Origin of the sequence: Streptomyces sp. NPDC048383 (assembly GCF_040651775.1) — a bacterium.
In the GTDB taxonomy this organism is placed as follows: Bacteria; Actinomycetota; Actinomycetes; order Streptomycetales; family Streptomycetaceae; genus Streptomyces.
In genome coordinates this window covers 577,241-626,293 of sequence record NZ_JBEZKS010000001.1, presented here as the reverse complement: position 1 = coordinate 626,293, position 49,053 = coordinate 577,241, and the positions used below count along the sequence as shown (strand labels likewise).

At 69.9% G+C, this 49,053-nt stretch carries 26 protein-coding genes (1 of these 26 running past the window's edge); 14 read left to right on the top strand and 12 right to left on the bottom strand.

From position 1 onward, the window contains the following. The first annotated feature begins 21 nt into the window (after nt 1–21). Genes AB0D46_RS02885 through AB0D46_RS02870 form a run of 4 tightly spaced genes read left to right on the top strand, consistent with a single transcriptional unit; the run spans nt 22 to nt 18,895 of the window. Complete coding sequence (locus tag AB0D46_RS02885; RefSeq protein WP_362875476.1) at nt 22–9,969, top strand: amino acid adenylation domain-containing protein; 9,948 nt, start codon at nt 22–24, stop codon at nt 9,967–9,969. Further along, nucleotides 9,969–17,159: an amino acid adenylation domain-containing protein gene (locus AB0D46_RS02880; RefSeq protein WP_362875446.1), complete on the top strand. Its 7,191-nt coding sequence runs from the start codon at nt 9,969–9,971 to the stop codon at nt 17,157–17,159. Before AB0D46_RS02885 ends, AB0D46_RS02880 begins: the two co-directional genes overlap by 1 nt. Nucleotides 17,160–17,163: 4 nt before the next feature. Further along, nucleotides 17,164–17,991, top strand: coding sequence for an alpha/beta fold hydrolase (locus tag AB0D46_RS02875; protein ID WP_362875445.1), 828 nt, complete (start codon nt 17,164–17,166; stop codon nt 17,989–17,991). A gap of 10 nt (nt 17,992–18,001) precedes the next feature. After that, the gene (locus AB0D46_RS02870) at nt 18,002–18,895 is read left to right on the top strand and encodes a phosphotransferase (RefSeq protein WP_362875444.1); all 894 of its coding nucleotides are present in this window, start codon (nt 18,002–18,004) and stop codon (nt 18,893–18,895) included. Here AB0D46_RS02870 and AB0D46_RS02865 read toward each other — a convergent pair. The 8 genes from AB0D46_RS02865 to AB0D46_RS02830 form a co-directional block, all read right to left on the bottom strand. Next, nucleotides 18,778–21,312 (bottom strand): cation-translocating P-type ATPase, encoded by a 2,535-nt coding sequence (locus tag AB0D46_RS02865; RefSeq protein WP_362875443.1) that lies wholly within the window; start codon nt 21,310–21,312, stop codon nt 18,778–18,780. The genes AB0D46_RS02870 and AB0D46_RS02865 overlap by 118 nt on opposite strands. 227 nt (nt 21,313–21,539) lie before the next feature. Continuing rightward, complete coding sequence (locus tag AB0D46_RS02860; protein WP_362875442.1) at nt 21,540–23,414, bottom strand: ABC transporter ATP-binding protein; 1,875 nt, start codon at nt 23,412–23,414, stop codon at nt 21,540–21,542. Nucleotides 23,415–23,475: 61 nt separating this feature from the next. Beyond that, nucleotides 23,476–24,468 (bottom strand): clavaminate synthase family protein, encoded by a 993-nt coding sequence (locus tag AB0D46_RS02855; protein ID WP_362875441.1) that lies wholly within the window; start codon nt 24,466–24,468, stop codon nt 23,476–23,478. Between the two features lie 235 nt (nt 24,469–24,703). Further along, the gene (locus AB0D46_RS02850; protein WP_362875440.1) at nt 24,704–25,690 is read right to left on the bottom strand and encodes a beta-ketoacyl-ACP synthase III; all 987 of its coding nucleotides are present in this window, start codon (nt 25,688–25,690) and stop codon (nt 24,704–24,706) included. Further along, the gene (locus AB0D46_RS02845) at nt 25,674–27,422 is read right to left on the bottom strand and encodes an acyl-CoA dehydrogenase family protein (RefSeq protein WP_362875439.1); all 1,749 of its coding nucleotides are present in this window, start codon (nt 27,420–27,422) and stop codon (nt 25,674–25,676) included. Before AB0D46_RS02845 ends, AB0D46_RS02850 begins: the two co-directional genes overlap by 17 nt. Further along, nucleotides 27,419–27,592 (bottom strand): hypothetical protein, encoded by a 174-nt coding sequence (locus AB0D46_RS02840; RefSeq protein WP_362875438.1) that lies wholly within the window; start codon nt 27,590–27,592, stop codon nt 27,419–27,421. Before AB0D46_RS02840 ends, AB0D46_RS02845 begins: the two co-directional genes overlap by 4 nt. Then, nucleotides 27,585–28,799, bottom strand: a complete 1,215-nt coding sequence (locus tag AB0D46_RS02835) for a beta-ketoacyl-[acyl-carrier-protein] synthase family protein (RefSeq protein WP_362875437.1) — start codon at nt 28,797–28,799, stop codon at nt 27,585–27,587. The genes AB0D46_RS02840 and AB0D46_RS02835 overlap by 8 nt, the downstream gene beginning before the upstream one ends. Next, complete coding sequence (locus AB0D46_RS02830; RefSeq protein WP_281207318.1) at nt 28,796–29,041, bottom strand: phosphopantetheine-binding protein; 246 nt, start codon at nt 29,039–29,041, stop codon at nt 28,796–28,798. The genes AB0D46_RS02835 and AB0D46_RS02830 overlap by 4 nt, the downstream gene beginning before the upstream one ends. 485 nt (nt 29,042–29,526) lie before the next feature. Here AB0D46_RS02830 and AB0D46_RS02825 point away from each other — a divergent pair, with 485 nt between their 5' ends. The 5 genes from AB0D46_RS02825 to AB0D46_RS02805 all read left to right on the top strand — a co-directional run bounded on the left by AB0D46_RS02825 (nt 29,527) and on the right by AB0D46_RS02805 (nt 35,765). Beyond that, nucleotides 29,527–29,991 (top strand): hypothetical protein, encoded by a 465-nt coding sequence (locus AB0D46_RS02825; protein WP_362875436.1) that lies wholly within the window; start codon nt 29,527–29,529, stop codon nt 29,989–29,991. A gap of 10 nt (nt 29,992–30,001) precedes the next feature. Next, a complete protein-coding gene (locus AB0D46_RS02820; RefSeq protein ID WP_362875435.1) occupies nt 30,002–30,232 on the top strand; it encodes a hypothetical protein in 231 nt (76 codons plus the stop codon). An 865-nt stretch (nt 30,233–31,097) separates the two neighbouring features. Then, entirely contained in the window at nt 31,098–33,089 is a 1,992-nt protein-coding gene (locus AB0D46_RS02815; protein ID WP_362875434.1) for a DUF87 domain-containing protein, read from the top strand. Nucleotides 33,090–33,098: 9 nt separating this feature from the next. Further along, nucleotides 33,099–34,496 carry a hypothetical protein gene (locus tag AB0D46_RS02810; protein ID WP_362875433.1) on the top strand — a complete coding sequence of 466 codons (1,398 nt, stop codon included), beginning with the start codon at nt 33,099–33,101 and terminating at the stop codon, nt 34,494–34,496. 159 nt (nt 34,497–34,655) lie between these two features. After that, nucleotides 34,656–35,765 (top strand): DNA adenine methylase, encoded by a 1,110-nt coding sequence (locus AB0D46_RS02805; RefSeq protein ID WP_362875432.1) that lies wholly within the window; start codon nt 34,656–34,658, stop codon nt 35,763–35,765. Nucleotides 35,766–35,913: 148 nt separating this feature from the next. Here AB0D46_RS02805 and AB0D46_RS02800 read toward each other — a convergent pair whose 3' ends face one another. Beyond that, complete coding sequence (locus AB0D46_RS02800; RefSeq protein WP_362875431.1) at nt 35,914–36,396, bottom strand: NUDIX hydrolase; 483 nt, start codon at nt 36,394–36,396, stop codon at nt 35,914–35,916. Nucleotides 36,397–36,653: 257 nt separating this feature from the next. Here AB0D46_RS02800 and AB0D46_RS02795 point away from each other — a divergent pair, with 257 nt between their 5' ends. From AB0D46_RS02795 to AB0D46_RS02775, 5 genes are all read left to right on the top strand, one after another. Beyond that, nucleotides 36,654–37,916, top strand: coding sequence for a hypothetical protein (locus tag AB0D46_RS02795; RefSeq protein ID WP_362875430.1), 1,263 nt, complete (start codon nt 36,654–36,656; stop codon nt 37,914–37,916). 528 nt (nt 37,917–38,444) lie between these two features. Further along, the gene (locus tag AB0D46_RS02790) at nt 38,445–39,704 is read left to right on the top strand and encodes a helix-turn-helix transcriptional regulator (RefSeq protein WP_362875429.1); all 1,260 of its coding nucleotides are present in this window, start codon (nt 38,445–38,447) and stop codon (nt 39,702–39,704) included. Between the two features lie 60 nt (nt 39,705–39,764). Then, nucleotides 39,765–41,009 carry a hypothetical protein gene (locus AB0D46_RS02785; RefSeq protein ID WP_362875428.1) on the top strand — a complete coding sequence of 415 codons (1,245 nt, stop codon included), beginning with the start codon at nt 39,765–39,767 and terminating at the stop codon, nt 41,007–41,009. Between the two features lie 5 nt (nt 41,010–41,014). Beyond that, nucleotides 41,015–44,335, top strand: coding sequence for a hypothetical protein (locus AB0D46_RS02780; protein WP_362875427.1), 3,321 nt, complete (start codon nt 41,015–41,017; stop codon nt 44,333–44,335). Nucleotides 44,336–44,359: 24 nt separating this feature from the next. Then, on the top strand, nt 44,360–47,203 hold the full coding sequence (locus tag AB0D46_RS02775) for an RNaseH domain-containing protein (RefSeq protein WP_362875426.1): 2,844 nt from the start codon (nt 44,360–44,362) through the stop codon (nt 47,201–47,203). Between the two features lie 171 nt (nt 47,204–47,374). Here the strand turns inward: AB0D46_RS02775 and AB0D46_RS02770 are convergent, their stop codons facing one another. The 3 genes from AB0D46_RS02770 to AB0D46_RS02760 form a co-directional block, all read right to left on the bottom strand. Beyond that, nucleotides 47,375–47,896 (bottom strand): ATP-binding protein, encoded by a 522-nt coding sequence (locus AB0D46_RS02770; RefSeq protein ID WP_362875425.1) that lies wholly within the window; start codon nt 47,894–47,896, stop codon nt 47,375–47,377. 119 nt (nt 47,897–48,015) lie between these two features. Continuing rightward, the gene (locus AB0D46_RS02765; RefSeq protein ID WP_362875424.1) at nt 48,016–48,753 is read right to left on the bottom strand and encodes a methyltransferase domain-containing protein; all 738 of its coding nucleotides are present in this window, start codon (nt 48,751–48,753) and stop codon (nt 48,016–48,018) included. A gap of 60 nt (nt 48,754–48,813) precedes the next feature. Beyond that, nucleotides 48,814–49,053, bottom strand: partial view of a hypothetical protein gene (locus AB0D46_RS02760; RefSeq protein ID WP_362875475.1) — the 3' portion only. 1,155 nt of this gene lie beyond the right edge of the window; the window shows 240 of its 1,395 coding nt (coding positions 1,156–1,395); the start codon falls outside the window, past its right edge — the gene reads right to left on this strand; its stop codon occupies nt 48,814–48,816.

Below are 49,053 nucleotides of genomic sequence, written 5' to 3'. Positions count from 1 at the left end.
CTCGACCACCAGTGGGCAGGACTGGCCGACATCCAACGCTGGGCCGGCCACAGCGACCTCTTCGACACCGCCATGGTCTTCCAGAACTACCCCGTCGACGAGGGCGACCTCCGGCCCGATCCGGACGCGGGACGGCTGCGGGTGACCTCCGCCGAGATCAAGGGCGGCACGCACTTCGCGGTGAACGTCGTGGCGACGATGCGCGGAACCGAACTGTCCTTCCGCGTCGACCACCGCCCCGACCTCTTCGACGCCACCTACGCCCACGGCCTGGGCGAACGGGTCCTGCGCGTCCTGGAAACCCTGACCACGCACGGCGACCAGCCGGTGGGCCGACTCGACACCCTCGACGCTGCGGACCGCGAACGGGTCCTGGTGGAATGGAACGGCGACGACACCGACCACGCGGACACTCCCCTGCACGACCTCTTCGCAGCCCAGGCCGCACGGACACCGGACGCGATCGCGGTCACGGACGAGAACGGCAACAGCCTTACGTACGGGGAGCTGGACGGTCGGACCAACCAGGTCGCCCGTCACCTGATCGCCCGGAACGTGCGGCCCGAGCAGTTCGTGGCACTGGTCCTGCCGAAGACGGCCGACGCGATCGTCAGCATGCTCGGCGTGCTGAAAGCCGGTGCCGCGTACCTGCCCGTCGACCCCGACTACCCGACCGACCGCATCACCCACATCCTCACCGACGCCGAACCGGCACTGACCCTCACGGAACCCGTCGCAGCCGAGGTACTTGCCACGTATGCGGACGACCCGCTCACGGATGAGGAGCGCCGGTCCCCGTGGTCCACCCGCCACGCGGCCTACATGATCTACACCTCGGGCTCCACCGGCCGCCCCAAGGGCGTGATCATCGAACACCACGCCCTGGCCACCTACCTCCACCGAGCCCGCACCGCCTACCCGGCCACCAGCGGCGCCACCCTGCTGCACTCACCCCTGGCCTTCGACCTCACCGTCACCGCCCTGTGGACCCCATTGACCAACGGCGGAACCGTCCACCTCACCAGCCTCGAAAACAGCACCCACCAACCGACACTGATCAAGGCCACACCCAGCCACCTCGCCATCCTCAACACCCTGCCGGCGACCGTGTCCCCCACCCACACCATGATCCTCGGCGGCGAAGCCCTTCACAGCGATCAACTCACCACCTGGCAGAACGCCCACCCCCACACCCGGGTCATCAACGCCTACGGGCCCACCGAGAACACCGTCAACGCCACCGAATACCGCATCCCCGCCGACGGGGCTTCCGACGGGCCCGTCCCCATCGGCCGGCCGTTCACCAACACCCGCGCCTACGTCCTCGACAGCGCCCTCCGACCCGCAGCCCCCGGCACCAACGGCGAGCTCTACCTCGCCGGCCACCAACTCGCCCGCGGCTACCACCACCGCAGCACGTTGACCGCCGAACGCTTCACCGCCAACCCCTACGGCCCACCCGGCAGCCGCATGTACCGCACCGGCGACATCGCCCGCTGGACCCACGACGGCCAACTCCTCTTCACCGGCCGCGCCGACCACCAAATCAAACTCCGCGGCCACCGCATCGAACTCGGCGAAATCGAAGCCGCACTCACCACACAACCCGGCATCCTCCAAGCCACCGTCCTCCTCCGCGAGGACCAGCCCGGCGACCAACGACTCGTCGCCTACTTCGTCCCCACGGACGGTGCCACCCCCAGCGCCGACCACCTCAAGCAGCAGCTCGCCGAGCGTCTGCCGGACTACATGCTTCCCTCCGCTTTCGTCACTCTCGAAGCGCTCCCCCTGACCCCGAACGGCAAGCTGGACCGCCAGGCGCTCCCCGCACCCACCTACACGGGCTCCGTCGCAGGCCGCGCACCCCGCAGCCCCCGCGAGGAAATCCTCGTATCCCTGTACGCGGAGATCCTGTCCCTGCCGCACCTGACGATCGACGACAGCTTCTTCGACCTCGGCGGGCACTCACTCCTCGCCACCCGCCTGGTCAGCCGCATCCGCACCACCCTCGGCGCCGAACTCTCCATCCGGCAGCTCTTCGAGACCCCCACCATCGCCGCCCTCGCCACCGCCCTCGACCGGGCGACCGACGCCCGTACGCCCCTCACCGCCCAACCCCGCCCCGACCACATCCCGCTGTCCTACGCCCAACAGCGCCTCTGGTTCCTGCACCAACTCGAAGGCGACAGCTCGGCCTACAACATCCCCACCACACTGCGCCTGACCGGTCGTCTCGACACCGATTCGCTCGAACTGGCGCTCCACGACCTCGTCGCCCGCCACGAGAGCCTGCGCACCACCTTCGCCGAGGACGAGGAGCACGGTCCGCACCAGATCGTCCGGCCCGTCGGTGACGCCGTCGTGCCGTTCACGGTCCGCGAGGCGGACGCGGACGACGTCTCCGCCCTGATCGCCGAAGCGACCGGTCGCGGCTTCGACCTGACGTCCGAGATCCCGATCCGGGCCTCGCTCTTCCGCATCACCGACGAGGAACACGTCCTCCTGCTCCTCATCCACCACATCGCCGGCGACGCCTGGTCCCGCACCCCCCTCGCCCACGACCTCACCACCGCCTACACCACCCGCACCACCAACAACTCAGCCCCCCACTGGGAACCGCTCCCCGTCCAATACGCCGACTACGCCCTCTGGCAACGCCAACTCCTCGGCAATGACAACGACCCCACCACCACCGCCGGCCAACAACTCACCCACTGGAAAAACACCCTCCACGACCTCCCCGAACAACTAGACCTCCCCACCGACCGACCCCGACCCCCCACCGCAAGCCACGCCGGCGACCGCATCACCTTCACCATCCCCACCACCACCCACCAACAACTCACCGAACTCGCCCGCACCACCCACACCACCCCCTACATGGTCCTCCAAACCGCCCTCACCACCCTCCTCACCCGACTCGGCGCCGGCACCGACATCCCCATCGGCACCCCCATCGCCGGCCGCACCGACGACGCCACCGACCACCTCATCGGCTTCTTCGTCAACACCCTCGTCCTCCGCACCAACACCAGCGGAAACCCCACCTTCCGCGAACTCCTCACCCGCATACGCGAAACCGACCTCACCGCCTACGCCCACCAAGACCTCCCCTTCGAACGCCTCGTGGAAGCCCTCAACCCCACCCGCACCCTCTCCCACCACCCCCTCTTCCAGACGATGCTGACGTTGCACAACACCGAGGGTGCGCGGGCGCGTTCGGAGGTGCCGCGGTTCGCCGGGCTTCGTGCGCGGGTGGAAGGGGCGGAGGGGGCTTCTGCGCGCTTCGACCTGTCGTTCGCGTTGGCCGAGCGGTTCGGTGCGGACGGTGGCTGCGAGGGCATGTCGGGCAGCGTCACGTACAGCACGGACCTGTTCGACCGGGAGACCGTGCAGGGGATCGCGGACCGGCTGGTGCGGGTGATCAGTGCCGGGGTGGCCCACCCCCAGCGGACGATCGGGCAGTTGGAGATCCTCAGCCCGAGCGAGCGGCAGGCGCTCCGCGGGTGGGGCGGGACGGCCGGCCCGGCGCCCGAGGCGTCGGTGTCCCGGCTGGTCGAGCGGCAGGCCGTGCTGACCCCGCGGGCGCCGGCGCTGGTGTGCGCCGGTGTCACCCTCTCGTACGCGGAGCTGAACGCGCGCGCCAACCGGCTGGCCCGGCACCTCGTCGCGCGGGGCGCGGCCCCGGGCCGGTTCGTGGCGGTGGCGCTGCCGCGCTCCGCGGACCTGGTCGTGACGTTGCTCGCGGTGCTGAAGTCGGGCGCCGCGTACCTGCCGCTCGACCCGGGATATCCGGCGGACCGCATCGCGTACATGCTCGACGACGCGGCGCCGGCGATCACCGTCACCGAGCCGGTGTCGGCTGAGGAGGTGGCGGCGTACGAGGGCACCGATCTGGCGGACGCCGAGCTGCGGACGCGGGTGCTCGGCGCGCATCCCGCGTACGCCATCTACACGTCCGGGTCCACGGGCCGCCCCAAGGGTGTCGTGGTGCCCCGGGCGGCACTGGACGCGTTCCTCGACGCGGTGGGGCGGCGCTTCGCGCCGGGCGTCGGGGACCGGCTGTTGGCGGTCACGACGGTCGGCTTCGACATCGCCGGTCTGGAGCTCTTCCTGCCGCTGCTGCACGGTGCCGCGGTGGTCCTCGCGGACGAGGAGACGGCCAAGGATCCGGCGGCGCTGCTGCGGACGGTCGCCGACTCGGGGATCACGCTGCTCCAGGCGACGCCCAGTCTGTGGCAGGGGTTGGTGGCCGCGGACCGCGGCGAGCTGGCCGGGGTGCACGTGCTGGTGGGCGGTGAGGCGTTGCCGGCCGAGCTGGCGCGGACGTTGGGCGGGCGGGCGCGTTCGGTGACCAACCTGTACGGGCCCACGGAGGCGACGATCTGGGCGACGGCGGCCGAGGTGTCGCGGCCGGGTCCCGCCGGGCCGGTCATCGGACGGCCGTTGGCCAACACGTCGGCGTACGTGCTGGACGCGGCGCTGCGGCTGGTGCCCGTCGGGGTGCCCGGCGAGCTGTACCTGGCGGGGGCGCAGCTGGCGCAGGGCTACCACCTGCGTCCGGGGCTGACGTCCGAGCGGTTCGCCGCGGACCCGTACGGGCCGCCCGGCGCGCGGATGTACCGCACCGGGGACCTGGTGCGGCGGGAGCGGGACGGTGCGTTGCGCTATCTGAGCCGGGTCGACCAGCAGGTGAAGCTGCGCGGGTTCCGGATCGAGTTGGGTGAGGTCGAGTCGGAGCTGGTGCGGCACCCGGGTGTCGCGGAGGCCGCGGTCCTGGTCCGTGAGGACCGGCCGGGTGACCAGCGGCTGGTCGGGTACGTCGTCGCGGACGGCCCGGAGCCCACCCCCGCGGCGTTGCGGGATCATCTGCGGCGCGGGTTGCCCGAGTTCATGGTGCCGACGGCCCTGGTGTTCCTGGGCGGGCTGCCGTTGACGCCGAACGGGAAGCTGGACCGGGCGGCGCTGCCCGCGCCGGACCGGGGGGCCGAGCCGGTGGGGCGGGGGCCGCGCGATCCGCGCGAGGAGATCCTGTGCTCGCTGTTCTGCGAGGTCCTGGGTCGGACGCGGGTCGGCATCGACGACGGCTTCTTCGACCTGGGCGGGCATTCGCTGCTCGCGAGCCGGTTGGTCAGCAGGATCAGGACGGCGTTGGGCGTCGAGCTGTCCGTGCGGCAGTTCTTCGAGACGCCGACGGTGGCCGGGCTGTCGGGTGCGCTCGACACGGCGTCCGGGGCGCGGGCTCCGTTGGTGGCGATGCCACGGCCGGAGCGCGTGCCGCTGTCGCCGTCGCAGCAACGGCTGTGGTTCCTGCGGCAGTTCGAGGGACCGTCGGCGACGTACAACCTGACGACCGCATTGCGGTTGACCGGCGCGTTGGACCGGGAGGCGCTGGAGCGGGCCGTCGATGACGTGGTCGCGCGGCACGAGAGCCTGCGGACCGTCTTCGCGGACGACGAGCGGGGTTCGCATCAGATCGTGCTGCCCGCCGATCTGGTCCACCGCCCCCTGGACGTCACGGACGTGACGGCGGAGGACCTGGACGAGCGGCTGGCGGAGGCGACCGGGCACGTCTTCGACCTGACCGGTGGGATCCCGTTCCTGGCGCGCCTGTTCCGGCTGTCGGACACGGAGCACGTGCTGCTGTTGCTGATCCACCACATCGCCGGTGACGGCTGGTCGATGGCTCCGCTGGCCCGCGACCTGACGGCGGCGTACGCGGCGCGCGGCGCGGGCGGCGCGCCCGGGTGGGCGCCGCTGCCCGTCCAGTACGCCGACTACGCGCTGTGGCAGCACGAGCTGCTCGGTGACGAGGCGGACCCGGACAGCACGGCGGGCGTCCAGCTGGCCTACTGGAAGGAGGCGCTGGCCGGTCTGCCGGAGCAGTTGGAGTTGCCCACGGACCGGCCGCGTCCCGCGACGGCCGGCTACTGCGGTGACCGGATCCCGTTCACGGTTCCGGCGGCGTTGCACGCCCGGCTGGCGGAGCTGGCCCGGGCGGCGCACGCGAGCCCCTTCATGGTGGCGCAGGCGGCGTTCGCGACGTTGCTGACCCGCCTGGGCGCCGGTGAGGACGTCCCGATCGGCACGGCGGTGGCCGGGCGTACGGACGAGGCGACGGAGGACCTCATCGGGTTCTTCGTCAACACGTTGGTCCTGCGGACCGACACGAGCGGGAACCCCACCTTCCGGGAGCTGTTGAACCGGGTCCGTAGCGCCGATCTGGCCGCCTACGCGCATCAGGACGTGCCGTTCGAGCGGTTGGTGGAGGCGATCAATCCGACGCGCAGCCTGTCCCACCACCCGCTCTACCAGGTGATGATCACCTTCAACAACACGGCGGACCCGGTCCGCGAGGGGGCGCGCGGTCGCGGTTCCGCGGCGGGTGGTGACGTCCTGCGCGACGCGACGCGGCTGGCCGCCCGGACGGGCGTCGCGAAGTTCGACCTGTCGCTCACCCTCGGGGAGAGCCACGACGCGTCCGGCGCGCCGGCGGGGATGCGGGGTTCGTTGGAGTACCGGACGGAGCTGTTCGACCGGGAGACCGTCGAATCGATCATCTCGCGGCTGCTGGCCGTGCTCGGTTCGGTGACGGCGGATCCGGACCTGCCGATCGGCGGGATCGGTCTGCTGGATCCGGCCGAGCGCCGGCAGGTGTTGGAGGAGTGGAACGACACCGCCCGGCCCCAGCGGGAGGCGACCCTTCCCGAGTTGTTCGAGGAGCAGGTGGCGCGGACGCCGCTGCGTCCGGCGCTGTCCGCGGACGGGACGACCCTGTCGTACGAGGAGCTGAACGCCCGCGCCAACCGGCTGGCCCGGCTGCTCGTCGCGTCGGGGGCCGGACCGGAGCGGATCGTGGCGCTGTGCCTGCCGCCGTCGGTGGACCTGGGGGTGGCGGTCCTCGCGGTGTTGAAGAGCGGCGCGGCGTACCTGCCCGTCGATCCGTCCGCGCCGCCGGAGCGGGTCGCCGTGATGGTGGACGACGCCCGTCCGGTGTGCGTGCTGACCGCGGGCCGGCTCCCCGAGGGGTTGTTCCCGGACGGGTTGCGCCGGCTGGAGCTGGACGGTCCGCAGGTGCGCGCCGAGGTCGCCGGGCAGGCCGCCCACGACCTGGGTGACGCGGACCGTACGGGTCGGCTGTCGCCGTGGCACGCGGCGTACGTCATCTACACGTCCGGGTCGACGGGCCGCCCCAAGGGGGTGGTCGTGGAACACCAGCCGGCGGTCAACTACCTTGCGGTGTCGACCGAGTTGTATCCGGGGGTGGGCGGGCACGCGCTGTTGCATTCGCCGCTGTCGTTCGACCTGACGGTGACCGGTCTGTTCGCGCCGCTGCTCAGCGGTGGCTGCGTGCACCTCGCGGACCTGGAGGAGCTGCACGAGCGGCACCTGGCGGGCGAGGTCCCCGAGGGCCTGCCGCAGATCACCTTCCTGAAGGCGACGCCGAGCCACCTGCCGTTGATCACCGAACTGCCCGGGGTGTACGCGCCGCGGGGAGACCTGGTGCTGGGCGGCGAGTCGCTGACGGGCCGGGCGGTGCGGACGGCGTTGGAGGCGCACCCGGGGATGACCGTGCTCAACGAGTACGGGCCGACCGAGACCATCGTCGGCTGCACGACCTGGCGGGTGGGTTCCCCCGCGGACCTTCAGGACGGGGTCCTCACCATCGGCCGGCCGTTCCCCAACACCCGGATGCTGGTCCTGGACCAGTTCCTGCAGCCCGTGCCGGCGGGCGTGCCCGGGGAGCTGTACGTCTCCGGGGTGCAGCTGGCGCGCGGCTACCTGGCGCGGCCGGGGCTCAGTGCCTCCCGGTTCGTCGCGAACCCCTTCGAGGGGCCCGGGGAGCGGATGTACCGCACGGGTGACATCGTCCGCTGGAACCGGCGCGGTGACCTGGAGTTCATCAGCCGGGTCGACGACCAGGTGAAGATCCGCGGGTTCCGGGTGGAGCTGGGCGAGGTGGAGTCCACCCTGGCCCGGCACCCCGGGGTGTCGGAGGCGGTGGCGGTGGTCCGCGAGGACCGGCCGGGCGACCGGCGTCTGGTGGCCTACCTGGTGGCCGCGGAGGGCGCCGGTGGGCTCGTGGACGCGGAGGAGCTGCGGGCCTTCGTACGGGACGCGCTGCCGGACTACATGGTGCCGTCGGCGTTCGTCGCGCTGGACGTGCTGCCGCTGACGGGCAACGGGAAGCTGGACCGCAAGGCGCTGCCCGCGCCCGACTACGGGCAGCGCTCCACCGGCCGGGCGGCGGACGGTCCGGTCGAGGAGCTGCTGTGCCGGCTGTTCGCCGAGGCCCTCGGGTTGGAGTCCGTCGGCGTCGACGACGGCTTCTTCGACCTGGGCGGCGACAGCATCCTGTCCATCCAGCTCGTCAGCCGGGCCCGCGGGCAGGGTCTGACGATCTCCGTCCGGGACGTGTTCGAGCACCAGAGCGTCGCCCTGCTCGCCGAGTCCCTGGCCCGGGCGGACGGGGATCGGCCGCAGGGCTCGGACGCCGAGGTGTTCGGGCCGACCGGTCCGGTCCCGCCGACGCCGATCATGGGCTGGCTGCGGGAACTCGGCGGTCCGGTCGCCCCGTTCAACCAGTCGGTGGTGGTGGCGGTGCCCGCCGGGCTGAACGAGGACCGGCTGCGGGGCGCCCTGCGGACGCTGCTCGACCACCACGACGCCCTGCGCCTGCGGGTGGCCCCGGACTGGACGATGGCCATCCCGGAGCCGGGGGTTCCGACCGTGGAGGCCCTGCTCACCCGGCACCGCGCCCCCGGCCTCGACGGGGCCGGGTTGCGGACGACGGTCACCGAGTTGGCCGCCGCCGCCCGCGACCGGCTCGACCCCGAACAGGGCCGGATGCTGGAGGCCTGCTGGCTCGATCGCGGGCCGGAGACCGACGGGCTGCTCGTGCTGGTCGCGCACCACCTGGTGGTCGACGCCGTGAGCTGGCGGTTCCTCGTACCCGATCTGGCCGCCGCCCACGACGGCCGGCCGCTCGCCGAGGGCGGCACCGGCTGGCGGCAGTGGGCCGAGACGCTGCGCGACCTCGCGGCCCGGCCCGCCACGGAGGCGGAGACCGACCACTGGCTCCGTACCCTCGACCACACCGCCGCCCTCACCCTCGACCCGGTCCGGGACACGCACGCCGGGGCGGGGCAGGTCACCCTGGACCTGGACGCGGAGACCACCGAGGCCCTGCTGACCTGGGTGCCGGGCGTCTACCACGCGGAGATCAACGACCTGCTGCTGACCGCGTTCGCGCTGGCCGTCGCCGACTGGCGGCGCACCCGGGGCGAGGACCCGGGGGCGCCGGTCGTCGTCGACCTCGAAAGCCACGGCCGGCACGAGCACTTGGCGGCCGGCGCCGACCTCACCCGTACTGCGGGCTGGTTCACCTCGATGCACCCGGTGCGGCTGGACCCCCGGGTCGGCGGGGACTGGGCGCGGGTGTGGGACGGCGGCCCGGCGGCGGGCCGCGCCCTGAAGCAGGTCAAGGAGCAGCTGCGCGAGGTGCCGGGCGACGGGGTGGGCTACGGCCTGCTCCGGTACGTCAACCCCCGGACCCCGGAGCCGCTGGCGGACCTGCCCGCCCCCGAGTACGGGTTCAACTACCTGGGGCGGTTCACCGGCGGCCGCGAGGTCCGCGAGGGCGGGCCGGCGCCCGCGTGGGGCGTGGTGGGCCGGGGGGTGGCCGGGCAGCACCCGGACACCGCGCTCGGCCACCCGGTGGAGCTGGTCGCCGGCGCCCACGACACCGAGCACGGGCCGCGGCTGCACAGCGTGTGGACGTACGCGGCGGGCCTGCTCACCGAGGACGCGGTCCGCGGGCTCGGCGAAGGCTGGTTCAGGGCGCTGAAGGCGCTGGTGGAGCACGCGGGTCGGCCGGAGGCCAGTGGCCTGACGCCCTCGGACGTGTCCCTCACCTCGCTCAGCGCGGACGACATCTCACGGCTCGAAAGCGAATGGGGTTCCCTCTGATGGCCAAGTCAGGTCTGGAAGACATTCTTCCGCTCTCTCCGCTCCAGGAGGGAATGCTGTTCCACAACCTCTTCGACGCCGATGAGCTGGACGCCTACAACGTCCAGGTGTTCATCGAGCTCGAAGGCCGCGTCGACGCGCAGCGGCTGCGCGGCGCCACCACGGCGATGCTGAGGCGGCACTCGAACCTGCGCGCCGCGTTCCGGCACGAGGGGCTCAAGCGGCCGGTGCAGCTGATCCCCCGCGAGGTGGTCGTGCCGTGGCGGGAGGAGGACCTGAGCGCGCTGCCGGCCGACCGGCGGGAGGCGGCGGCGGAGGCCCTCGCCGACGAGGACCGCTGGACCCGGTTCGACCTGGGCAAGCCGCCGCTGATCCGGTTCACGCTGATCGGGTTGGGCGGCGGCCGCCACCGACTGGTGATGACGAACCACCACATCCTGCTCGACGGCTGGTCGATGCCGGTGCTGCTGCGCGAACTGCTCACCCTGTACACGGTGCACGGTGACGTCACGGCGCTGCCGCGGGTCCGCCCCTACCGCGAGTACCTCACCTGGCTGGACGCCCGCGACCGGGACGCGGCCGAGGCCGCCTGGACGGAGGCCTTCGAAGGGTTCGACACCCCGAGCATCGTGGCGCCGGAGCGGGGGGCGCTCACGGCCGCCCCGCAGCGGATCCACTTCGTGGAGGACGAGGCGTTCACCGCCGCGCTGACCCGGTTCGCCCGCTCCACCGGGGTCACCGTGAACACCGCGATCCAAAGCGCGTGGGGCCTGGCCCTGGCCCATCTGACGGGCCGGGACGACGTGGTGTTCGGCGTGACGGTCAGCGGCAGGCCGCCGGAGCTGCCCGGCATCGACACGATGGTCGGCCTGTTCATGAACACGCTGCCGCTGCGCGTGCGACTGCGCCCGGCGGAGCCCCTCGCGGACCTGCTGCGCCGGGTGCAGCGCGAGCAGGCCCGACTGATCGACCACCAGTGGGTGGGCCTCGCCGACATCCAGCGCTGGGCGGGCTCCGGCGAGCTGTTCGACACCGCGATGGTCTTCGAGAACTACCCGCTGAACTCCAGTCGCGGCCGGCCGCCGGGCACGGACACCGCCACCGACCTGCCCACCGTCCTGAAGATCCACTCCAAGGACCAGATGCACTACCCGCTGGGCCTGCTGGCGCTGCCCCGGGACAACATGCTCCGGTTCTCCCTCGGCTACCTGCCGCACCTGTTCACCGCCGAACGGGTCGACGAGGTGATCGCCGTGTTCCGGCGCGCCCTGCGGGCCATGGTCGAGCAGCCGCAGGTCCCGGTGGGCGCCGTCCCCCTGCTGGACCCCGCCGTGCGGGCCACCGTGCTGGAGCGGTGGAGCGGCTCCGACTACGAGCGGGCCCCGGAACTGTTCACCGACCTGTTCGAGGAGCAGGTGGCGCGCACCCCGCACGACCCGGCCCTGATCGCGCCCGACGACACCCTCTCGTACGCCGACCTCAACGCGCGCGCCAACCGGCTGGCGCGCCGCCTGGTCCAGCTCGGCGTCGGCCCGGAACGCCTCGTCGCGATCGCCGCGCCGCGCTGCATGGACCTCGTCGTCGGCATGCTCGCCGTCCTCAAGGCCGGTGGCGCCTACGTGCCCGTCGACCCGGCGTACCCGGCCGACCGGATCCGGCACATGATCGAGGACTCCGATCCGGTGCTCGTGCTCACCACCGCCGAGGTCGACGCCCGGCTGGGCCTCGACAGCGGCGCCCCGCTGACGTTCGTCATGGACGACCCGATGCTGCCCGGCACGCTGCGGGAGCACTCCGCCGCCGACCTGCGCGACCCGGAACGCGCCGCGCCGCTCGGCCCGCACCACCCGGCGTACGTCATCTACACCTCGGGCTCCACCGGCCGCCCCAAGGGCGTCCTCGTCGAGCACCGGGCCCTGTCGGCGTTCGTCAGGCACTGCCGGGAAACCCAGGCGCCCGACGTGTCGGGCCTGTCGGTGATGCAGGCCTCGGCCTCCTTCGACCAGAGCGTCGGCTCGCTGCACGCCCCGCTGATCAGCGGCGGCTGCGTCCGGCTGTCGGACCTGGAGAGCCTGGCCGAGACCGCCGTCGCCGAACCGGACTTCCAGCAGGCCACGTTCATGAAGGGCACCCCCTCGCACCTGGCGCTCCTCGCGACCATGCCGGAGTCCGTGTCCCCGTCCGGGCTCCTCACCCTCGGCGGCGAACAGCTCCTCGGCGAACACCTCTCGCCGTGGCGCGCGTCGAAGCCCGAGGTGACCCTGGTGAACGTCTACGGCCCGACCGAGGCCACCGGCCACTGCCTGGAGCACTGGATCCGGCCCGGTACCGAGGTACCGGCCGGCCCGGTACCGATCGGCACCCCGCACCACGGGGTCCGGCTGTACGTCCTGGACGCCGGGCTGCGCCCGGTGGGCCCGGGCGCCGACGGCGAGGTGTACCTGGCGGGGGCGCAGCTCGCCCGCGGGTACCTGGGCCGCGGCGGGCTGACGTCCGAGCGGTTCACCGCCAACCCCTTCGGGGGGCCGGGCAGCCGCATGTACCGCACGGGGGACGTGGCCCGCTGGAACGACGACGGGCAGCTCGTCTTCGTCGGCCGCGCGGACGACCAGGTCAAACTGCGCGGGTTCCGCATCGAGCTGGGCGAGATCGAGTCCGCCGTCGCCGCCCAGCCCGGCGTGCTCCAGGCCACCGTCCGGCTCCGCGAGGACCGTCCCGGCGACCAGCGGCTGGTCGCGTACGTGGTGCCCGACCGCGCGCTGTGGAACGAGGACGCCGCCCGCGCCGGGCTCGCCGAGCGGCTGCCCGACTACATGCTCCCCTCCGCGCTCGTCGCCCTCGACGCGTTCCCGCTGTCCCCGAACGGCAAGCTCGACCGCAGGGCCCTGCCCGAACCCAGCTACGCGGCGCGGGCCGCGGGCCGCGCACCCCGCAGCCCCCGCGAGGAAATCCTCGTATCCCTGTACGCGGAGATCCTGTCCCTGCCGCACCTGACGATCGACGACAGCTTCTTCGACCTCGGCGGGCACTCCCTGCTCGCCACCCGCCTGGTCAGCCGCATCCGCACCACCCTCGGCGCCGAACTCTCCATCCGGCAGCTCTTCGAGACCCCCACCATCGCCGGCCTCGCCACCGCCCTCGACCGGGCGACCGACGCCCGGACGCCGCTCACGCCCCAGCCGCGGCCGGAGCGCATCCCGCTGTCGTACGCGCAGCAGCGCCTGTGGTTCCTGCACCAGCTCGAAGGCCCCAGCCCGACCTACAACATCCCGACCACGCTCCGACTGACCGGCCCGCTCGACGCGGACGCCCTCGAAGCGGCCGTCAACGACCTCGTCGGCCGGCACGAGATCCTGCGCACCGTGTACGCCGAGGACGAGCACGGCGCGCGTCAGGTGGTGCTCGACCCGCGGAGGGCCCGACTCGACCTCGTACGGGCCGACACGACGGAGGCGGACCACGAACGGGACTGCGCGGCGGCGGCCCGGCACGCATTCGACCTGACGTCCGAGATCCCGATCCGGGCCTCGCTCTTCCGCATCACCGACGAGGAACACGTACTCCTGCTCCTCATCCACCACATCGCCGGCGACGCCTGGTCCCGCACCCCCCTCGCCCACGACCTCACCACCGCCTACACCACCCGCACCACCAACAACTCAGCCCCCCACTGGGAACCGCTCCCCGTCCAATACGCCGACTACGCCCTCTGGCAACGCACCCTCCTCGGCAACGACACCGACCCCACCACCACCGCCGGCCAACAACTCACCCACTGGAAAAACACCCTCCACGACCTCCCCGAACAACTCGACCTCCCCACCGACCGACCCCGACCCCCCACCGCAAGCCACGCGGGCGACCGCATCACCTTCACCATCCCCACCACCACCCACCAACAACTCACCGAACTCGCCCGCACCACCCACACCACCCCCTACATGGTCCTCCAAACCGCCCTCACCACCCTCCTCACCCGACTCGGCGCCGGCACCGACATTCCCATCGGCACCCCCATCGCCGGCCGCACCGACGACGCCACCGACCACCTCATCGGCTTCTTCGTCAACACCCTCGTCCTCCGCACCAACACCAGCGGAAACCCCACCTTCCGCGAACTCCTCACCCGCATACGCGAAACCGACCTCACCGCCTACGCCCACCAAGACCTCCCCTTCGAACGCCTCGTGGAAGCCCTCAACCCCACCCGCACCCTCTCCCACCACCCCCTCTTCCAGGTGGTCCTCTCCCTGCAGAACACCGGTCCGCGCGGACCCGAGGCGCAGGGCGCTCCGACCCTGCCGGGCGGGCTGACGATCTCCCGGGCCGGCGGGACGGCCACCGCGGCCAAGGTCGACCTGGGCTTCTCGGTGTCGGAGCGCCGCGACGCGGACAACGCCCCGGCCGGTATCGGCGGCGTCCTCGACTACAGCACCGACCTCTTCGACCGCTCGACGGCGCAGGCACTGGCCGACCGGTTCGTCCGGGTGCTGGTCGAGGCGGTGGCGAACCCCGCCCAGCCGCTCAGCCGCATCGACGTCCTCGGCCCCGAGGAGCGCGGACGGGTCCTGCGACAGGCGGCGGGACCGGCGAAGAACCTCGCCCCGACCGACTTCGCCGCGCTCTTCGAGGAGCACGTCCGCCGGCGCCCCGACGCCGAGGCGCTCGTCCTGCGCGCGGAGTCACTGACCTACGCGGAGCTCAACGCGCGCGCCAACCGGCTGGCCCGGCTGCTGATCTCGTACGGGGCCGGTCCCGAACGCCTCGTCGCCCTGGCGCTGCCGCGCTCCACCGAACTGGCCGTGGCCGTGCTGGCCACCGCCAAGGCCGGCGCCGCCTTCCTGCCCCTCGACCCGGGGCACCCCGCGGAGCGGATCACCGGCACCCTCCAGGACGCGGCCCCCGTCGTCCTCGTGACGGCCGGTGCCACGGGCGCCGCGCTGCCCGCCACCGACGTGCCCCGCCTGGTACTGGACGACCCCGCGACGGCCGACCTGCTCGCGGCCCGGGCCGCCGCCGACCCGGTCGACGCCGACCGGACGGCCCCGCTCAGCCCCCTCCACCCGGCCTACGTCATCTACACCTCGGGCACGACCGGCCGCCCCAAGGGGGTCACCGTCACCCACGCGGGCCTGCCGGGCCTGGTGGACATCTTCACCTCGTACGCCGGGGTCGTCCCCGGCAGCCGGGTCCTGCACCACCTGTCCCCCGCCTTCGACGGCGCCGTCTGGGAACTGTCCATGGGGCTGCTGACCGGATCGACGCTGGTCATCGCACCCCCGGAGACCGTTCCCGGGCGCGAGCTGGCGGAGCTGGCGGTCCGCGAATCCGTCACCCACGCCGCTATCCCGCCGGCCATCCTCCAGCTGATCCCCGAAGGGGCCCTGCCCGCCGGGATGACCCTGGTCGTGGCCGCCGAGAGCTGCCCGCCCGAGCTGGTCCGGCGCTGGTCCGCGGGCCGGCTGATGCTCAACTCGTACGGCCCGTCCGAAGCCACCGTCTGCGCCACGATGAGCGGCCCGCTGACCGCCGCGCTCACCCCGCCGATCGGCGGCCCGGTGGCCGACACCTCGGTCCACGCCCTGGACGAAGCCCTCCAGCCCGTGGCGCCCGGCGTCCCCGCCGAGCTGTACGTGAGCGGCCCCGGCCTCGCCCGCGGCTACCTCGGCCGGTCCGCCCTGACCGGCGAACGGTTCGTCGCGAACCCGTACGGGCCGCCCGGCAGCCGCATGTACCGCACCGGGGACCTGGTCCGCTGGAACCGGGACGGCCAGCTGGAGTACCTGGGTCGCACCGACACCCAGGTCAAGCTGCGCGGCATGCGCATCGAGCCCGCCGAGATCGAAGTGGCCATGACCCGCCTGCCCGGCATCGCCCAGGCCGCGGTGCTGGTCCGCGAGGACACCCCCGGCGAGCGCCGGCTCGTCGGCTACGCGGTCCCCGAGCGGGGCTTCGCCGCCGACCCGGCCGAGTTGCGCCGGCGGCTGCGGGAGCTGCTGCCCGAGTACATGGTGCCCGCGGCGGTCACCGTCCTGGCCGCGCTGCCGCTCACCTCGAACGGCAAACTCGACCGGCGCGCCCTGCCCGTGCCCGCCCACCACGCGTCGAGCGGCAGGGCCCCGCGCACCCCGCGCGAGGAGGCCCTGTGCCGGCTGTTCGCCGAAGTGCTGGAACGGGAACTGGTCGGCCCCGACGACGGTTTCTTCGACCTGGGCGGGCACTCCCTGCTGGCGGTCCGGCTCGTGGAACGGGTCCGGGCCGAGCTGGACGTGGTGATGACCGTGCGGGACCTGTTCGCCGCGCCGTCCGTCGCCGACCTCGCGGCGCGGATCGCCGCCGGCGGGGCCCGGGAGCCGATGGAGCGCCTGCTGCCGCTGCGGGCCTCGGGCTCCGAACGTCCCGTGTTCTGCGTCCACCCGGGTTCCGGGATGAGCTGGTGCTACTCGGGTCTCGTCCGCCACCTGCCCGCCGAGATCCCGCTGTACGGGATCCAGGCCGCCGGGCTCGACGGTGACGGCGTCCTGCCCGCCACCTTGGAGGAGATGGCCGCCGAATACGCCGACCTGATCCGACAGGTCCAGCCCGAGGGCCCGTACCGACTGCTCGGCTGGTCGCTCGGCGGGAACGTCGCCTTCGCCATGGCCGACGAACTGCGCCGGCGCGGCCAGGAAGTGCAGCTGCTGACCCTGTTGGACTCCTACCCGCGGCGCCCGGCCGCCGGCGCGGAACCCTCGCTGGCCGAGGTGTTCGCCCACAACCTGCGCGACTCCGGCTTCGACGTGACCCCGGAGGAACTGGCGGGCGGCGCCTTCCCGGCGGCCCGCTACCGGGAGTTCCTGCTCGCCGCCGGCGACCCGATGGGGCGGCTCGAAGCGGACGAACTGCGTTCGGTGCTAGACGTGTTCATGAACAACGCGGGGCTGATGCGCGGCCACGTCCCCGGCCACTTCGACGGCGACGTGCTGGTGGTGTCCGCGGAGCGGGTGTCCGCGGACAAGGCGGCCCGCCGCGACGCCCGGTCGTGGCACCCCCACGCCACGGGCCGGATCGACCGCGTCGGCGTCGACTCGGACCACCTCGGGCTCGTCCAGTCCGACGACGCGCTCGCCCGGATCGCCCGTGCCCTGACCGAACGGCTCCTGCCGACCGAAGGAGACACCGCCATGTCCCGTCCGAACGAAACGGCCTGATGCCATGCCCCTCGTACACGTCAACGGCATCCGGCTCCACTACTACGACGACCACCCCGCCGCGGCGGGGGACGCCGGCCGCACCGCGCCCGCCGTCCTGCTCATCATGGGATCGGGCAGCAAGGGCCGCGCCTGGCACCTGCACCAGGTGCCGGCCCTGGTCCGCGCGGGACTGCGCGTCATCACCTTCGACAACCGGGGCATCGCCCCCAGCGACGAGTGCGCGGGCGGCTTCGGCCTCGCCGACCTCGTCGCCGACACGGCCGCGCTCATCGAGGAACTGCGGCTCGGCCCCTGCCAGGTCGTCGGCACCTCGATGGGCGCGTACGTCGCCCAGGAACTCGCCCTGGCCCGCCCCGAACTCGTCGACCGTCTCGTCCTGATGGCCACCCGGGGACGCGCCGACGCGGTCCGCAGCGCCCTGTCCCGCGCCGAGATCGAGCTGTACGACGCGGACGTACGGCTGCCCGCCTCGTACGAGGCCGTCATCGAGGCGATGCAGATGCTGTCGCCGACCACCCTCGACGACGAGCAGCGGGCCCGTGACTGGCTCGACCTGCTGGAACTGACCCGGTCCTCCGGGCCCGGCAGCCGGGCCCACCTGGGCATCACCGTGGGCTCGGACCGGCGTCCCGCCTACCGGGACATCCGGGTCCCGACCCGGGTCATCGCCTTCGAGGACGACCTCATCTCACCGCCCCGGCTCGGCCGGGAGGTCGCCGAGGCGATCCCCGGAGCGGAGTTCGAGGTCCTGCCCGACTGCGGTCACTACGGCTACCTGGAGCAACCGGAAGCCGTCAACAAGAGCCTCATCGGCTTCCTGCGGACGTGAGGAGCACACCGTGCTGAAGGCGAACCCCCACCCCCTGCCCGGCCTGGCCGAGGGCGAGCGGGAACTCCTGGACCTGGTCCTGGAGGTGTGCCCCGCGCTCCGACCGGCCTCGATCGTCTACCGCAGCCGCACCTCGCTGGTGGTCTCCGGCGAACTGGACGGTACGGAGGTGGTCGCGAAGGTGCGCACGCCCGAGTGGCGCCGGCAGAGCCTGCGCGAGATCGAGGCGTACGACCTGTTCGACGTGTCACCGCCGCCCGTGGCGGTCCCCCGCCGCTTCGCCTCCGACCGGGAGCTCGCGGTCCTGGTACTGGAACGACTGCCCGGCGGAGTCGTCGCACCGGAGCGGTTCCCGGCCGCACCGGTGCCCGACGCCGACCTGACGGGGGTGCTCGACGCCGTGCGGCGGCTGCGCGGCTGGCGCCCCGACGTGCCCGCGTCCTGGCAGGTCGACTACCGGCCGATGCTGGACGGCGTCACGGCCCGCGGCGACCTCGACCCGGCGCACGCGGCGGCCGTGGCGCGGCTGCTGGAACGGGCCGGGCCGCCGCGGGAGATCGGGCACGGGGACCTCGTCCTCGCGAACGTGGTGCGCACCGCCGGCGGGCCCGCGCTGATCGACTGGGCGAGCGCGGCCGTGTTCCTGCCCGGCGCCGACCTGGCCCAACTGTGGCTGCTGCTGGGCGAGGTGCTCGGGGCCCGGGAGCGGATCGACGCGGTGGCCGCCGGCCCCGGGGTCCCCCCGGCGGAGGTCGCCGGTTTCCTGGTGAACCTGACCCTGCTGCTCTACCGCGAGCGGCGGGCCCACTCCCGCTTCACCGACGGGGCGTCGCGGGCCCGGGCCGCCCGGCTGGACACCGCCTGGGACCTGGTCCGCGAGCGGGTCGGGGCCGTCGCCCCCTGACGGGGACGGGCAGGTCGTACGCGCAGGGGCCGCCCGGACCGCCGACCGGGCGGCCCCTGCGCGTGCGCGGGCTCCGGCGGATCCGGCGGGCGGTGGCGCAGGACGGCCCACACCACCTCCAGGCCGAGACCGGCGACCACCGCGAAGCCCACCGCCGTCCAGGTCGCCGCGGCGCCGGCGGGGGCGATCCGGAAGAAGTCCCGCAGCGGCGCCACCAGCAGCACGGCCAGGAACACCAGGCCGGCGCCGGCTGCCAGCAGCAACCCGCGCGTCCCGAAGGGCCGCAGCAACAGGGCCAGCACCCACAGGCCGACCAGGAAGAGGCCGAGCAGCCCGGCGGCGGCCGCCGGACCCGTGTCCCCGCCGCGCACCGGCCCCGCCGCCCCGTACGCGGCGCAGGTCGCCGCCGCGATCAGGGCGCCCGCGGGCACCGCGAAGCGCAGCCCCCGGCCGGCGAAGGGCGTGGCCAGTTGGTCCGTGCCCCGCCCCCGGACGAACACCAGGAACAACGCCGGGAGGAGCACGACGAGGGAGGCGACCAGGGCGTGCTGTCGCGGCAGGAACGGGTACGGGATCCCGCCGGCGACGACGGCGAGGGTCAGCAGCGCCCCGTACACCGCCTTGGTCAGGAAGAGGACGGCGATCCGTTCGACGCCGCCGATGAGTCGCCGGCCCTCGGCGACGACGGCGGGCAGCGCCGGCAACGCCGGCCCGAGCAGCACGAGGGCCGCCGTCCCGCGGGCGGCGGCCGTACCGGCTCCCGAGGAAACGGCGGTGTCGGCCTGCCGCAGCACCGGGAGGTCGTCGACGCCGTGCCCGACCACGGCGACGCGGTGACCGCGCGCCCGGAGCCCGGCGACGAACTCGGGCCCGCGGCCGGGGCGCGAGGGGACGGCGGCCGGCGGGTCGGTCACGCACCGTTCGGGCAGGGGACGTTCGGGCAGCGGGTGGTCGGGCTCGGCCGGTTGGGCCGGCGGCCGCGCGGACCGAGGCGCTCCGAGCGGCGGCGCTCCGGACGGGAAGGCTCCGGGCAGCGGCGCTGCCGCCAGGAGCGCTCCGGGCAGGAGCGCTTCGGGCAGCGTCCGCAAGGTGACGCCCTGCCCCGCCAGGCGGCGCCCGGCCTCGGCGGTCTCCGGGGCGGCCCGTGGCGCGACGGCCACCAGCGCGACGGGTTCCGCGCTGTCGGGCACCGCGTCCGGGTCGGCGAGGAGGGCGGCGAGGCCCGCCCCGGACCGGGCCAGGACCAGGACGTCCAGCCCCTTGGCCCCGTACGCGTCGGCGACGACGCGCAGCGAGTGCCAACCGGGCAGCAGCGCGTCGGGCGCGCCGAGCAGCCACGTCCGCGGGCCGGCGTCACCCCCCTCGCCGCCGGTGACGCTCACACCGCTCCACCCGGGGTGCGGAAACGGTCCGCAGGTCCGCCCCGCGACGGCGGGAGCGGCGTCGGGCCCGGGCGGCGGGAAGCGGGCGGCGACGGCCCGCAGCGTCGGATCGGCGGTGTTCCCCGTACGGCTCAGGAGCCCCAGCACGGCGGCGACGGGCGCCCCCTCGTCCAGGACGTGCACCGCCGCGACCTCCCGCTCGGCCCGCACGGCAGGGGTGTCGGCGCCCAGGACGACGGTGTCCACCCGCCCGATCCCCTCGATCCCGGACGCCCCGCGCACCAGGCACCGGCGGCGCCCCAGGCGCACGACCGCCGCGGAACGGGCCATCGACGTGAACAGCACCAGGCCTCCCGGAAGCATCGGCAGCAGTGCGCTGACCATCTGGCGGACGGCTTCCCCCGGGTCGCTCCGGCCGACCACCCACTGGCCCACGACCGCGACGAGCGCCGCCGGCACGACCAGGTACCGGGTCTGCGCGAGCTGCCGGCGCAGGCTCCGGTCGAGCACGGAGTCCGCGGGATCCGGGGGAGGGTCGCCGGGCCGGCCCCCGTCACCGGCGCCGGCCCGGGCGGCGCGGGCCCCCGCGTCGGTGACGGCGTACGCCCCGGTGCCGGCGAGGACGAGGGCGCCCGACCGGACGGCGTCGCCCCGCTGCTTGACCACCGGGTCGGCCTCGCCCGGTACCGCGTGCTCGTCGATCTCCAGATCCGCCGCACCGACGATCGACCCGTCCACCAGGATCCGGTCCCCCGGCCCGACCTCGACGACGTCGTCCACGACCAGGTCCCGGACGCCGACCGACACCGGTTTCCCGGCGCGCCGCACCACCGGCCGGTCCTCCGCCAGGACGGCGAGCCGGTCCGTGGTCCGCCGGGCCCGCACCCCCTGGAACACGCCGAGGGCCGTGGCGGCCAAGGTGACGACGACGAACACCGCGTCCTGAACGGGGCCGGTGACCATGACGGCCAGGCACAGCAGGCCGCAGAGCGCACCGGCGGGGGTGCGCAGGTGGGCCCGTACCACCGCGCGCACCGCGCGCGGGTCGGATAACGACGACGGCCCGGACCGGCGGGAACCTTGCCCGGCAGCGCTCCCGCGTCGTCCGCTCATGAGTCCCCTGCTCCACGTTCCCGAGGGCCGGAACCGGTCGGCCCCGGCTGAACGTACGGTACGAAACGGGCCCCGCACCACCGCCGAAGGGCAGTCCCCGACCCTGACTTCCGTCAGGGTTCCGGGGGACCGCCGGCGACCCGGGCGCGCTACTTGATCAGCAGCTGGTGGCTCGCCAACTCCCGGTAGAGGGGGCTGCTGTCGGTGAGTTCGTGGTGGCTTCCGGTGGCGACGACCTCACCGTGTTCGAGGACCACGATCTGGTCACTGTCCACGACGGTGGACAGCCGGTGCGCCACCACGAGCAGGCTGCGGTCGGCGATGACCTCGTTGATCGCGTTCCGCATGAGCGCCTCGTTGCGGGCGTCGAGGTTGCTGGTCGCCTCGTCGAGCAACATGATCGGCGGCGAGGCCAGGAAGGTCCGTGCCAGGGCCAGCCGTTGGCGCTCCCCGCCGGAGAGCAGCACGCCGCCCTCACCGACCTCGGTGTCCAGGCCGAGGGGGGCCCGCAAGATCACCTGCTCCAGGTTGACCGAGCGCAGCACCCGGCGCATGTCCTCGTCCGACGCCCCCGGAGCCGCCAGGGACAGGTTGTCCCGCACGGTTCCCGCGAGGACGGGCGCCGACTGCTCGACGTAGCCGAGCGAGTGGCGCAGCTCCGTGCGCGGCAGTTCGCGTACGTCGGTGCCGCCGACCCGGACCGCGCCCGAGGTGACGTCGTAGAACCGTTCCACCAGGGACAGCAGGGTGGACTTGCCCGCCCCCGAGGGGCCGACCAGGGCGGTGCGGGTGCCGCGGGCGACGGTCAGCGAGACGTCGCGCAGGACGGTTTCGCCGTTGCCGTAGCCGAAGGAGACCCGGTCGAACTCGATCGCGGGCGCGGCGCCGGCCGGCGCGGCCGGGGCGGTGCGTTCCCGGACGGTCAGGGGCGCGCGGCCGGCGAGCCGGACGGCGGCGAGGTCCGCGGGGCCGGCGACGTCGCTCTCCTGGGGCAGCACCAGCACCTCCTCGATGCGCTGGAGGGCTCCGAGGCCGGTCTGGAGGCGGGCGTAGCCGTTGAGGGCCCGGCCGAGCGGGAACCAGAGCATGAAGAGGAAGAGGACGAAGGCGACCAGGTCGCCGACCTGGATCGCGCCGGCGGCCACCCGGGCGCCGCCCAGGCCCAGGACGACCAGGAAGGCCAGTTGGATCGTCGTGGAGGTGATCGGGTTGATCATCGCCTGGAGCTTGGCGATGCGCATGCCCGCGTCGAAGGCGTCCTCGGCGTAGCCGTCCACGGCCCGCTCCTCGCGCTCCTCGGCGCCACTGGCGCGGATGGTGCGCACCGCGGAGATCGCCCGCTCGACGGCGGCGGTCATCTCGCCGATGCGGTCCTGTGCGTCGCGGGAGGCCCCGCGGACCCGCCGGGCGAGTCCGAGGACCCCGGCGACGCCCAGCCCGATCCCGAGGGCGGTGGCCGCGAACAGGGTCGGGTCGATGACGAACATCATGCCCGCGGAGCCGACGACCATCAGGACGTTGGTGACGGTGTCGAACAGGCCGGAGGTGACCACCGCCCGCAGCAGCGTGGTGTCGGAGCCGACCCGCGACAGGAGGTCGCCGGTCCGTCGCCGGTCGTACTCGATGATCGGCATCCGCAGCAGCCGGGCCACCAGTCGGCGGCGGGCGGTGAGGACGAGGCCCTCGGCGGCGCGCTGGAGCAGGTAGTCGCGGAAGCCGCTGAGCACGGCCACCACCAGCAGCGCCGCGACGAGCAGCGCCACCAGCGATCCGACCGGCCGCTCCGCCTCTATGTTGGCCAGCACCTCACGGGTCATGACCGGCTGGCTGAGGGTGAGCAGGGTCGTCGCCAGGGACAGCACGGCGACGGCCCCCAGGGTGCGCCAGCGCCCCTGGAGGTAGGGCAACAGGGACCGCAGTCCGACGTCCTTGACGGGTGGTGGCGCCTGGGGCGGAACCTTCCGGGGCGGCTGCGTCGAGGTGTCCGGAGCGGACGGCCTCACCGGGGTCTGCATGCTCGTCATCGCACTCCAACTCATCGCTCGCTGCCGGCGGCCGGTGGGCCCGCCCCGGCGGGGGGTACGGCTACGGAAGGTCTCCCAGCACGTATCCGTCGGCCGGTCGCAGTCCTCGTGAGCGACGCAGGTCGGTCATCACGAAGGTGCGTTGCAGCCAACGGTCGGTGCCGTCGTATCGCGGGGTGAACTCGGTGCGTCCGTGCACGGTGACCCGGTTGTCGACGATGGCGAGTTCGCCGGGGCGCAGCCGGTGGGTCGCCGCGTGCCGGTCGAACTGCTCCTGCAGGACGCGCAGCGCCTCGGCGGCCCGCCCGGTGACCGCGGTCGTCGCGGACAGGTCGACGCGGACGTCGGGGTCCTGCGGGTCCCCGCTGAGCACCGGCGCCGGTTCGGCCCGGTAGTCGTCCATGCCGAAGGACGGCGGCGGCTCGGTGATGAACTCCGCCGCCCACAGGGCCTCGACGGTCGCCGCGGACAGCAGCGGCAGCACCTGACGGATGCTCGCCGTACGCAGTCCCGCCCGACCCTCGGGGTCGGCGCGCAGGCACAGCAGCATCACGAAGTCGGGCCGGTGCTCGTGGAAGACGTTCTCGTTGTGGAACGTGAGCAGCGTCGAGCCCGCGTTGCCCTGGAACTCCTCCATGCCGGGGACGGGTACGACGTCCTGGACGAGGGCCCCGCCCTTCTCCGGCCGGAACGCCCCGGGGTCGCCCAGGCCGCAGGCCACCATCAGCAGCACCGCGGCCCCGATGGACGGCTCCCGCTGGACGGACCCCTTGGCGTCGGGGGTCGCCGGGAGGTCGAGGGCGCCGACCGGAAGGCCGCGCAGGACCAGTCCGCCGTCGGGGCCCGAGTCGCGCCGGAAGTCGGCCAGCGTCCGGCGCAGGGCGACCGGCAGCTCGTGCCAGGAGTTCCTGGCGGCCGCCACCCAGTCGGGGTCGTCGGGCCGGCCCGACGCGTGGGTGACGAGTTTCCAGGCGACTTCCTCGACCCGTTCCGCGTCTTTCAGGTCGAGCGTCACGTCATAAGGATGTGCCACATACCCGGCTGTCACCGCCATGTTCAAAGCCTCCGTTCACAGGGATGTGTTTTTTCTCGAAAGCACTGGCCTCGAAAGCACTGGTCTCGAAAGCACTGGCCTCGAAAGCACTGGTCTCGAAAGCACTGGTCTCGAAAGCACTGGGGAAACGCTAGGGAAATGCGTTATCGGCCCCGTATCGACGCGACATGGCGCCGGCCGGTCGCCCCCACCGTCCTGCCGATCACCCGGACCGTCGGGGGCGGGGGGTCCGCCGTCAGCCCCGCACGTCGTGCACGGGCTGGGCGCCCGTCCACACGACAGCGGAGGAACCCCAGGTCAGACCGCCGCCGAAGGCGGTCAGCAGCAGCCGGTCGCCCTCCTTGATCCGGCCCGCGGCGGCGGCGTCGGCCAACGCCAACGGAATGGACGCCGCCGCCGTGTTCCCCACGTTCTCGATATTCGAGATCACGCGTTCCGGCGGCAGCCCCAGGCGTTTCGCCACGGCCTTCAGAATGCGAATGTTCGCCTGGTGTCCGATGAACGCGTCGATATCGGCGAGGTCCCATCCGACCCGCCCGGCGACGGACCGGGCGGATTCCGCCATGGTCGTCACCGCCCGTTTGTAGACCTCCGGCCCGTCCATCGTCAGATAGGCCCCGTCCTTGGGAATCGTGATGAGCCCGTCCCCGGTCCCGTCGCTGCCCAACTCCGTACGGAGCACCGCGCCCGGCTCGTGCGGACCGCCCCGCTCCAGCAGGACCGCGCCGGCCCCGTCCCCGAAGAGGGGGGCCGTCACCCGGTCGTCGGGGTCGACGATCGAGGAGTAGACGTCCGCGCCGATCAGCAGGACGCTGTCACAACTCCCCGCGGTGATCATCGACGTGGCCACGGACAGCCCGTAGACGAACCCCGAGCAGACGGCGGCGAGGTCGAACGCGGGCACCCGCAGCCCCAGTTCGGCCGCCACCCGCGGAGCGGTGGCCGGACAGCGACGGTCCGGGGTGGTGGTCGCCAGCAACACCAGGTCGCAGCCGTCGCGCCCGGCGGACTTCAGCGCCGCCGCGCCCGCGGTGACGGCGAGGTCGCCCGTCTCGATCCCGGACGCCGCCCGGCGCCGCGCCGCGATGCCGGTGCGGCTGTGGATCCACGCGTGGTCGGTGTCCAGGTTCCGCGACACCTCCTCGTTGGTGACCACGGCCTCCGGCAGACAGCTGCCGATGCCCGTGATGACCGCCCCGCCACTGTCACGCGGACCGGTCATGGACGAACTCCTCTCGGTACCCGGGAGCCCCCACCGCGGCCAGGATCCGCCCCCCGTGCGCCGCGGCCACGTGCCGTTCGGCGAAGTCGGGACGGGCGATGGGAGCGGTGATCAGCTCGTCGGGGACCGCGAGCGCCTCCAGCAGATCGCCGGCCTCGAACGGCGCGCCGGCCGCCTCCTGCCGCTCGGCCTCCAGGCGCAGCACGTCGTCCCGGTCCAGGATCCCGGCCGCCAGAGCGGTCAGGGCGTGCTCCAGCACGCAGCTCGCCGCGTACTGCCCCAACAGCCGCCGCTCCAAGGGTCCGTCGACCGTCGCCGCCCACCGCCCCAGCGCCAGCAGCTGGTGGACGGCCCGCGTCCACCGGGTGGTCGCCTCGCCCGGCCCGTGGGCGTCGACCTGGTCCAGCAGGGCGTCGCAGATCGCGCGCAGCTTCCGTACGACGTCCGGTCCGTCCGCCGGGCCCGCGGCCGCGTCCAGCGCCCTGTCGAACTCCGCGCGCTGCCGCAGCGCGTAGCGGGTGGCCTGGTAGCCGAGGACGGTGTTGTCCCCGCCGAAGGTGACGGCCACCTCGTAGTCGTGCAGCAGCGGGGCGATCTGGTTCGCGTCGTGGTAGCCGAGCCCGCCGCACAGCTCGCGCGTCTCGGCGAGCGTGTGCCGGGCGTCGCCGGTGGATCCGGACTTGCCGCAGGAGATCAGCGCGTGCAGCACCTGATCACCCGCGGGCGGCCCGTCCGCGGCCCGTTCGACCGCGATGTCCGCCAGCGCCTCCAGCGCGTACCGGGAGGCCAGCGCCCGACCCGCCGCGGTCGTCAACCGCGTCCGGTAGTGGGCGTGGCCGAGCAGCGGGGTCCCGAAGGCCCGTTTCACGGCCGCGAACCGGGTGGTGACCGCGCAGGCGAGACGCTGCGCGTGCGCGGCGCCCACGGACGGGAACAGCCGCTCGTGGGTGAAGGTCGCCAGACACTCCTCGAAGCGCCGGTGCCGGGCCAACGCCGACCGGTAGACGCCGTCGGAGTCGATCGACGCCCACCGGTTCATCAGGGCCGACAGCGGGAGCCGGTGGTCCGTGAACGTCAGGACGCCGGTCTGGTTGGCCGTCACCCCGCCCTTCGGTTCGGCCCGCCCGATGCTGATGCCCGCCAGCACCTTCCCGCCGGCCCGCAGGGGCACCCGGAACCAGTGGTGGCCCTCGTCCCGACCGGCGACCACGAGCCGGGCCAACACCATGGCGACGTCGCCCGAGTGCAGGCTGTTGCCGATCCAGACCTTGCTGGCGGCCGGCTCCGGCGTGCTGAGCACCAACTGCCGGTCCTTTGGGCTGTACGTCGCGGTGGTCAGCACCCGCTTCAGATCGGACCCGGCGTGCAGTTCCGAGGCGGCGAAGCAGTACACCTTGCCCATGCCGTCGATCTCCGGGCCGTAACTGCGCACCTGGACCGGCCCCGCGTGGCTGAGCAGCGCGTCCCCGGCGATCTGGTGGGAGACGAGCACGTTGAGCAGCGACAGGTCGTAGGCGCCGATCCACCCCATGGTCCGCAGGAAGTCGGGGAAGCGGGCACGGTCGCCGCGCCCCAACCACTGCGCGTTCGAGCTGAATCCGGCCCGGTTGAGGATCCTCGCCCGGCGCAGCGTCAGCAGGCTGTAGTCGAGGACGCTCTGGTCGACGGGCCGGACGGTGGCGAACTCGGGCCCGGAGAGGAGGTGGGCCAGCTCCTTTTCGCGTTGCGTCATGATTCCTTCCCCTGGGACGTGACGGACGGGTCTGCGGAGCGGTACGCGGCGGGCTCGGCGACGGGGTCCGCGGCGGGGTCCGCGGCGGGGTCCGCGGCGGGCTCGGCGACGGGGTCCGCGGCGGGCTCGGCGACGGGGTCCGCGGCGGGGTCCGCGGCGAGGTCAAACATCGAGCACCAGAGCCGAGTTGCTGCCGCCGAAGCCGAAGGACGTGCTCACGGCGACGGACGCGCCGTGCCGGCGCGCGCCCCCCAGAACGAGGTCGATGTCGGGCAGGTCCGGATCGGCCCGGACCGTGTGCGCGATCGGCGGTACCGTCCCCGTCCGCAGACTGCGCAACGCCAGGACGGCCTCGATGGCGCCGGACGCGCCGAGCGTGTGCCCGAGCAGCCCCTTGTTCGCCGTCACCGACGGCCCGTGCGGGAACACCCGGGCGATGAGCTGCGCCTCCGACCGGTCGTTCTGCGGTGTGGACGTCCCGTGCGCGTTGAACGTCCCGACGTCCTTCGGCACCAGACCGGCCTGGTCCAACGCCTGCCGGACCGCCGCCTCGGCACCGATCCCCTCGGGATGCGGCGAAACCGGGTGGTACGCGTCGGAGGTGCTGCCGTAGCCGAGCAACCGGCCGAGCACCCGGGCGCCGCGGGCCAGAGCGGTCGCCGGACGTTCCAGGACGACGGCCCCCGCCCCCTCGGAGATGACGAACCCGTCGCGGTCGGCGGCGAACGGCCGGGAGGCGTCCGTCCCCGCGTGCCGCGACAGGGCTCCCATCCGGGCGAAGCCCGAGACCACGAGCGGGGTGACCCCCGCGTCCGTGCCGCAGGCGATGACCGTGTCACAGGTCCCGGCGTCGAGCAGCGTCTTCGCCAGCCCGATCGCCGCCGCCCCCGAGGCACAGGCCGCGACCACCGTGTGACTGGGCCCGGTGATCCCCCACCGCATCGCGAGGGTGCCGGCCGCCATGTTGATCAGCGATCGCGGGTGCATGTACGGCGAGACCAGCTCGGGCCCGCTCCGCGAGAGCCGCTGGTGCCCCTCCTCCAAGGTGGTCACCCCGCCCAACCCGCACCCCACCACGACCCCGACCCGGCTGCCGTCCCACACCCCCGGATCGAGCCCCGCCTCCCGCACCGCCTGGTCCACCGCCACCAGCGCGAACCGGATGAACGGATCGGTACGCGCGGTCCCGCGCCCCGTGAGCTGCTCCCCGAGCGGGGGCACCCGCAGGCTGTGCCGGACCCCCGTCCCCTCCAGCGGCCCCGGATCACCGGACCCGGGCGACCGGGCCGCGCACAGCGCGGCCCAGGTCGCGTCGACGTCCGTGCCCGCGGGAGTCACCAGGCCGGTCCCGGTGATGGCGGCGGCGCCTCCCGTCACGCCGCTTCCAGCACGGAGTGGGCGAGGGCGACGACGTCCCCGACCGTGCAGTCCACCAGCCGGGTCTCGTCACCACCGAGGTCCGCGCCCGTCTCCTCCTTGATGCGCACGATGAGTTCGGCGATGGCGAGCGAGTCCAGCTCAAGGGTGCGCAACAGGACGTCGTCGGCGATCTCCGCGGGGTCCACCTCCAGGTCCTCGGCCAGGATCCCGTGCACGATCGTCTTGGGGTCAATGCTCACGGCTTGTCACCTCTGTTAAGGAGAAACGCGGATCGGCCGCCACCGCCGAGCACTTGAGCCGCGCTCAAGACCGGAAAGGGCGACAACAGGGAAAGGAACGAGATCGAGTCCACTGTGCTGCCGCCGGATATGCACCCCGTATCCCCCGGTTATCCCGCCCCTCGAGCCCCCCGCCCCGCCCCACCCCGCACCCCCGCCCCACCACCCCGTCCCCGCAGCTCACCCCACCTCCCCGCCCCACCCCAAAACCCCTGGACCCCCACCGGACAACAAACCTCACCCCACCCCAACAACGCCCCCGAACCCCGCTTCCAAGCCCTCCCACACGCACGCACGGAGTCGAGACGCACCTCGACTCAACAACGCTCCGTCAGCACACACCCCATTCGATCACTCTTCGTGGCGAACCGGCCATCCAGCCAGAACCCCCGCCCCTACAAAAGGAGTTCCCATATGTAGAGATACTCCGCCAGAAGGGGAAATGAATGATCAAGCCCCTCACATCCCGCATCATCGCCGCTCTGACCACGATGGCCGCGTTCGCCGCATTACCCAGCACACCGGCGCACGCCGGCGCCATCGGCTCGACCCCCGTGGCGACCTTCGACTACCAAGTCGGCGGAGTCACCATGAAGGTCCCGACCGGCTGCATGTTCACGCACATCGTGCGCGGCGAGGGCAAGAACATCACCTACCAGAACGCCGGCGTGGACTGCGGCTTCGTGGGCGCCCTCAACGCCGGCTTCTGCAACTGGCGCATCGACTTCACGTACGTGGACACCAGCAACAAGACCTACCGCACCTCCCGCGGCAGGACGCACACCGAGTGCAAGATCAACCCGATGCGCGACAACGCTCCCCAGAAACTCCCGCGCTACGGAAAAACGTGTGCGTACATCCACGTCAACAACGTTCGCCGGGCCGGCCACTGCCACCACATCACGAAGTGAGCCGCCGCACATGAGCACTCAGCCCCCGCCCCAAGACCCCACCCGGGACCCCAAACGACGCCGCGCCGGCATCGCCGCCTTCCTCGCCGGCACCGCGGCGTCCTTCGCCTTCTTCGCCTTCTTCCCCGGCCTCCCCCACGTCATCGACTGGGGCGCGATCATCACATCCGTAGCCGTGGGCGCCCTGACCCGCTGGGCCTGGCAATCCCGAACCACCAGAAAGAACACCCCCCTCGGCTAGCCCCCCAGCCGGCTCGGTCGCCGGCCAGCTCCCTGAAGCGGCACCCACTCGCGACCGAGCGACCCCGGCTGGCCCGCTCACCGCCACGGTCTCCCCACCCCAAGACCGAAAGAGCAGGCCCCTGCACCGCTCCGCCCCACCCCCTGAGGGCATGAAAAAGCCCCAGGTCACGGCGAGTGAGTCCTGGGGCTAATCCGAGCCGCCTTCGGGATTCGAACCCGAGACCTACGCATTACGAGGCCCCACAAGATCATCCCGGGTAGTGCCGGGCCGTGCCACAGAATCCCGTTTCCCCAGGTCAGCAAGATGCGGCCCCGCCCCCGAGTGCCGCCCAATCCACCCTGTGCCACCCCATCCGCTCACGCACCGCTCACGCACGCCAGCCTCACGCGCAGGGGGAACCGGCGTAGACATGCACCCCAGCCGAGTCAACAACTTCAGGTAAGGGTGCCCGCCCGCCGGCGGCCTTGGCCGGCCGCTGATGGTGACTCTCAACCTGGACTCGATCACCACGGCCGCGTGATGCTCCGCTGACGGAAGCCGCCTCAGGCCCTGGGTGCTGTGTGAATGAACTGCAGCACCACCGCCAGCCCCGACGGCGGGCGCCCTCTCGCATCCAGAGGCTCAGAACTAGCTAGGCAATCAAATGCGCCCGCGTGGTCGAAAATGAGCCACTTCGAAGCGCGCCTCGACGTAGAGGCCCGGGCAACAAGCCCTTTTTCTGAGACTCCCTCAGCTGGTCAGCGAGGCTGTGTCAGACTGCAATCCGCATATCTTCAGGGGAGGAAGAGTGTCTGTAACGTTGTTCCCTGGCGTCGGAGCCGGTGTGCTCCTGGAGTCAACCCTGCTTGCGCAGGACCGGTCGATGCGCATCGGCGCCATCCATCGCCTCGACTACAACGAAGCAATCGTTCTGACGCACGACAAGTGGAAGTTCGACGCAGGCGGCATCCCTCAATACGCGTTCCTACTCGCCACAGCTCGTGACGTCGACGGAGCCGACCGCGATGATGACGAGGTTCTACTTCTCCGAGTCGATGGCACGGCGCCGCTCGCCATGGAGTCAGACCTGCACGCCGTACGCGAAGAGGCCCTGCGCGCGGCCCTGTCAAGCAACGGTGACGCGTCCCCCTCGGTAGTGCTCGACGTTAGCCTCGACCCGTTCACCAAGAACCGCGTGTCCTTCACCGGGCTTAGGTGCCGGATCCTCGGAACCTTCTACGAGGATGATGTGGATGGAAAGAAGCGCCTCGATTTTGGTGCGGACGTCGACAACTTCTACGCGACGTCCACGTACCGAGTTTTGAAGCCCATCGGCGAGGGTCTTTCCGAGATCGCGTCCTACCTCAAGCCGTCCGACAGAGAGGTCGAGAGGGTACGCATCGGATCGGTCCGCTATTCCGCGACGCGACGCCGCGCAAAAGCAGCGAAGCAGGATGACTCCGCCGTCATGATCAACATCCATGACTTCATTGGCACCAAGACCGGCTTGCTCGGCATGACCCGGATGGGTAAATCCAATACAGCAAAGATTATCATTGCGCGAACCTTTGCTGTTTCCGAGCGACGCCGTGGCGCTGGCGGAACGCCGATTGGGCAGCTAATCTTCGACCCTCAGGGCGAATATGCGAACCCGAACACACAGGATGGCACCGAAATCGCCGCGATAGGTGAACGGCATGTGCGCATCTTCAAGTTCGGAGCCAGCAGCAGCGAGGGCCACGTTCGCCCGTTGGGAATTAATTTCTTCGACCCCGCCCAGGTTGAAGCGGTACAGGGTCTCATCGCAGATAAACTCCGTTCAGACGGAGCCGCAGGCTATATCAACGACTTCGCTGTAACCCGCTTCACCGACGTTCCCAATGACTACAGCGAGACGACTCGCGCCATGCGAGGTCGCCTGATCCTGTACGCGGCTCTGATCCGCGCAGGGTTCACCCTCCCCAGCAGCAACGCAGGTACATCCCAGACATTTTCGGTGAAGCTTGCAATCCGAGAAAGCCTGCGCAATGCGATTACCCAAAAGCTCGGCAGGAACGTATTCACTGCGGCAGGCAGTCGCACCTCCTCGATCAAGGGAGGGGATATCTGTTCTCTCGTTGATAAAATCATCGAGCTGCGTGACGCAGGCGACAGTGATGCGAAGGATTTTTGCGAGGACGTCCGGTGGACCTCTACCGAACCGATTTACACTGGCCAAACCAGCGCGTCCGGAAAAGTGCGAGGATGGCGCAATCTTCTCGACCTCAAAGATTTCCATAACGAGGCAACCGACGAAGACCCTTCCGAGGAAATCTACCGGCACCTGACTGCTGGTCGCATTGTGATCGTGGACTTGCATGTTGGGTCACCGCCCATCATCAAGGCACTCTCAGAGAGCATCACCCGGCGCCTCTTGGCCAAGCAGACACTGGTCTTCACTTCGGGACAGGAGCCGCCGTCCATCCAGGTCATGCTGGAGGAGGCCCACAACCTCTTCTCTTCGGACAAATACAAAGACGATGGTGACGTCTGGGTAAAGCTGGCAAAGGAAGCGGCAAAGCTAAATATCGGAATGACCTATGCCACGCAGGAAGTGTCAGGGGTCGCTCACCAGGTGAAGGCAAATACCGCAAACTGGGTGGTGGCGCACCTCAACAACACCAAGGAAGTCCAGGAACTCTCAAGGTTCTATGACTTCGCCGCATTCGCTTCGGCGATCATTACGTCTGAGGACAGGGGGTACGTGCGCCTCAAAACCCTTTCATCTCCTTTCATCGTGCCTGTGCAGATCGACAGGTATGACCTGAATCTCGTAAACGAAGCTAGGGCCGCTGCTGGCGATCCCGCCCTCATCCCCTCTCCACGGAAGGCGTAGGCAGTCTCTATGCCGTACGAGACGGTCAATGGATCCTATGAGCGAGCCTCCCGCGTTGGCCACACCAACGCCGCAATGCGCGCTTTGGCTGATAATTCGAGCTTCTATGTTCCCGCTGAGAGTATCGGTGACATGGAATGGCTGAAGCCGAAAATCAAGCGGATCGATCATTTTCCAGGGGCGGCTAAAACAGGACGCCTCTCATCGGCTATAGCTATCGACGGATCGCGTGTAACCGAGCGCATCCGGGATGGTCTGCCGTCAGTAGTGTACGGCTATGCCCAGGCTGCTGCGGCGTACGTGGATCTCGGCGTGATGGAATTCCAGCGCGCTGAAAGGTTCGTCGACCCAGTAGCTATAGAGTCAGCTGTAAACACGGCACTGGTTTCACTCGATCTGCCCGTCGCTGGAGCGTACACGCGATCCGGTATCGGAATAGCGACGTCGTGGCGAGAAAATCTCGACAGGATATTTCGGACCAAGAAGGTCGAGGTGAACCGGCTCGACCAAACGCTCATCGATCTACTCATGCTCGTACACGGCACTCCTGGACGACCTGCTAGCAGCGTCCCGGTCAACTGCCCAGGCGACGATTGTGATGCGCAGGATGTACCAATCTCGACGCAGGGCGGCCTCTGCCCAGTTTGCCAGGAGACGCTTTACCCCACGGATGTCCTGCGCATCCACGAGGAGGTAATGGAGGAGGGGGCCAACGAATCTGCCCTCGGACGCCTGATGTCTGTCATCGAACTCCTCGTGCTTGTCGGACTTACCAGCCTGCTCTGGGAGCAATCGCGAGACGATCTCCTTTGTTCGACCCTATTCATCGTGGATGGGCCGTTGGCTATGTACGGCCCGCCGGCCAAGCTTCGTGGTCGAGCCCAGGAGTACTTCCAGTCCATGGCGGCGACCACCCCCGGAGATGGGCCGTACCTGTGTGGCTTGGAGAAGACTGGCGCAATGGTCGACTATGCCCAGCAGCTGGCCCGCCATGAGGTCCTACAACCCGGAGACCTACTCGTCTGCGATGAGGAGGTCGTCAAAGTGGTAACTAACAGCACAAATGCATCTTCATACGGCAAGGAAACCTACTGGGGACGTAAGTTTGTCTACCGCGCCAAGGATGGGCGTGTTGTCGTACCGACCGTTATGCCAGTGACAGGTGCCGCATACGACGCCCGTGGTGGCCAACCCGGCCTGCAGGGATACCCGACTCTGCCAGCTATCCTTGATGTGATCGATCGAACTGGATCATCTATGTACAAGGACGGCATCATCCCCGTCGCTGTGGCACACGGGAAAGCGGCATTCCCCATCGGCGTCGGCACGGACGTACTGCGTCTGGTTGCGGAACATAAACTGGGCCTTGGGGCATCTGCTCAGGGGACACAGGCCAGTGGGATATAGCGGGAGGGCTGGATGAGTTCGAACAGTTCACCAGGGGTGACTACGGCCTGGTCGACGCGGCATGTCCAGCCTTCGCACGTCCCCCTACGCCTGGCAGCCATTCCCAATGCTCCGCGGAGCATTGGGGATGCACCGAGGGCCGGGTTGCACGTTAAAGATATGTCTCACCCTTTGGCCCAGGGAAGGTACCAGACTCCACTCAGATACCCCGGCGCAAAGACGGGCCTTTCCAGCCTGATCGGCAATCTCATCGAGTCGGCGAAGAATTCATCTCAGATCCGGAAGGTCGATCTCCTCGTTGAGCCATTCGCCGGAGGCGCCTCCACATCCCTGCGTCTAGTCGGCTCCGGAATCGTCAATCGTATTCTTCTAGCAGACGCGGATCCTCTGGTTGCCGCGTTTTGGCAAGTGGCCGCTTCAGATACAGAGAACTTTATCGATCGAATGACCGAAGAGCATGGTCGGTATGTCAGCCTTGGTGGATCGACTGCACTCGATCGATGGGATTACTGGCGAGCCTGGACACCAAATCCTGGAATGGGAGAGGCGACCGCGCGGTTTGAAACCGCGGTCAAGTGTCTATTTCTCAACCGGACCACCTTCTCGGGAATTCTCCATGGCAGCGCCGGCCCAATTGGCGGACGGAAGCAAGAATCCCAGTACGGGATAGGCTGCCGGTTTAATATCGAACCTCTATCTGAGCGCATTCGTTACGTAGGGCATCTATACGACACGAACCGCCTTGTGGATGTCTGGTGCAAGGACTGGAAAGACACTCTGGCAGATGTTCCAGAATGGCATGCAGATCTAATCCCTGACCAGGTGGTGGCATATCTTGACCCTCCGTACATCGAGAAGTCCGAGAAGCTCTACCAGAGGTCATTCTATTCCCAGGCGGGCTATCCGCCATCGCCCGTAGACGACTTGAACTGGTCTGACCATTTTCCCCACTATCGACTGGCGGAATATCTGCGCAATAGAATGCAGTTTCGATGGGTTCTCTCCTACGATGCCAAGCCACAGCTTCTCTCAAGCCCCTGGCTTTATGCTGGCGATAGGATGACGCCGAGCATTACGGAGAAAGAGACCCTTGGTGTCAAGGAGTGGAGGATCTCGAAGAGACTTGTTTCACTCCGGTACACGGCTTCGGCCCGTCAAGGGCGTGGTGCCGCTGATGAATTGCTGGTCACTACGCTTCCACCCGCAACAGTCCCGCAGAATTCCGACTTCCGCCCCGTCGGTGACATGTCGGCTGGTTCTGACGGGTAGCCGCAGGTAGTCGGCACGGGCTCATACCCGACCAGCTCGCCTCACCGGTCCGGTCCATCGTCACGCGCGCTAAGTCTCGGGGACCATGTCTCTTCTCAGCCCAGATGGCGACTGCCTGGCTGGTGGGGGCGTCGAAGCACAGTTGTGATCAGGTCCCTGTTTCCGGGGACTGACCGTGTTCCAGGTAGGCGGTCAGGCCGTTCGTTCGGGCCTCGATGCCAGCGGCGATTCGGCGCGCGAGGCGGGGGATGGTGAGGTCTGGCACCTGCTTGGCGCCGTGGAAGTCGTAGCCACGGAGCTCGTCCGCTTGGAGTGCGATCTGTTGGCGGTCGTCTGCGCTTAGGCGGCCGCCGTCGAAGAGGTAGAGGACCTTGTCCCCCTCTCCCTGGTTCGGCGCCCAGTCGACGACGAGGAGGCGGCCGATGTGGGGCTTGATACCCAGTTCCTCGTGGACTTCGCGCACACAGGCCTGCCGGGGCGACTCGCCCTGTTCGACGTATCCGCCGGGAAGGTCTCGGTAGTCCTTGTACGACGGCTCGACGAGGAGGACTCGATCAGCTTCGTCGAAGAAGAGAGCGCCGGCCGCCATACGGGGGTGGGCCATCTTCGCTTCGTGCTCGTTCTCGCTCACGGCTTGGACTGTAGCCGCCTGCCACGATGCGGATCCTGCGGGCCAGACCGACCACTGGATGGGACGGCCGGCCTCTGGTACCGCGTCTCCAGCCGATGACCAGCTCTCGGCTCATGTAGTGGTGGCAGACCTGTTCGGGCGCGACCTATTCGGTTTCTAGCGGGACGGCCAGGGCTTCACCGGTTCGGCCCCAGGAAGTCAACGGCCTTGAATACGCCATCTGTTGGAGTGTCAGTGGTCGCTTCTATCGTGGACGGATGGCCAATGGCGTGTGGCACACCGGATATGGCATAGAGATCAATCTGTCCCTACCCGACCTCGGTCATCCGGGGCGTCCCGATCTGCTGCGGGAGATCACCGCGAGCATCGCCGACCGCAGTCCGCACCTACTCGAATGCCTCGCTCACCACGACGGGCGCGAATGCCTGTCGGAGACGGGCGGCAAGTCTCCGTGGATGTTCATCCGACGAGGCCGCGTCGGAGGCCGGCGGCCACTCGTCGCCTCGCACCTGCCGATCACGCACAAGGCGACACCGGCGGAGAGTGAGCAGCACAAGGCCACGAAGGAGCGTGTCGTCGAGACCGCCTCGCGCTGCGGCTTGGGCGCCGAAGCGGAGGTGCCCACGGCGAACCGGCGGAGCATCTCCGACGCCCTCGTCACCGGCCCTGGTGGCATACGGATCGGCTGGGAGATCCAGTACCACCACCTCAGCCCCAGCAGCGTGCACCGCCGCTCGGTCAACGCCGTGCAGCACGACATCACCCCCCTGTGGGTGGCCAAGGACCGCACAGCCTCCTTGATCGACCGCGCGCCCTGGGCCCGCGTGGACGACATGCCGTGGAAGGACATCGCCGGAGGCAAGGAGATGGTGATCCGCGGCGGGTACCGCCATCTCCAGGTGTGGAAGTGCGTACCCAGCAGCAACCGGCACTGTCTTCTGTCCGACGGCGCCGGTCATTGCGACGGCGTTCACTCCGACTGGTTCGTGCCCGCCCTGTGCGAGCCGGAGAAGAAGGCGGTCCACCTCGAAGACCTCGTACTGGAGAGCGCTACGGGGGAGAGCGTGCCGGTGTACGTCCCCAACCGCGGCAGCGGCCGGGCTGGACGGCACATGTGGGTGCCGTCGGCTGACTGCGAGCGGTGGCGGGAGCTGATCGGTGAGAAGGAGCCTCTCCCTGATGCCCCCGTGCAGGAGGGCGACGACGAGATCACCTTCGCCGAGCAGGGGCTAGACCGGGCATGCCGGGCCGGCGAGGAGGGCTGGTTCGTCAGCGACGCCCGGCCCATCCGCGATCTTGGCCAGCCCACCGGCGGCTTCACCCTCCCCCGGATGCCAGCTCACCGGTCCGGGAACCCGATGCTGATCACTGCCGTCGAGCGGACCGCTGCCTCCGCCGCGCTGGGCTGCCCACCGTGGGAGCTCGGACCGTGCACCGAGTGCGGCCAGCTGATGCGCAGGTACGGGCGGGACGCCGCCATGTTCTGTGGCGTGTGCCGCGCCGTCCTCAACGACCGATAGCTCCGAAGCCGCAGCGGAGGCAACTGCGACCACGGAACGACGAAGGACTCGACTGGGACGCGGTCGGGTCCTTCGTTTGCCCTCGTGGGCGAGTGCGGAAGATGCGAGATTCAAACTCGTGAGGGGGTGCCCCCCAACACGCTTTCCAAATGTTCGCCTGGGCGTACGGCGACGATCAGGTGGGTTCTGACCTGCGTCTGAGTGCTCAAGTTGGCCCCGCCCGGACGGGGCCGGACAGGGGCGAATGAGACCAGGATAGGCAGGCCCACGGACCCAATCTGGCCGATGCCAGCCGAGAGTACCAAAGCCTGCTGGCTGGTCGCACCGCCGAGGAGATCGAGTCCGGGCCGCAGACGAGGCGGCTGCGACGGTCAGGATGATCGCGCTCACGCCCTGCAGCGTCATCGTGCCGGAGGAATGAAGGGCGAGGGCGTACCCGGTGGTGCCGTCCGGACCAAGGCGGACGGCGTCGCTGTGGTTGGAGCGGCACCATTGCAATGAAGTCTTCATGCGACTTCCATAGAAGGCATGCCATCGCCGTTGCGCACAGTCGATCCGGTACGTCTGAGGGCTCGACGCGTCGAGCTGGGACTCTCCCGAGCCGCCCTAGCTGCCCAAGCCGGCGTTTCGACTCGGATGATCTTCTTCTACGAGGAAGGTCGTCACACCCCCACCTCGCGGCGCCTGGAGCAGTTGGCGACCGCGCTCAGATGCAAAGTAGAGGCGCTCACCGGTGCCCCGCGTGGTCAGGAGACGTTGGTCGATCTCAGGTACGCCGCCGGGCTGACCTTGGAGCGCGTCGCCGAACTGCTCAAGACCACGCCTGCGGGGAGGGAGCTGCGCGTGTCCGCGCCGAAGGTCTCTGTGCTGGAGAGCGGGGGACAGGTCACTGGGCGGCACTGGCAGGACCCCGAGGCGACGGGGCGCCTGATCGGTCCCCTGGCCAGGGCGTACGGAGTTCCGGTGCGCATGGTCCTTGACGCGTGGCTGCGCACCAGGCCGGAAGACCCCGCTCCAGTGCTATCGGACAAAGCCAAGCAGGCACCTTCGAAGGCCGCGCTGACAACATGGGATTCGTTGAACGAGCGTCAGCAGGTCTACCTGGGTGAGGTCATGCGGGACGACCGGATGACCGCGACCGAGATGTGGATGCGGCGGCTTCAGCGGCTGCCGGTGCCCAAGGCCGCTGAGTGGCGCCGACTGCCTCTAGCCCTGAGGGCCGCTCCGTCCGTTGTCGGATACACCCGGTTGCAGGAGCGACTTCGCCAGCGTGGCGTTCACGATCCCGGCGCGGGTTCGACGGTGCACGCTCTAGAGCGTCGGGGGCTGTTGGTGGTCAGTGAGGATTCCGTTGACCACCCTGCTGTCGGGGAGGTTGGACGGGTACTGGTGGAGATCACCAGGCGTGGCAGGGCTGCCGCCCGTGCGGGGCTTGGTGAACCGCGTGAGCCGGATCCTGCGCCCCACCTGCTTTCGGAGTGGCTATGGGGCGTCGTTGCCCGTGTTGCTTCCGCAGAGCCTGCTGGCCTGGAGGACGACCAACTAGCCGGCCGCTCATTGTTCTTCATCGGAGTGGGCTACCGGGGCAGATCCGGAGCACAGCCGAGCCGTGGCTTCGTGGACTCCGTCCCAGTCATGGCACCGGGAGGGACACACGTCTCGGAGTACCGCTGGCGGCTGACCCAGCTCGGCCTGCGCCATGTAGCGGAGTACCTGCACGTCTACCGAGATCTCTATCCGAGTGTCATTACCACAGGACTCGAAGCAATCGCGGGTGACGCACCATAGTTCGCGCCTTTCCTCCTTTGGAGGCCCGATTGTCAGAGGCGCCGCTTACGCTCCATGGCTGTGACGAGTTCAACGGAGAACGGCGCGCAAGAACTTGGCGATGTCCGTGTTCGCTACCTGGTAACCCGGGCCGCTCTACGTGCTGCAAAGGCGATGACCGGGCCCGGACTTGAACCGCAGCAGCGGCTGGCAACCCTGATGGAGTGCCACGGAGCGCTGCATGCGGCGCGTGGCCCGGGAATTCTTCTGCCGTTCGGGGAGTTCCGCCGCGCGCTCGGAGAGAATCTGGCTGCCCTGCTGCCCGACAGTGTGGATCCGCTCGACCTGGAAGGGTTGCTGGTCGTAGACCGGGATGGGCAGGTGACGGAGGACGCCTTCGATCTCGATCTTGAGCAGCAGATGCTGCTGCACACGCTGCGGAAGCTCGATACGACCGCGGGGGTAGTGAGCGACAGGGAGCTTCAGGCGGAGATCGACCAGGAGACCGCGTTCACGCTGCTGTACAAGCAGGGTGACCAGGCCGTCTACGAAGCTGGACGGTCGGACCTGATCCGTTCTCCTGCCGGTGCCGTGGACGACCTTTGCGAGCTACGGCTGCCCCCGTTGGTCGCGGACTTCTACCGGGAGATTCCCTACAACTCACAGTTCGAGGGCTGGTGGTTCCCGTGCCCTGTATGCCGGTGGCCGATGCGGATCGTCCTGCGGAAGAACACCGGCACTCTGGTAGGAGCAGTCCGTTGCTGGCACGCTCCGCACGCGGACATGGGAGCCTCCTACCTGTTTCGGCCGACCACGAATCCCAGTGCCCCCGAGTTGCTACCCGAACCGTCGCCGGCCCGGCCGAGTGGCCGTGAGGCAGTCCTGTATCCGGACCTCGGGGACATCCCGCTGGCTGTGCCCGTCGCTGGGCACAAGGCCGTCAGCCGGGGGATTTGGCGGTACACGACCGTTCCTGGACTTCCTGAGCTGTCCCTGTACGACCGGCTGGTTGATCGCGGCCTCAAGGTGAGGCTGTGGCCAGGGCTCGATGCTTACGACCTGCTGGTCGAGGCCGGCCCCAAGCGGGGCAAGAAGGTGCCGTTCAAGGTTGACGTGAAGGACTACACCTCGGCGGCGACGCTGGCCAAGCTGATCCATGCCCAGGACGGCGACCGCGGTGGAGCCGAGTGGCTGGTGGTGCCTGACTACCGTGCCCGCCAGGTCCCGCTGCTGTCGGGGGTGTGCGAGAAGTACGGCATGCGGGTGGCTGCGGCCTCCGAGTTCGGCGAGATGGTCTGCGAGAAGGCTGGGGTGAGCTGGACATGAGTGATGTGCCGATCGCAGAGACCGCCGTCTACACGGCGCTGGCCCTCGCGGCCCACTACTTTCCCACGTCTGTCGACGGGGACTCTCGCACTGCGGCCCCGTTCGCCGAGGCGGCATCGCTGGTCTCGGGGAAGTACCGGGCTTGGGACCGGTGGAAGGACCTGCCTCACGACGAGAGGCAGCGCATCGCCATGGTCTGCTCCATCGCCCCTGGCGAACTCGCCGACGTCCGCACATTCTCGGTAGCGGCGCGCACCCTGTTGTCACCGCTTACCGCGGACGGAACCAGCAGCGTCCCGGCGATGGGCCCCTTCGAGCTCGTGGGCACCGACCCCTTCACTGCGGATTCCGCGTTCCCCAGGCTCGGCGGTGATCCTCTGGGCTACGTCGACCGTATGACCAGCCGGTTCCGACGCCCCAGCGCCCGCAGCAAGCCTCCGGAGTTTGCCGGACCGGGGACGTGGCTTACCCGGGAGATCTTCGTCAAGAACGTGGGCCAGGTCCACGGCCGGCTGCAGATCCCCACCTACCCCCAGTTCACAGAGGCGCTCGGCCACGACAGTCTGCCTAGCGTCTCGACCGTGCCGTACCAGGCCGACTTGCGCATCCCCACGCCGGAACTGCTGTGCTTGGCAGAAGAGATCGACCTGCGCTTCCCGGAGAGCAAGCGCTACCTGCACAGCACTCTTGTGCGGCTGTTCAAGGTCCTGAAGACCTCGGACGCGGTGTCCCCCGAGGAGGCCCTGTCGCTGGCTGCCGGCGGCATGGAGATCTTCAATGCACCCACCGGTACCGGCAAGAGTGTCCTGGTCCGCGTGATGGCGGCCTGGTTCGCTGCCACTGACCGGCGTATCGCTATCGTCTTGCCGGATATCAAGGCGTGCCTGGCCATGACCTGGAATGTGCGCGAAGACCTGGATCACCTGCACCGTTCCGGGAGCATCGAGCAGGAACGTACGTGCGCGCACCTGATGTCGTCCTCCGGGATGCACGACCGCGCTCTCAAGCTCGCCTCGCTGATCAACGAGTCTGTCGACACGCCGGGGGAGTGGGGCGAACGAGCCGAACGTGACATCGATCCCCTGGCATACGGATGTGCCCAGAGGACGTTCCTTGAATCCACCGGCGACTACCCGCCCGGACGCGAACCGTGCTTGTCGCTGCACCGACAGGGCGTCGGGTCGGCAGCCTGCCCTTGGATCCCCACCTGCGGGAAGTACACCCCCGTCTACGAGGCGGCCACCGCCAACGTCGTCATCATGAACCACTACGTCTTCATGCAAGGCCACCTGAAGATCGGCGTCAATCTGGACGGTCGACCCGTTCGCAGCATGACCGCAGCCGAGTTCGCCTTGCGTACCTGCCACGCGGTGGCGATCGACGAGGTCGACCAGTTCCAGTCTCGAGCCGTGGACAAGTGTGCCAGTGAGATCGTCTTGCACTCACGCCGGCACTGGTCGGCAGCGCCCCAGGAGATGGACACCGACGCCAAGCGGCTGCGCATCGACGACGAGCACAGCTTGCTGCCTGCCGTCAGCCATGTCCGGCTCATGGCTGAGTTCCTGCTGCTGAGCATCTGCAAGAACGCTCTCAGCCTGCACGCCACCGAGGACGACCGCGCCCAGGCGCGCATCCCCGACCAGACCAGCACTCGCTGGCACCTAGCCCGCGGACGGGACCGCACCCTCCTGCGACTGCTGTGGCCGGAAACCGCATCGGAGGACAGGGCAGACATCCCTGTCGAGTACTTCCAGCGGCTCAACGCGCTCATGCCCGCCCGCTACCAGCGCCTCGACCCGCTCAGCGGGCAGCCGAGCCTGCTCGAACCCGACTGGCACGAGGTAAGGAGCGAGCTCAGCGCGCTGGTGGCGCCCCGTGGCGAACACCTGCTGGATGCAGTCAAGCTCGAACTCCACCGACTCCTCGGGGACGCCGTCAAGGACCCTCACCAGCGGACACAGGCGATCAACCTGCTGGTCACCAGAACCGCCCTGATCGAGCTGGACGAGGCGCTCTCGGCCCTCCAGGAGAAGGCCCACGACTACCGCTCCTCCGGTCTGCGCTCGGCCCAGAGGATGTCCAAGGATCTGCAGTCCGGCGCCGTCGCCTCCGTTCTGCCACTCGGCATGCTGGGGCGAGCGATCACCGGCTACCGTGTCACCGGTCTGGACGATAAAGAGAAGAACGCCTCCCTGGTCGCCCAGACCATCGCCGGCGACCCGCACACCTTCACCGCCGAACTGGGCGGCATCGTTTCGCTTATCCTGGCCGGCGTCGAGCGGCCGGTGATCGGGCTGTCGGCCACCGCATACTTTCCCCAAGCGGTACGTGAACACCTGCATGCCCCGGTGCGCTGGTGGATGACCGACGCCCAGGCTAAGTCCATCCGGGCCCGGAAGCACCGGATCGACTACGGCGAGGGCCACCCTCTCTTCGGTGACCCCATCAAGGTCTCCGGCACCCACCCCAGCCGTAAGAAGGACGCTCTCATCGAGCTGGGCAGCAACCTGTACGACCAGTACATCCACCGCGAGCTCGAACGCACCGCCGTCAAGGACCCGGACCGGGCACACGTCCTGGTCGTCGCCAACTCCTACGAGCAGTGCGCCTGGCTCGCCCGCGGCATCGCCCGGGCTGGGCGCTACGACGGAGGGCTCTGCCTGGCGGTCAGGGCCGAAGACCTCCACAGCCCCAACCCCGAGCTACCCCGAGAGAACGTGGCCGTACGGCTGACCGCCGAGGAGTTCGAGGACTTCCCTCGACACGGGAAGATCCTGGTCGTGCCGTTGTCGCTGATCGCCCGAGGACTCAACATCGTCAAGGGCACCCGCTCAGCGGTCCGCTCCGTCTACCTGTGCGTGCGCCCCCTCGCCCTGCTCAACGACCCCGCCGAGATGTACGGAAGCATCAACGCCGCCGGACTGCGAGCCCTGCCGACGGGCGGCAACCCGCTCCCCTCGCAGGCCCTGACTAAGGCCAGGGATGCCGCCTGGGACCGTCTCGCACTTCTACTACGTACCGCTCCACAGTTCACGGCAATGCACAAATCCCTCCAGGAGGAAGTCGTCGCTGGCATGATTGTCGACCTCATCCAGCTTGCTGGCCGCGCCCGCCGCGGCGGCACCGAAGCCGTGCTGCACATGGTCGACTACGCCTTCCACGAGGACACCTGGAGCGCCGACCTGGAAACCGTCCTCAAGCGCATTCATTCCCAATGGGCGCCGGAGGTGAAGCAGCGCATGAACGACCTGTATGGGGAGGCACTCAACGCCTTCCTCTCCTACGCCGGCATCGAACCCCACGACACCGGCCTCCCGGGCAACTGAGCGAGCAGAGACGGAAGAGGACACGTGACCCAGCAGGACCGTGAACCCGGCAAGTACCTGAACACCCTCGCCTTCCGATGCACCCCGGAGCTGGTCGGCGACGCCGCAGTCCACGTGCGCCACTTCGACGAGGCGACCTGGAAGCTCTGGGACGACTTCGACAGGCTCTGCAAGAAGAAGTTCAGGAACGACTCGGCCCAGGCCCCCTACTCCATCGCCACCACGGTCCTCAACATGACCAGCGGCGGCTACGTGTACTTCGAACCCGACCGCCGCGCCCCGTTCCTCGCCTCCCTCCAACCCCTCGACGACAAGCTGCTTCGCCGTGTGTTCACCCTCGCCTATCACCTCGCCCTGGGGCAGGACGTCAGCACCATCGACCTCACCGCTCCTCCCGAGCTCGCCAAGCGGTTCGCTGACACCCCTGAACACACGTACTCGCTAGCCACCTACCTCCAGACCACGAAGAACGCTCAGCCCACGGCCCCCAACTGGCTCTACCGCACAGTTGCCTGGCAGCTCTCCCAGCCGCTCGCCACCGAGCCCTGGGCCATCTCCGACAGCCGGACCGTCAAGCTGCGGCCCGACACCACCGGCGGCCTGGTCGCCTTCGACGACCCCTGGACGAACGAGCAGGGCGGTCGCTACGCCCTCTCCCGAACAGCTCTCAACCTGAAGACGCTGCCCAACGTCTCCAACCCCGTACTGCTGCTGACATCACGGGTAACCCGGATCTCGTCCTCCCTGGTCTTCTCCAACACCGCCCTCGCCGAGCAGCCCGGCAAGAACCACCCGCTCCTTGAGGTCAGCCTCAACGGCCGCGGAGGTGCTCGCACCATCAACCGCCTTGCGCTGCAGGCTCTCGGCCGCCTGGAGATGGATTACTCCATCCTGCGTGCTATCGATGAGCGGTCGCAGGCGGAGCAGAAGCTGCTCGCCGACGTGGCAAAGGCGAAAGCAGAGGGAAGGGAACTGCCCCGTTTCGCCAGCAAGCACCCCGGCCAGGTGTGGCCCATCCTGCCGAAGAATTTCTCCTTCCCCGTAGGCACCGGTACCGGCATGCAGCACCTGCGGCTCCTGTACCAGCACTTCACCAAGGTCTTCGACACCGACGCCGTGCCGTTGGAGGCACGTGAGGTACGGATGAGCCTGCCGCACCGGCCGACCGACCCTGAGAACATCTCGAAGACGGAATACCTCCGCCGCAAGGCAGAGCGCGAGTCACATCCGGAGCCCAAGACACTGGGTCCGATCCGTAAGCGCGGCACCCTTTTCCCGACCCCAGAATCCATCTCCGCCTCAGTCGAGGCCGCCGGCTTCAAGAAGCTGCGCATCGTCTGCCTCTGGTACCGGGACGACACCCGGCTCCGGATGCTCGACACCTTCTGTAAGAGCTTCGACCTCAACCCAGAAGGACTCGATCGGGAGAACGGCCAGGAACTCCCGCTGCACGGCGACCAGATCGTCGCAGAATTCCACTACGCTCCGGCCTTTCTCAAGCCCGGCCCCTCCGGCGGACGCAGGGACGCACTGGCAGCCACCGGCGCACCGATCCGCTCCCGGAACGGGGTGCTTGTCGCGGCATGGTGCGAGACCGAGATTCCCACGTCGGCAGTGGCTGAGGAATATGTGGGGATCAGTTTGGACGAACTCGACGCCAAGCCACAGACCAGGAACATCTTCGGAGACCTCGGTGTCCCCACCCAGTACCTCCGTGGCCAAGACGAGAGGGGCGTTGTCTTCAAGCCCAAGGCTAAGGACCACCCCGCCGAGATGGCCCTTCTCGACCTCTACCGGTCACTCGGCATCGTCGACGACCGCATTGCGGACGCCCTACGGCCGGAGAAGTCGGGGTACCCGGTCGACCGCATCGCGCACGTTGGCATCCACGTACGGCAGCAGAACAGGCGCAAGGGTGAGTTCGGCCAGCCCAAGGTCGTCATCACCGCGTCCGCCCTCGTGCCTCCGCAAGCCACCGGTGGCATCTGGACCATGCTCGGGTGGAGCTCTACCCGGCCCGAGTGGCAGCCCTACCACTTCGCCCAGCCGGCCTTCCACGCCAGCGCCTACCCGGAGGGAACGGGCGATAAGAAGACCTACCGGCAGCGCTGGGATGACGCGGCCGAGACCGTCGAACGAGCCCTCGCCGACCTCGCCGACGAACTCGACGGTACTCCGTACGTCGTCACCGTGGACGAGCTGGCGTCCCGACGGATGTGGGACGGGCTGCAGAACATGCGACAGGGAGGCTCGCCCGGTGACGGCAACAGCCGCTACTGGCTCCCCGGCACCACGCTGAGCCGCGATGACAGGCCGCAGGCCGTCATCCGCATCAACATCGACAGCGATGAAGTGCCGCAGCCGGTGAGCACCACCCGCTTTGTCAAGGCCAAGGACAGCGAGCCGGTGGAGCAGGACACGGCGACCACGCTCTACCAGGTCACCACGGACTTTGGCGCACCTGCATGGATCCTTTGCAACGTCCCGCGAGCCTTCGACGGGGACGGAGCGGGCCGGTTGGGCTCGAAGTACACGCGTTGGGATGCCAAGGCATCCGTCTTCTCCGATAAGAAGGAGGACCGCCGCAAGGGAGAGATGCCGCAGAACTGGTACTCCATGACGGCCAGCGAAATCTATCCGCTCGCCTGCGCTGCCGGAGTGTCTGAGGAAGCACTCGCCATCACCACGGCGAAGCTTTGTCACCAGAGCCAGTTCTGGGACGGCCGCTCCCGTTTCCCGGTCCCCCTGCACGCCGCGAAGCAGATGGACCTCGACCACCCGCAGTACCGACGCACGGCCGCGCCTGAGGAGAAGCTGAACCCGGAACTCGGTATCGAGGACGTTAGTGCCGAGGGAACCGAGGAGTAGAAGTACTAAGGCTTGCAAGGGGCGGCTTCACCGAGTTCCTTATTACCGCTCCCACCCGGCTGTGCACGCCGCATAGGGTCCAGGACCGGCAGAGGCGCTGGCTCCAAAGGAATGTGCTTGCTGCTGTCGCTCGCTGCGCACCCCCGTTGGGCCCGTCGGAGTGCGCCATGCCTAGAGCTCGCGGAGCGCTGTCAGGACCTGTCCGAGTAGAAGCGGGGTTGTCTCCTGCTGGCCTCTACGCTGATCACCGAGAGCCTCTTCTGGCCGGGCGGGGATCTCGGCCCAGACGAACTTCCCGGGGTGCGGGTGCCGGGAGTAGTAGCCCCATCGGCTGGCCATAGCTGCGGTAAGGAGGAGGCCGCGGCCTCCGGTTGCGCTGTTGCTTGGCCTGCGGGGCACTGGCAGCTGTGGGTCGTTGTCGCCGACGAGTAGAACTATCCCTCCGTTGGTCGGCCACATCCTCAGCAGGATCGTGCCGGGAACTGCCGGGTCGGTGGCTGCGGTGCCTGGTGGGCGTGCGTGGCGGATGGCATTGGTGGCGAGCTCCGAGACGAGGAGGCGGGCAACCTCGGTTCCTTCGGTCGGGAAGCTCCAGGTTCGAAGGATGTCCACCGTGTGCCGACGAGCCCAGGCAACGGCGTTGGGTGTGGCCGCGAGCATGAGATCGCTGACGGGCGGGAGGGTCTGGCTCATGCGGGTGGCTCCCTCAGCGCGGGGCAGGGTGGTGCGCGGTGTGCCGTGGATGGCAGGCGGGGAGGCAGCCCTTGGGCGGCGGGACCAGCGCCGCCCAAGGGACCTCCGGGTTTCGTGGGCTACTTCGTCGCGATCACGTAGACGCTGCCCCAGCGGCGCTTCGGGTTGGCCATGGTGGGGTCGAAGGTCCACGGCTCGACGGTGGTGAAGCCGGCCTCGGTGAAGAGTTGGACGAGCTTCTCGTGGTCGTAGGCCCACAGGTGCTGGGTGTACTTGGGGTCGTCGTCCTGGTCGCGGAGGACGAGGTTGACGAGGTCGAGCTGGGTGTTGATGTCGCCGAGGCAGGTCCGCTTGGCGTACCAGCGCTCGATCATCTCGGCGGAGGTGTCGAGGGGGCCGGGGTAGCGGCTGAGGGCGAAGACGGCGTCGGGGACGCCTGTGATGATCCGGCCGCCAGGCGCCAGGACGCGGTGTGCTTCGCTGGCGTACTGCTTGGCCGAGCGCGGGTAGTCGATGTGCTCCAGGAAGTGCTCGGAGAACAGCGTCTGGGCGGTGCTGTCGTGCAGGGGGATGCCCTCGCGGACGTCCCAGAGGAGGTCGGCCGGCGGGACGGCGTCGATGTTGAAGAAGCCGTCGATCCGGTGGGCGCCGCCGCCGATCTGGACCTTGGCGGGCTTGTTGTCGATGCGGCCGTTGGGCCAGGCCCGCCGGCTGGTGTGGTGGTAGCGGTGGAGTTCGATCTCGCGGGCGGCGGCGCGGAGGCCGCGGGCCAGCCCGTGGGTGGTGGCCGAGTCGTCGAGGAGGGAGGCGATCTGCTCGCCGAGGAGGTTGACCGAGGGCATGCCGGAGTTGCTCATGACAGGGCTCCTGATCATGAAGGGGTCTGGGTGAGGTGGTGCTGTGGGCGAGGTGCAGGGCTACGCGGCGCTGGGCGCCGGAGAGGTCCACTGCTTGTTGCGCATCAGCGTGTACTTGATGTCCACCAGGCGCGGGGCGATGGTGAGGGAGAGCTCCTCGGCCGGGTGGAGGTGGCCGGTGTTGTCCTGCTCGGCGCGCCAGATGCGGTAGGCCAGGTTGGGGTAGGCCGGGTTGATGCCGATCTCGCCCTTGGGCATCGTGCCGTTGAACGGGGCGACGATGTCCATGTGGTTCCAGTA

Coding starts and splice junctions, on each gene's coding strand:
- AB0D46_RS02795 (WP_362875430.1), top strand. CDS start 36,654: ATGGCCAATGGCGTGTGGCACACCGGATATGGCATAGAGATCAATCTG.
- AB0D46_RS02805 (WP_362875432.1), top strand. CDS start 34,656: ATGTCTCACCCTTTGGCCCAGGGAAGGTACCAGACTCCACTCAGATAC.
- AB0D46_RS02880 (WP_362875446.1), top strand. CDS start 9,969: ATGGCCAAGTCAGGTCTGGAAGACATTCTTCCGCTCTCTCCGCTCCAG.
- AB0D46_RS02790 (WP_362875429.1), top strand. CDS start 38,445: ATGCCATCGCCGTTGCGCACAGTCGATCCGGTACGTCTGAGGGCTCGA.
- AB0D46_RS02810 (WP_362875433.1), top strand. CDS start 33,099: ATGCCGTACGAGACGGTCAATGGATCCTATGAGCGAGCCTCCCGCGTT.
- AB0D46_RS02815 (WP_362875434.1), top strand. CDS start 31,098: ATGCGCATCGGCGCCATCCATCGCCTCGACTACAACGAAGCAATCGTT.
- AB0D46_RS02855 (WP_362875441.1), bottom strand. CDS start 24,468: ATGGCGGTGACAGCCGGGTATGTGGCACATCCTTATGACGTGACGCTC.
- AB0D46_RS02765 (WP_362875424.1), bottom strand. CDS start 48,753: ATGAGCAACTCCGGCATGCCCTCGGTCAACCTCCTCGGCGAGCAGATC.
- AB0D46_RS02840 (WP_362875438.1), bottom strand. CDS start 27,592: ATGTTTGACCTCGCCGCGGACCCCGCCGCGGACCCCGTCGCCGAGCCC.
- AB0D46_RS02875 (WP_362875445.1), top strand. CDS start 17,164: ATGCCCCTCGTACACGTCAACGGCATCCGGCTCCACTACTACGACGAC.
- AB0D46_RS02845 (WP_362875439.1), bottom strand. CDS start 27,422: ATGACGCAACGCGAAAAGGAGCTGGCCCACCTCCTCTCCGGGCCCGAG.
- AB0D46_RS02820 (WP_362875435.1), top strand. CDS start 30,002: ATGAGCACTCAGCCCCCGCCCCAAGACCCCACCCGGGACCCCAAACGA.
- AB0D46_RS02850 (WP_362875440.1), bottom strand. CDS start 25,690: ATGACCGGTCCGCGTGACAGTGGCGGGGCGGTCATCACGGGCATCGGC.
- AB0D46_RS02860 (WP_362875442.1), bottom strand. CDS start 23,414: ATGACGAGCATGCAGACCCCGGTGAGGCCGTCCGCTCCGGACACCTCG.
- AB0D46_RS02770 (WP_362875425.1), bottom strand. CDS start 47,896: ATGAGCCAGACCCTCCCGCCCGTCAGCGATCTCATGCTCGCGGCCACA.
- AB0D46_RS02825 (WP_362875436.1), top strand. CDS start 29,527: ATGATCAAGCCCCTCACATCCCGCATCATCGCCGCTCTGACCACGATG.